Annotated in this window: 63 protein-coding genes (1 of these 63 only partly in view); 44 read left to right on the top strand and 19 right to left on the bottom strand. The window is 37.1% G+C overall.

Translation table 11 applies throughout. The features are described 5' to 3' along the window. On the bottom strand, nt 1–883 hold the 5' portion of the coding sequence (locus tag BN1225_RS08740) for an ArnT family glycosyltransferase (protein WP_041139420.1). 425 nt of this gene lie to the left of the window's left edge; only the first 883 of its 1,308 coding nucleotides appear in the window; the start codon lies at nt 881–883; its stop codon lies off the left edge, out of view. 103 nt (nt 884–986) lie between these two features. Between BN1225_RS08740 and BN1225_RS08735 the strand changes: the two genes are divergently transcribed. Next, entirely contained in the window at nt 987–1,937 is a 951-nt protein-coding gene (locus BN1225_RS08735) for a glycosyltransferase family 2 protein (RefSeq protein ID WP_041139419.1), read from the top strand. A 68-nt stretch (nt 1,938–2,005) separates the two neighbouring features. On the opposite strand, the gene BN1225_RS08730 is transcribed toward BN1225_RS08735, so the two are convergent. Beyond that, nucleotides 2,006–2,242: a hypothetical protein gene (locus BN1225_RS08730; protein WP_041139418.1), complete on the bottom strand. Its 237-nt coding sequence runs from the start codon at nt 2,240–2,242 to the stop codon at nt 2,006–2,008. A 166-nt stretch (nt 2,243–2,408) separates the two neighbouring features. Here BN1225_RS08730 and BN1225_RS14125 point away from each other — a divergent pair, with 166 nt between their 5' ends. Further along, nucleotides 2,409–2,834 carry a helix-turn-helix domain-containing protein gene (locus tag BN1225_RS14125; RefSeq protein WP_052466506.1) on the top strand — a complete coding sequence of 142 codons (426 nt, stop codon included), beginning with the start codon at nt 2,409–2,411 and terminating at the stop codon, nt 2,832–2,834. On the opposite strand, the gene mutY is transcribed toward BN1225_RS14125, so the two are convergent. Then, entirely contained in the window at nt 2,809–3,837 is a 1,029-nt protein-coding gene (mutY, locus tag BN1225_RS08720) for an A/G-specific adenine glycosylase (RefSeq protein WP_147585200.1), read from the bottom strand. The two genes, BN1225_RS14125 and mutY, sit on opposite strands and share 26 nt — an antisense overlap. Nucleotides 3,838–3,985: 148 nt before the next feature. On the opposite strand from mutY, the gene BN1225_RS08715 reads away from it, so the two are divergent. The 6 genes from BN1225_RS08715 to BN1225_RS08690 all read left to right on the top strand — a co-directional run bounded on the left by BN1225_RS08715 (nt 3,986) and on the right by BN1225_RS08690 (nt 9,420). Next, the gene (locus BN1225_RS08715; RefSeq protein WP_041139416.1) at nt 3,986–4,312 is read left to right on the top strand and encodes a cyclic-di-AMP receptor; all 327 of its coding nucleotides are present in this window, start codon (nt 3,986–3,988) and stop codon (nt 4,310–4,312) included. Between the two features lie 83 nt (nt 4,313–4,395). Beyond that, on the top strand, nt 4,396–5,586 hold the full coding sequence (locus BN1225_RS08710) for a CapA family protein (protein ID WP_074434813.1): 1,191 nt from the start codon (nt 4,396–4,398) through the stop codon (nt 5,584–5,586). Nucleotides 5,587–5,596: 10 nt separating this feature from the next. Further along, nucleotides 5,597–6,286, top strand: coding sequence for an HAD family hydrolase (locus BN1225_RS08705; protein WP_052466504.1), 690 nt, complete (start codon nt 5,597–5,599; stop codon nt 6,284–6,286). Then, complete coding sequence (locus BN1225_RS08700; protein ID WP_041139415.1) at nt 6,252–6,668, top strand: 2-thiouracil desulfurase family protein; 417 nt, start codon at nt 6,252–6,254, stop codon at nt 6,666–6,668. Before BN1225_RS08705 ends, BN1225_RS08700 begins: the two co-directional genes overlap by 35 nt. Nucleotides 6,669–6,729: 61 nt before the next feature. Then, a complete protein-coding gene (locus BN1225_RS08695; RefSeq protein ID WP_041139414.1) occupies nt 6,730–7,911 on the top strand; it encodes an NAD(P)-dependent malic enzyme in 1,182 nt (393 codons plus the stop codon). 87 nt (nt 7,912–7,998) lie between these two features. Beyond that, entirely contained in the window at nt 7,999–9,420 is a 1,422-nt protein-coding gene (locus tag BN1225_RS08690) for an NAD(P)/FAD-dependent oxidoreductase (protein WP_041139413.1), read from the top strand. Nucleotides 9,421–9,454: 34 nt separating this feature from the next. On the opposite strand, the gene BN1225_RS08685 is transcribed toward BN1225_RS08690, so the two are convergent. After that, nucleotides 9,455–10,222 (bottom strand): glycoside hydrolase family 25 protein, encoded by a 768-nt coding sequence (locus tag BN1225_RS08685; RefSeq protein ID WP_052466502.1) that lies wholly within the window; start codon nt 10,220–10,222, stop codon nt 9,455–9,457. 103 nt (nt 10,223–10,325) lie between these two features. On the opposite strand from BN1225_RS08685, the gene BN1225_RS14120 reads away from it, so the two are divergent. From BN1225_RS14120 to BN1225_RS08660, 5 genes are all read left to right on the top strand, one after another. Beyond that, the gene (locus BN1225_RS14120) at nt 10,326–10,784 is read left to right on the top strand and encodes a MarR family winged helix-turn-helix transcriptional regulator (RefSeq protein WP_052466500.1); all 459 of its coding nucleotides are present in this window, start codon (nt 10,326–10,328) and stop codon (nt 10,782–10,784) included. Then, nucleotides 10,777–13,092 carry an ABC transporter ATP-binding protein/permease gene (locus BN1225_RS08675; RefSeq protein WP_041139412.1) on the top strand — a complete coding sequence of 772 codons (2,316 nt, stop codon included), beginning with the start codon at nt 10,777–10,779 and terminating at the stop codon, nt 13,090–13,092. Before BN1225_RS14120 ends, BN1225_RS08675 begins: the two co-directional genes overlap by 8 nt. Nucleotides 13,093–13,113: 21 nt before the next feature. Then, a complete protein-coding gene (locus tag BN1225_RS08670) occupies nt 13,114–13,479 on the top strand; it encodes a methylglyoxal synthase (protein WP_041139411.1) in 366 nt (121 codons plus the stop codon). 69 nt (nt 13,480–13,548) lie between these two features. Continuing rightward, nucleotides 13,549–14,682 carry a glycerate kinase gene (locus BN1225_RS08665; protein WP_317621632.1) on the top strand — a complete coding sequence of 378 codons (1,134 nt, stop codon included), beginning with the start codon at nt 13,549–13,551 and terminating at the stop codon, nt 14,680–14,682. Further along, the gene (locus BN1225_RS08660) at nt 14,679–15,617 is read left to right on the top strand and encodes an NAD(P)-dependent oxidoreductase (protein WP_041139409.1); all 939 of its coding nucleotides are present in this window, start codon (nt 14,679–14,681) and stop codon (nt 15,615–15,617) included. The genes BN1225_RS08665 and BN1225_RS08660 overlap by 4 nt, the downstream gene beginning before the upstream one ends. Here BN1225_RS08660 and BN1225_RS08655 read toward each other — a convergent pair. After that, on the bottom strand, nt 15,614–16,000 hold the full coding sequence (locus BN1225_RS08655) for a BRcat domain-containing protein (RefSeq protein WP_041139408.1): 387 nt from the start codon (nt 15,998–16,000) through the stop codon (nt 15,614–15,616). The genes BN1225_RS08660 and BN1225_RS08655 overlap by 4 nt on opposite strands. Before the next feature lie 160 nt (nt 16,001–16,160). Between BN1225_RS08655 and BN1225_RS08650 the strand changes: the two genes are divergently transcribed. Then, nucleotides 16,161–17,240 (top strand): M42 family metallopeptidase, encoded by a 1,080-nt coding sequence (locus BN1225_RS08650; RefSeq protein ID WP_041139407.1) that lies wholly within the window; start codon nt 16,161–16,163, stop codon nt 17,238–17,240. Between the two features lie 31 nt (nt 17,241–17,271). Here BN1225_RS08650 and BN1225_RS08645 read toward each other — a convergent pair whose 3' ends face one another. Continuing rightward, nucleotides 17,272–17,814, bottom strand: a complete 543-nt coding sequence (locus BN1225_RS08645; RefSeq protein WP_041139406.1) for a hypothetical protein — start codon at nt 17,812–17,814, stop codon at nt 17,272–17,274. Nucleotides 17,815–17,862: 48 nt separating this feature from the next. On the opposite strand from BN1225_RS08645, the gene BN1225_RS08640 reads away from it, so the two are divergent. Beyond that, nucleotides 17,863–18,231: a type II toxin-antitoxin system RnlB family antitoxin gene (locus tag BN1225_RS08640; protein ID WP_041139405.1), complete on the top strand. Its 369-nt coding sequence runs from the start codon at nt 17,863–17,865 to the stop codon at nt 18,229–18,231. 38 nt (nt 18,232–18,269) lie between these two features. Here BN1225_RS08640 and BN1225_RS08635 read toward each other — a convergent pair whose 3' ends face one another. Together BN1225_RS08635 and BN1225_RS08630 are read right to left on the bottom strand one after the other, a co-directional pair. Then, nucleotides 18,270–19,109 (bottom strand): Cof-type HAD-IIB family hydrolase, encoded by an 840-nt coding sequence (locus BN1225_RS08635; protein ID WP_041139404.1) that lies wholly within the window; start codon nt 19,107–19,109, stop codon nt 18,270–18,272. A 102-nt stretch (nt 19,110–19,211) separates the two neighbouring features. After that, entirely contained in the window at nt 19,212–19,526 is a 315-nt protein-coding gene (locus BN1225_RS08630) for a PTS sugar transporter subunit IIB (protein ID WP_041139403.1), read from the bottom strand. 247 nt (nt 19,527–19,773) lie between these two features. Here BN1225_RS08630 and BN1225_RS08625 point away from each other — a divergent pair, with 247 nt between their 5' ends. From BN1225_RS08625 to BN1225_RS08605, 5 genes are all read left to right on the top strand, one after another. After that, nucleotides 19,774–20,655 carry a 5-bromo-4-chloroindolyl phosphate hydrolysis family protein gene (locus tag BN1225_RS08625; RefSeq protein WP_041139402.1) on the top strand — a complete coding sequence of 294 codons (882 nt, stop codon included), beginning with the start codon at nt 19,774–19,776 and terminating at the stop codon, nt 20,653–20,655. Continuing rightward, nucleotides 20,642–21,175, top strand: a complete 534-nt coding sequence (locus tag BN1225_RS08620; RefSeq protein ID WP_041139401.1) for a hypothetical protein — start codon at nt 20,642–20,644, stop codon at nt 21,173–21,175. The genes BN1225_RS08625 and BN1225_RS08620 overlap by 14 nt, the downstream gene beginning before the upstream one ends. Nucleotides 21,176–21,283: 108 nt before the next feature. Next, complete coding sequence (locus tag BN1225_RS08615) at nt 21,284–23,380, top strand: penicillin-binding transpeptidase domain-containing protein (protein WP_041139400.1); 2,097 nt, start codon at nt 21,284–21,286, stop codon at nt 23,378–23,380. 108 nt (nt 23,381–23,488) lie between these two features. After that, nucleotides 23,489–23,638 carry a 50S ribosomal protein L33 gene (gene rpmG, locus BN1225_RS08610; RefSeq protein ID WP_041139399.1) on the top strand — a complete coding sequence of 50 codons (150 nt, stop codon included), beginning with the start codon at nt 23,489–23,491 and terminating at the stop codon, nt 23,636–23,638. Between the two features lie 322 nt (nt 23,639–23,960). Then, nucleotides 23,961–24,572: an MBL fold metallo-hydrolase gene (locus BN1225_RS08605; protein ID WP_041139398.1), complete on the top strand. Its 612-nt coding sequence runs from the start codon at nt 23,961–23,963 to the stop codon at nt 24,570–24,572. A 12-nt stretch (nt 24,573–24,584) separates the two neighbouring features. On the opposite strand, the gene BN1225_RS08600 is transcribed toward BN1225_RS08605, so the two are convergent. The 7 genes from BN1225_RS08600 to asnB form a co-directional block, all read right to left on the bottom strand. Next, nucleotides 24,585–25,412 (bottom strand): MerR family transcriptional regulator, encoded by an 828-nt coding sequence (locus BN1225_RS08600; protein WP_041139397.1) that lies wholly within the window; start codon nt 25,410–25,412, stop codon nt 24,585–24,587. A 12-nt stretch (nt 25,413–25,424) separates the two neighbouring features. Then, nucleotides 25,425–26,162 carry an ABC transporter permease gene (locus BN1225_RS08595; protein ID WP_041139396.1) on the bottom strand — a complete coding sequence of 246 codons (738 nt, stop codon included), beginning with the start codon at nt 26,160–26,162 and terminating at the stop codon, nt 25,425–25,427. After that, complete coding sequence (locus BN1225_RS08590; protein ID WP_041139395.1) at nt 26,159–26,878, bottom strand: ABC transporter ATP-binding protein; 720 nt, start codon at nt 26,876–26,878, stop codon at nt 26,159–26,161. The genes BN1225_RS08595 and BN1225_RS08590 overlap by 4 nt, the downstream gene beginning before the upstream one ends. Nucleotides 26,879–27,019: 141 nt before the next feature. Further along, a complete protein-coding gene (locus BN1225_RS08585) occupies nt 27,020–27,664 on the bottom strand; it encodes a hypothetical protein (protein ID WP_041139394.1) in 645 nt (214 codons plus the stop codon). Next, the gene (locus BN1225_RS08580) at nt 27,661–28,170 is read right to left on the bottom strand and encodes a flavodoxin family protein (protein WP_041139393.1); all 510 of its coding nucleotides are present in this window, start codon (nt 28,168–28,170) and stop codon (nt 27,661–27,663) included. Before BN1225_RS08580 ends, BN1225_RS08585 begins: the two co-directional genes overlap by 4 nt. Then, nucleotides 28,167–28,781, bottom strand: coding sequence for a TetR/AcrR family transcriptional regulator (locus tag BN1225_RS08575; RefSeq protein WP_041139392.1), 615 nt, complete (start codon nt 28,779–28,781; stop codon nt 28,167–28,169). Before BN1225_RS08575 ends, BN1225_RS08580 begins: the two co-directional genes overlap by 4 nt. Nucleotides 28,782–28,887: 106 nt before the next feature. Further along, on the bottom strand, nt 28,888–30,705 hold the full coding sequence (gene asnB / locus BN1225_RS08570) for an asparagine synthase (glutamine-hydrolyzing) (protein WP_041139391.1): 1,818 nt from the start codon (nt 30,703–30,705) through the stop codon (nt 28,888–28,890). 148 nt (nt 30,706–30,853) lie between these two features. Here asnB and BN1225_RS08565 point away from each other — a divergent pair, with 148 nt between their 5' ends. The 6 genes from BN1225_RS08565 to BN1225_RS08540 all read left to right on the top strand — a co-directional run bounded on the left by BN1225_RS08565 (nt 30,854) and on the right by BN1225_RS08540 (nt 35,065). Beyond that, nucleotides 30,854–31,498: a hypothetical protein gene (locus tag BN1225_RS08565; protein ID WP_041139390.1), complete on the top strand. Its 645-nt coding sequence runs from the start codon at nt 30,854–30,856 to the stop codon at nt 31,496–31,498. Then, entirely contained in the window at nt 31,499–32,518 is a 1,020-nt protein-coding gene (locus BN1225_RS08560) for a helix-turn-helix transcriptional regulator (protein WP_082029320.1), read from the top strand. Nucleotides 32,519–32,577: 59 nt separating this feature from the next. After that, complete coding sequence (locus tag BN1225_RS08555; protein ID WP_041139388.1) at nt 32,578–33,453, top strand: AraC family transcriptional regulator; 876 nt, start codon at nt 32,578–32,580, stop codon at nt 33,451–33,453. Between the two features lie 61 nt (nt 33,454–33,514). Further along, nucleotides 33,515–34,399, top strand: a complete 885-nt coding sequence (locus BN1225_RS08550; RefSeq protein WP_041139387.1) for an AraC family transcriptional regulator — start codon at nt 33,515–33,517, stop codon at nt 34,397–34,399. Then, on the top strand, nt 34,383–34,802 hold the full coding sequence (locus tag BN1225_RS08545; protein WP_041139386.1) for a DUF3788 domain-containing protein: 420 nt from the start codon (nt 34,383–34,385) through the stop codon (nt 34,800–34,802). The genes BN1225_RS08550 and BN1225_RS08545 overlap by 17 nt, the downstream gene beginning before the upstream one ends. Nucleotides 34,803–34,873: 71 nt before the next feature. Further along, nucleotides 34,874–35,065 (top strand): hypothetical protein, encoded by a 192-nt coding sequence (locus BN1225_RS08540; RefSeq protein ID WP_041139385.1) that lies wholly within the window; start codon nt 34,874–34,876, stop codon nt 35,063–35,065. Nucleotides 35,066–35,185: 120 nt separating this feature from the next. Here BN1225_RS08540 and BN1225_RS08535 read toward each other — a convergent pair whose 3' ends face one another. The 3 genes from BN1225_RS08535 to BN1225_RS08525 are packed head-to-tail and all read right to left on the bottom strand — an operon-like array spanning nt 35,186 to nt 38,631. Beyond that, entirely contained in the window at nt 35,186–36,220 is a 1,035-nt protein-coding gene (locus BN1225_RS08535) for an aspartate-semialdehyde dehydrogenase (RefSeq protein ID WP_041139384.1), read from the bottom strand. Nucleotides 36,221–36,234: 14 nt separating this feature from the next. Beyond that, nucleotides 36,235–37,473, bottom strand: a complete 1,239-nt coding sequence (locus BN1225_RS08530) for an aspartate kinase (RefSeq protein ID WP_041139383.1) — start codon at nt 37,471–37,473, stop codon at nt 36,235–36,237. A gap of 3 nt (nt 37,474–37,476) precedes the next feature. After that, complete coding sequence (locus tag BN1225_RS08525; protein WP_041139382.1) at nt 37,477–38,631, bottom strand: homoserine dehydrogenase; 1,155 nt, start codon at nt 38,629–38,631, stop codon at nt 37,477–37,479. Nucleotides 38,632–39,101: 470 nt separating this feature from the next. Here BN1225_RS08525 and thrC point away from each other — a divergent pair, with 470 nt between their 5' ends. The 18 genes from thrC to BN1225_RS08435 all read left to right on the top strand — a co-directional run bounded on the left by thrC (nt 39,102) and on the right by BN1225_RS08435 (nt 55,971). Next, entirely contained in the window at nt 39,102–40,592 is a 1,491-nt protein-coding gene (gene thrC / locus BN1225_RS08520; RefSeq protein ID WP_041139381.1) for a threonine synthase, read from the top strand. Nucleotides 40,593–40,601: 9 nt separating this feature from the next. After that, complete coding sequence (thrB, locus tag BN1225_RS08515; RefSeq protein ID WP_041139380.1) at nt 40,602–41,495, top strand: homoserine kinase; 894 nt, start codon at nt 40,602–40,604, stop codon at nt 41,493–41,495. Nucleotides 41,496–41,567: 72 nt separating this feature from the next. After that, nucleotides 41,568–41,984, top strand: a complete 417-nt coding sequence (locus tag BN1225_RS08510; RefSeq protein ID WP_041139379.1) for a hypothetical protein — start codon at nt 41,568–41,570, stop codon at nt 41,982–41,984. A 46-nt stretch (nt 41,985–42,030) separates the two neighbouring features. Beyond that, entirely contained in the window at nt 42,031–42,741 is a 711-nt protein-coding gene (locus tag BN1225_RS08505; protein WP_041139378.1) for a tRNA threonylcarbamoyladenosine dehydratase, read from the top strand. Nucleotides 42,742–42,787: 46 nt separating this feature from the next. Next, nucleotides 42,788–43,048: a hypothetical protein gene (locus tag BN1225_RS08500; protein WP_041139377.1), complete on the top strand. Its 261-nt coding sequence runs from the start codon at nt 42,788–42,790 to the stop codon at nt 43,046–43,048. A 2-nt stretch (nt 43,049–43,050) separates the two neighbouring features. After that, nucleotides 43,051–43,800, top strand: coding sequence for an alpha/beta hydrolase family protein (locus BN1225_RS08495; RefSeq protein WP_041139376.1), 750 nt, complete (start codon nt 43,051–43,053; stop codon nt 43,798–43,800). A gap of 33 nt (nt 43,801–43,833) precedes the next feature. After that, complete coding sequence (locus BN1225_RS08490) at nt 43,834–45,039, top strand: hypothetical protein (protein WP_041139375.1); 1,206 nt, start codon at nt 43,834–43,836, stop codon at nt 45,037–45,039. Further along, nucleotides 45,029–45,922 (top strand): alpha/beta hydrolase, encoded by an 894-nt coding sequence (locus tag BN1225_RS08485; protein ID WP_041139374.1) that lies wholly within the window; start codon nt 45,029–45,031, stop codon nt 45,920–45,922. Before BN1225_RS08490 ends, BN1225_RS08485 begins: the two co-directional genes overlap by 11 nt. Nucleotides 45,923–45,954: 32 nt before the next feature. Beyond that, nucleotides 45,955–47,400 carry a glycoside hydrolase family 1 protein gene (locus tag BN1225_RS08480; RefSeq protein WP_041139373.1) on the top strand — a complete coding sequence of 482 codons (1,446 nt, stop codon included), beginning with the start codon at nt 45,955–45,957 and terminating at the stop codon, nt 47,398–47,400. Between the two features lie 162 nt (nt 47,401–47,562). Continuing rightward, nucleotides 47,563–47,958, top strand: a complete 396-nt coding sequence (locus tag BN1225_RS08475) for a YbaN family protein (RefSeq protein ID WP_041139372.1) — start codon at nt 47,563–47,565, stop codon at nt 47,956–47,958. Then, nucleotides 47,955–48,257 carry a nitrous oxide-stimulated promoter family protein gene (locus BN1225_RS08470; protein ID WP_041139371.1) on the top strand — a complete coding sequence of 101 codons (303 nt, stop codon included), beginning with the start codon at nt 47,955–47,957 and terminating at the stop codon, nt 48,255–48,257. The genes BN1225_RS08475 and BN1225_RS08470 overlap by 4 nt, the downstream gene beginning before the upstream one ends. A gap of 1 nt (nt 48,258) precedes the next feature. Further along, entirely contained in the window at nt 48,259–50,004 is a 1,746-nt protein-coding gene (locus BN1225_RS08465; protein WP_041139370.1) for an ABC transporter ATP-binding protein/permease, read from the top strand. Then, complete coding sequence (locus BN1225_RS08460) at nt 49,997–51,658, top strand: amino acid ABC transporter ATP-binding/permease protein (RefSeq protein WP_041139369.1); 1,662 nt, start codon at nt 49,997–49,999, stop codon at nt 51,656–51,658. Before BN1225_RS08465 ends, BN1225_RS08460 begins: the two co-directional genes overlap by 8 nt. A gap of 78 nt (nt 51,659–51,736) precedes the next feature. Next, nucleotides 51,737–52,138: a hypothetical protein gene (locus BN1225_RS08455; protein WP_041139368.1), complete on the top strand. Its 402-nt coding sequence runs from the start codon at nt 51,737–51,739 to the stop codon at nt 52,136–52,138. 86 nt (nt 52,139–52,224) lie between these two features. Further along, nucleotides 52,225–53,040, top strand: a complete 816-nt coding sequence (locus BN1225_RS08450; protein WP_041139367.1) for a MurR/RpiR family transcriptional regulator — start codon at nt 52,225–52,227, stop codon at nt 53,038–53,040. A 214-nt stretch (nt 53,041–53,254) separates the two neighbouring features. Then, nucleotides 53,255–54,649, top strand: a complete 1,395-nt coding sequence (locus BN1225_RS08445) for a 6-phospho-beta-glucosidase (protein WP_041139366.1) — start codon at nt 53,255–53,257, stop codon at nt 54,647–54,649. A gap of 111 nt (nt 54,650–54,760) precedes the next feature. Continuing rightward, the gene (locus BN1225_RS08440) at nt 54,761–55,144 is read left to right on the top strand and encodes a MerR family transcriptional regulator (protein ID WP_041139365.1); all 384 of its coding nucleotides are present in this window, start codon (nt 54,761–54,763) and stop codon (nt 55,142–55,144) included. A gap of 68 nt (nt 55,145–55,212) precedes the next feature. After that, a complete protein-coding gene (locus BN1225_RS08435; RefSeq protein WP_041139364.1) occupies nt 55,213–55,971 on the top strand; it encodes an alpha/beta hydrolase in 759 nt (252 codons plus the stop codon). A 34-nt stretch (nt 55,972–56,005) separates the two neighbouring features. Here BN1225_RS08435 and BN1225_RS08430 read toward each other — a convergent pair whose 3' ends face one another. Beyond that, on the bottom strand, nt 56,006–56,575 hold the full coding sequence (locus tag BN1225_RS08430) for a phosphate propanoyltransferase (protein ID WP_041139363.1): 570 nt from the start codon (nt 56,573–56,575) through the stop codon (nt 56,006–56,008). Nucleotides 56,576–56,600: the final 25 nt, after the last annotated feature.

The raw sequence follows: 56,600 nt of genomic DNA, 5'->3' as shown, positions 1-56,600 counted from the left end.
ATTGTTCACCGATCAGCATCTGCCATAATGACATATTCAGATTGCTGGGTGAAGCAATAAGCGAGGGTTTAAATTGATCTGTCGCATAAAGTTCTGCATAGTAGTTGCTGGTTCTCATACCGATAAAATCTCCGTCATATAAAAGATAGTTGCGAATAAACCACCAGCCTGCTAAAAGTAAAGCAATGGCAGAAATATAGAGGCCTTTTATCATTAATGGCTTAAACCATTGGTTAGGGTGAAAATGAATCATAGAACCGATAAAAATAATGATGCTGACTAAAATAAAACCATAGGCATTATAGTAAGAGAGGGCACAGACAGCAAGACCAACGGCTAATAAGGTACACGTACGATAGGACCATTGATCCTTAAATCCGCTTAACCATGCATAGACGATGAGAGAACAGCTGAACAATGCCAACCCATCATTATTAACATAAGTAAAGATAAAGACAAATTGCGGCAGACAACCGACAAAAATGATGAAGAGCCATTGCCAGCGTTCCTCTTTAAAAAGAATGCGTGCGATTTTTATAGTGAAATAAATAGTTCCCACCGCCAATATCACATTCATTACTCTCGCCCCCAGCCAAAGATAATGCACATTTGAGGTAAACAAAGAAACGATCTTCATTGGGATGGCACACAGCATATACGCTAAAATGGGGGTGAATGCATAGGATTGTCCCCACGTCCAATTCATGATTTCCGGATCGGCTCCATGGGGCAGAGATCCGTGATTTAATATATACTGACAGATTGAATAACGCATACTTTCGTCCGGTCCGGCATTTACAGGCTGGATCATTGCCCATAAACCGTAAAACAAAAATACACAGATTAAAAAATAGTAGTGTTTTTTCTCTAAACGATTTTCCATAGCTTCCTCCAATGGTTAAATAATAGCATTTATGAGGGATTTCTACAAGTTTACCCTTTAAATAATTCGGATTAAATGATATCATTGATAACTGGTGATAAATATGAAAAAAATATCAATAATTGTACCGGTTTATTATAATGAGGATAATCTTTTGCCGCTTTATGCGGATTTAAAGGAAAAAGTGCTGGACCCGATTCAGCATCGTTATCGCTATGAAATCGTCATGGTGGACGATGGCTCTAAAGACCGTTCATTTGAAGTCATGAATAATCTTGCCAGCATCGATGAACATATTAAGATTTATAAATTGTCTCGTAATTTTGGTGAACATTCTGCCCTGTTAGCGGGATTAAATGTATGTACGGGGGATCTGGCAGTCAGAAAAGCAGCCGATCTGCAGGAACCCAGTGAGATGATTTTGGATATGTTGGAAGAATACGAAAAAGGAAATTCCGTCATATTGGCGGTAAGGGAAGGAAGAGAAGAATCTGAGGGACAAAAATTCTTTTCCAATCTTTATGCCTATCTAATGCGTAAGTTTGCTTTATCCAATATGCCAAAAGGCGGATTTGATTCTTTCATGATCGATCGTCAGGTCATTGATACCTTGATTCAAATGAATGAAAAAAACACTTCACTGATGGCGCAGGTTTTATGGTGCGGATTTCCTACCAGTCGAATCGGTTATGTACGTAAAAAGCGGGAAATCGGAACTTCAAAATGGACACTGTCAAAGAAAATCAAGCTCGTTTTAGATTCTTTGCTAGGGTTCTCGTATTTTCCTATTCGCTGTATTTTAATGATCGGAGCCGCCAGCTTTGTGATATCGTTTATATGGTCAATTGTTTTAATTGTGCAAAGGTTAATGAATATTATTACGGTCGAAGGCTATACGACCATCATTATTTTAATCTTATTTGCTTTTAGTATCATTATGGGTTCTTTAGGCATTCTAGGAGAATATATTTGGCGTATGTTCGATGCAACGCGCAATCGTCCGCCGTTTATCTTTGATCTTCGCAGTAAAGAAGAAATGACAAAATCTAAATAATACATAAAAATCATGGATTATTTGCAGTGACCTCCTATTTTAAGGGGAGCTGTCTTTCCATGATTTTTTTAAGTGCGTTTTCTTATGATAAGGATGGCAATCCAGTAAATAGCAATGATACAAAGCATGACTGCGAATTGATCCAGCGGTCCGGTTGCCATTTTGGCAGCAATGAGACAAAAGGTGATCCCAATCACGTAGTCATACAACGTAAGATATTTTATTTCTTTGTTTCCCCATAATTTAACAGTGATGCATAATACGATAATGGAACTGACAGCCATCACAATCGTTTCTAAAATCATCCTCTTCACCTCAAAATAAGTATGACCATTTCTATTATTAGTAAACGAATGTTTAGTATATTTTTAGATTATGACAATATATTCATCATATAAACAGTATGTTGTACAGCCTAACTATCCACTTTATCAGTAAATTTCTATACAATAATAAAAGAGGAGTGGAACTATGGATGAATTATCTCGTAAGATATCTGATTATGTAAGAGAAACGCGATTGGATAAAAGTCTTACTGTAACCAATGTCGTCAATAACTGTTCGTTAAGTCGTTCTTATATTAATATGATTGAATCAGGCAGAAATCCTAAAACGAATAAGCCGATTATTCCAACTTTGGAAACGGTCGAACAATTATGTAAAGGTTTGGGTGTGTCGAAGATTGAATTTCTAACTAAAGTTGGGTTTATTGATACCCGCGATGATGACCCTTTGTTGAATTATAATATGACTTTAGAAGAACTCATTACATATAAAACCGCTGTATCCAATATTGCTTTCGATCAATTATCATTTGATGAAAGAGAACATATTCTTACAGCGGTCGATGAATTTATTAATTTTCAAATCTTTAAAATTCTAAACAGGAATAAATAGCTTTTAACACTTTAACATGTGCAGTTGAAATCGGCAGTTTGTCGATTTCTTTTTTTGTATATAAGTGTTTACTGGCTGAGTTTAATTTGAATAAATAGACATGCATATACCATGTGCGATGAGAAAAGACATGTTTGATATCTTTCACATGATCGATCACATCAAGTTCTAAGCCGGTATCTTCTTTAAACGCTTCAACAAAACTATAAGGACTTTCAACGATATATTGCGGACAGCCATATAGGTTAGCAAGCAAGCCGTCAGGACCGTTCTTAATCAGATAAAGCTGATCTTGGTAGTAAATACCACCTGTTATATAATGGATATCTTGATTGTTTTTCTTTTTTATATTAATGGGTAAAACATCTTGACGATGCTGTTGATGGGCAAGACAATGTTGAACGATCGGACATTTTTCACAGGCCGGGTTTTTAGGACGACAGATGGTTGCACCTAAATCCATGATTGCCTGATTGAAATCTCCGGCATTGATGCCTTTTACTAATTCGTCCCCGATGGCTTGAATCTGTTTCATGGTTTTAGGTAAGGCGATATTATCTTCCATATTATATAAACGGCTGATAATACGCAAACCATTGCCGTCTAAAGCAAAGACATTTAGATCAAAAGCAATCGATCCTATGGCATTGGCAGTATAAGGACCAATCCCTTTTAAAGCAAGCAGTTTTTCGATATCACCGATCATTTTCCCATGGTATTCTTCCACGATCATTTTGGCAGAAGCCTGCAAATTGCGGGCACGGGAATAATAGCCTAAGCCTTCCCAATATTTATAGACTTCTTCTTGGGAAGCCGATGATAACTCTTGAGGGGTTTTAAATCGTTGGGTAAAACGTAAATAATAAGGAATAACCGTTTCTACTTGGGTTTGCTGAAGCATGATCTCACTGATCCAAATAAAATAGGGGTCTTTGGTATGACGCCAAGGCAGATCACGTTTGTTTTGATCATACCAAGCTAATAAGTCTAAAGCTATGCTCATAAATCTCTCCATTTTCTGTAATCTTTATCATATTCGTGACTCTTGGTGAATATCATATATCACAATCGTTAAAAATGCAAAAATAATGATGATATGAATGGAAAAAAACACTGAAAAATGGTATAAATAAAGTAAGGGGAGTGATAACATGAAATTAATTATTGGTATCATTAATAAAGAAGATGCAGCTTCTACAACTAAAGCGCTAAATGCTGCCGGATATTATGTGACAAAATTAGCGGCAACTGGGGGATTTCTAAAAAGGGGAAATATTACGATTCTAATTGGTACAGATGAAGAAAAAGTACCTGCCGCTTTGGAAATCATTGACCAGAATGCGAAAAAACGCACGGAAAAAGAAAATGCCGCATCCGCTAAGGCATTGGAAGAACCTCGTGATAAAACAACGATGGAAGGGGTTATCGGCGGCGCTACTGTGTTTGTCGTAGAAGTCGATCGATTCGAGAAAATTTAGATGCTTCGGCATCTATTTTTATTTTGTTTGACAATGTCGAAATTTGAAATTATAGTTAAATAGGAATAGAAAAGAGGTGCCTCATGAATAAAAAAATAATCTTTGCATGGATTCCTGTTATCTGTTTGTTTGCTTTGATCTTATATTTTAAAAATGATCCGGTTGTCCATCCTTTAAAAGAGACGGCAACGAAAGCGGAAACAACAGAAAAGGAAGTGACAACGTCCATTACCGGGGACTTGCTGTTTGAGGGCCCTTTATATGAATGGATGGATAACTATCAGTTTGGGAATTATTTTGATCAGGTTAAACCGTATTTAAAAGGAGATTTGATCATTGGCAATCAAGAAGTGTTAGTCGGCGGTGATGAATTAGGGATCAGCGGCTGGGGATATTCCTTTAATGCGCCTTATAGTATCGGTGAACAATTGCCGAGCCTTGGTTTTAATGTCCTGACATTAGCTAATAATCACGAAAATGACCGTGGATTAGAAGGAATCACGAATACACGTCAGTTATTTGATAAAATGAATATGTTTACGAGCGGGATGTATCTTTCTCAAGAAGAAAGAAATCAGACTCCGGTCATTGAAAAAAATGGGGTTCGCTTTGGTGTGCTGGCATATACTTATTCTACCAATACTTATGTCGGGTCGGACTATGACTATGCTGTTCCCTATTTCTTAGATGAAAATTTACAGTTTACACAGGAGTATAAAGACATTTTAAAGCGTGATGTTGAAGCGGCGAAACAGGTCAGTGATGTTGTGATTGTGGCAATGCATTGGGGAACAGAGTTTACTTATGAGCTCACTTACACTCAGCAGGCGGCTACGGAATATTTGAATGAATTAGGAGTGGATCTGATCATCGGCAATCATTCCCATTGTTTACAGCCAATGGAATATTTAACTAGCTCGACGGGACATCAGACGTTTGTCATCTACTCATTGGGAAATTTTGTTTCTGCCGATGTTGTGGTGGATCGTTCCAATGAACTCTTTAAAAATATGTATCAAGTGGGTGGAATCGTTAATTTAACGATTTGTCATGATACAGCTACCAAAGAAACGACAATAAAAAATGTAGCGTTAACTCCGTTTGTCAATCAATATGAAAATGAATATCAAAATTTCCGATTGATCCCTTTTAACCAATATAATGAAACTTTAGCAAGTCAGCATTATCGCCGTCAATACAGTGACTTATTTACTTATGAAGTAATTAAAGAGCAAATCGAGCAGCTTTATGATGAAAGTATCATGATAAATTAAGGAGAATCCCATGAATAAAGTGTGTATATTTGATTTAGATGGAACATTGATTGATTCCCTTGAAGATTTAGCGACAGCCGGAAATTATTTAATGGAACAGCTTGGCTGTCCAACGCATCCGATTGACGCTTATAAATTATTTGTTGGCAGTGGGATTAAAAATCTGATCCTTCGAGCTGTACCGGATAATAGGTTAAATGAAGAACAGTTAAGTCAAGCGATGCAGCTTTATATGACCTATTATGCGGAACATTGCAGTGTGTTTACAACGGTTTATCCCCATATTATCGATGTTTTAGACGAGTTAAAAGGCATGGGGTATCAATTAGCGGTAGTGACAAACAAACCGGATGCCATCGCTAAAAAGATTGTATCCGATTTATTTGGAAAACGTTTTTCCTATGTTTACGGACAAGTTGATGCGATTCCTGTAAAACCGGATCCGACTTTAGTTTTGCGAGTTTTAAAAGAAACACATACACTAAAAGCGAATGCTTTTTATATTGGGGACAGTGATGTGGATATCTTTACAGCAAAAAATGCAGAGGTGACTTCTATCGGCTGTCTTTGGGGCAACCGTACAGAAACAGAATTGAAACAGGCAGGCGCTATGTATTTAGTAAAAGAAGCAAGAGACATCTTACATATAATCAGAGGTGAAGAAAATGATCATCGTCAGTCAATGTCTGCTGGGAGATAATTGTAAATATAACGGCGGCAATAATTACAGTCAAAAAGTAGTGGAGTATTTAAAAAATAAAGCCTATATAGCGTTATGCCCTGAACAATTAGGTGGTTTGGAGACCCCGAGGATACCTTGCGAACGCTGCGGTAAACGCATTATAAATAAAGTCGGGGAGGATAAGACTCGAGAATTTATAAATGGGGCAAAGCAGTGTTTAAAAATGATAGAAGATAAAGACATTGAATGCGCCATCTTGCAGCCAAGAAGCCCTAGCTGTGGTAAAGGAAAAATCTATGATGGTACGTTTACCGGAACTTTGACAGCAGGAAATGGGGTCTTTGCCCAAATGCTGCTAGAGAGGGGAATTGTTGTCAAACATGAGGATGAACTGGACTAATTTTGGGTTGAATAAAGTTAAAAATATGGGATAATGGAAGAGATGAATGGAGAGTGACAGAATGAGTGACGTATATCAAGAAGCGTTAAAATTACACGAAACAGCAAAAGGAAAATTAGAGGTAGGATTAAAAGTCTCTTTAGATAAGAAAGAAGATTTATCTTTAGCGTATACTCCGGGAGTAGCACAGCCTTGCCGTGAGATCGCTAAAAATCCGGATGAAGCTTACAAATATACATGGAAATCCAACAGTGTGGCTGTTGTTACTGATGGAACCGCAGTCTTAGGATTAGGTGATATCGGACCTGCTGCGGCATTGCCGGTTATGGAAGGGAAATCTATATTATTTAAAAAGTTTGGTAATGTAGATGCTGTTCCTATTTGTTTGGATACAAAAGATCCTAAAGAGATCATCCAGATCGTTAAAAGTATTGCCCCTGGCTTTGGCGGAATCAATTTAGAAGATATCAGCGCCCCAAGATGCGTCGAGATCGAAAGAACGTTGATTGAGGAATTGGATATCCCCGTATTCCATGATGATCAGCATGGGACGGCCATTGTGGTAACTGCCGGGCTGATTAATGCTTTGAAAGTCGTCAACAAAAAAGCAGAAGATATTACTGTTGTGGTAAGTGGTACCGGTGCTGCCGGAAGTTCTATTATTAAAATGATTAAGCAGTTAGGGGTTAAAGAAATCTATGGTTTTAATATTAATGGGATTGTATTAAAAGAAGATCAGGAGCACTATGATTTTTTAACCAAAGAATTAGCAGAAATCACAAACTCTCAAAATAAACGCATGACAATGGCAGAAGCTTTAAAAGAGGCGGATGTTTTCATTGGGGTTTCCGCACCTAAACTCTTAACTAAAGAAATGGCAGCAGGCATGAAAAAAGATGCGATTGTCTTTGCAATGGCAAATCCGGAACCGGAAATCATGTATGATGACGCGATTGCTGCCGGTGTTCGTGTGATGGGAACAGGGCGTTCTGATTTCCCTAATCAGATCAATAATGTATTAGCTTTCCCGGGATTATTTAGAGGAGCTTTGGATGTACGCGCTAAAAAAATCAATGAAGAGATGAAATTAGCGGCTGCAATGGGACTGGCTTCCTTAGTCAGCGAAGATGAATTATCAGAGACGTATATCATTCCCGGAGCAATGGACCCACGTGTTGCAAAAGTGGTGGCAAAAGCAGTATCAGAAGCGGCTGTTCGTACACAGGTCGCAAGAACGGAATAATGTTCTGTTCTTTTTTAATGTGTATATGATTTGCATTTAACGTATGCATTCGATATAATACCAAAGGCTTTAATGAAAGGTGATTGGATGGAAAAAAATTATGATGTTATTATAGTGGGTGCCGGTCCGGCTGGGATTATGGCAAGCTATGAATTATATTTAAAACAACCGGAATTAAAAGTGTTATTAGTGGATAAAGGACAGGATGTAATGTATCGTCGCTGCCCGATTAAGGAAAAGAAACTTAAATCTTGTCCGGTCATTAAAGATAATGAACCGGGATGTCTGCCTGCATGTTCAATTACTGCCGGATTTGGCGGAGCAGGGGCATATAGCGATGGAAAATTTAATATAACCAGTGAATTTGGCGGATGGCTGACCGATTATATGAATGATGAAGAGGTCATCAAAGCGATTGAATATGTCGACCAATTATATTTAAAACACGGAGCTACAAAAGAAATAACCGATCCGACAACACAAAAAGTAAAAGAGATCGAACATCGTGGCTATGCAGTGGGGTTAAAACTGCTTCGTGCTCAAGTACGCCATTTAGGAACAGAAGAAAATTTAAAAATTATGACAGCGATGTCTAACGAGTTAAAAGAACATATTGATATTTTGTTTAAAACAACCGTAAAAGATATTTTGGTGGAAGAAGGTCAGGCAAAAGGAATTGAACTGGCAAATGGAGATAAGATTTATTCTAAGAAAGTAGTGGTTGCTCCGGGACGTGACGGTTCTGCTTGGCTGACAAAATGTTTGAAACAACATGGTGTTGAACTTTACAACAATCAAGTCGATATCGGAGTCCGTGTTGAAACAAGTAATATAGTAATGGAAGAAATCAATAAGAATTTATATGAAGGAAAATTCGTCTATAATACATCGGTCGGAACGAGAGTGAGAACATTCTGCTCAAATCCTTCCGGACATGTCGTGATCGAAAATCATTCAGGCACAATGCTGGCAAACGGACATGCTTATCATGATCCGGCTTTAGGCAGCAGTAATACTAATTTTGCGTTGCTGGTGTCCCATACGTTCTCTGAACCGTTTAATCAGCCAAATGAATTTGCCAATGCCATCGGTCAACTGGCAAATAAGTTGTCAAACGGAAGTATCATCGTTCAAAAATACGGCGATATTAAAAAAGGACGTCGTACAACTCCAAAACGTTTAAAAGAAGGGTATACAATCCCGACTTTAAAAGAAGCAGTACCGGGAGACCTTGGGTTGGTGCTGCCTTATAATACAATGAAATCAATCATTGAGATGATTGAAGTGTTGGATCATGTAACTCCGGGAATTGCGAACGAACATACTTTATTATATGGGGTAGAAGCAAAATTTTATTCTGCCCGTCCAAAAGTAAGAGATGGGTTTGAAAGTGAAATCGATAACTTATATGTTGCCGGGGATGGTGCTGGGTTAACCAGAGGATTAGCTCAGGCAGGAGCAAATGGTGTGATCGTTTCACGTCATATTATCCAACAATTGAAGAAATAAAAATGACCCCTAGCCAAAACTAGGGGTTTATGTATTAGTAATTGTTTTTTTGTAATTTTTTGATAAAAGCAGGATAATCATAGAAGCAGTAATTGAGATCCACATTTCCGGCAATGCCATGTACTTTTCCATAACAGGTATACTGCCACATGCCATAATCGCCGTCATATACATTTTGTAAATTATAGTTAGCGATCCAAAGGTCATAGTTTTTAAGACGTTCCATATCTAATTGGCTGATATGGTCGGGATTTGTGTAAATACCGACATAATACCCGGCTTTTTCAAGCGTCTGCAAAAAGGTGAGGACAATTTCCGTAAGCTGATCTTTTGTCAGATCATCTTGACATTCATCTTCAATATCGTAATAAACGGGATATTGGAATTGAATGCCTTTGATTTGTGACAGAAAAAATTCAGCTTCTTTTTTTGCTTCTTCGGGGGTAGTGGCATAGCTGTAGTGATAAGCCCCTATGGCGATGCCATGTTTTTGTGCCTGATCAATATTTTCTTTAAATGTTTTATCGGTATGATCACCAGTATCGTTCCATGCATAGCTGGCACGAATGATTGCGAAATCAACACTGCTGTCAGCCACTGCTTTCCAATCGATTGTTCCTTGATGTTCGCTGACATCAATACCTAATCGAAAAGTTTCTAATCCTGTATTTTTAGGATTATAGATCGGGGTCATTATTTCTTTATTGGTAAAATTGAGTTTTGGTATGAAGAAGATAGCAAGAAGGATAATAATGACTAAAACTCCCATCGCGATTTTCTCGTTGTATTTCACTTTCCGCATAGTTTCCTCCTGCTACGATTATAACACGTTTATCATATGAGTTGAACAATAAAACCAGATTTGATAAAATTACTTAAGTAACTTAAGTATCGGAGGCGATGGTTTGCTTAAAAGAGAAAGTGCACGTTTTTTAGAATCATTAAGACGTTTTAAAAATTTGGATCCGTTAAAGGAGCTGCTGCCGATTTCTCAGCGTGATTTCATGGTTTTGATGATCGTTCAGGAATACTGTGATAAAAATGAAGCGGTACGACCGGGACAGTTGGCACAGTGTTTGGATTTAAGTCTGCCCGCTACTTCAGATATGCTGAAAAAGCAATGTGATAGAGGGCTGATTGTCAAGAAAACAGATCCTTTGGACCGACGTTCTTACATTGTAGAACTCAGCGAAGAGGGAAAGCAAATCTATTTAGAGGGACAGGCAATCCTGACGCGATTTTTAGAAACAATCATTGAACGTTACGGAAAAGAAAATATGGATCGTTTATTGACGGTAATGGATGATATTTACTATTTAATGGCAGTAGCGAAAAAGGAAATGTTGGAGGAAAAAAATGCTTGAATTAAAAAATATAACCAAAAAGTATAAGATCGGCGACGTTGAAACAGTTGCTTTAGATGATATCAGCGTCTCTTTTAGAAAAGAAGAATTTGTAGCGATTTTAGGAACCAGCGGTTCAGGTAAAACGACTTGTTTGAACATTATCGGCGGCTTGGATCGTTATGATTCCGGAGACTTGATTATTAAAGGAAAACATACCACAGACTTTAAAGAAAGAGACTGGGATGCCTATCGTAATAATTCGATTGGTTTTGTGTTTCAAAGTTATAATTTGATCTCTCATTTATCTATTGTTGCCAATGTCGAAATGGGAATGACATTAAGCGGAGTATCTGCTGCGAAAAAACATGAAAAAGCATTGGAATGTCTGGAAAAAGTAGGACTGAAAGAACATCTTCACAAAAAACCGAATCAGCTATCTGGCGGACAGATGCAGCGTGTGGCGATTGCCAGAGCGTTGGCAAATGATCCGGAAATTTTGTTATGTGACGAGCCGACGGGAGCATTGGACTCTAAGACCAGTGTGCAGATCATGGATCTAATCAAGGAGATTGCCAAAGATAAGCTCGTTATCATGGTCACTCATAATCCCGATTTGGCACATGATTATGCGAACCGCATCGTTGAGTTTAAAGACGGACGTATCATCAGTGACAGCAATCCTTATCAAAATGATGAAACAGAAGAACCTTTTGTATTAAATAAAACCAGTATGTCTTTTATTACGGCACTGCGTTTATCTTTCAATAATATTAAAACAAAGCTGGGAAGAACGTTTTTAACCTCTTTTGCTTCAAGTATTGGAATTATCGGTATCGCTGTAATATTAAGTTTATCCGTTGGGTTTCAAATACAAATCGATAATTATCAAGAGGATGCTTTGGCAGAGTTCCCTATCATGATTTCCAAACAGACGGTCAGTATGGACCCGGAAACGATTCAAAAACATATGAATGAGATGAATTCGAGCGAATACAGTGATACGCAGCAGGTATTTGCTTATGATTCCTCAGCGAATTCAATTCTGCATGAAAATCGTTTTAGTCAAGATTATTTAGACTATATAAAAAATATTGATTCAGAAATTTGCAACAGTGTAGGGTATACACGCATTGTCGGCATGAATTTAGTACGGGATATTGATGGAACTAAGAAAATGGTAAGTATCTCTGGAAATAGTTCTAATCAGGGAAGTTCGGGATTATCTACTTTTCCGGTTGCCTCAGATGGAAATATTAATACTTTCTTAGAAAAAAACTATGATGTATTAGCCGGAAATTTACCTGCAGATAAATTTGATATGGTCTTAGTTGTCAATGAAAAGAATCAAGTGGAATTATCGACTTTAACTTCTTTAGGATTTGAAGCAGTGGATAAAGAAGGAATTGATTTTGATAAGATTGTGGGAACAGAAATGAAATTGGTTCATAATGATGATTTCTATACCACAACGCCGTTTCAGTCTTATATGCCTTCAAATGATTATCAGATGATGTATGCGTCTGATCAATCTCAAACAGTAAAAATCAGTGCGGTTATTCGTGCTAAAGAAGACGCGAATGTGGCTATTTTAAATCCGGGTATTGCATACAGTGATTCTTTGTCTCAGTATGTCATCGATCAGGCAGAAGGATCAAAAATCGTTGAAGCTCAAAAAGAAGCGGATTATAATGTGTTGACTTTAGAAGCGATGGACGCGGCAACGAAAGAACAAATGGTGGCTTATTTAGGTGGAGATGCTACTCCTTATTTAATCACACTATATCCAACTGATTTTGAAAACAAAGATAAAATCGTTGAGTATTTGGATGCATATAATGACGGTTTAGAAAATCGTGATGATATTGTGGTGTATACGGATCTTGCGGCAACGATCTCTTCTTTAACGGGAGGAATCATGGGAGGAATCACAATGGTATTGGTTGCTTTTGCCGGAACTTCTTTAATTGTCAGTTTGATCATGATTTGTATTATCACGTATACATCTGTTTTAGAGAGAACTAAAGAAATCGGAATCTTGAAAGCTTTAGGGGCACGTAAAAAAGACATTACCCGTGTATTCGATGCGGAAACATGTATTTTAGGGGTGTTTTCTGGAACATTGGGAATTATCATTGCCTATCTGCTTACATTCCCGATCAACGCTGTTATTTACAGTGTGACCGAATTGAGCAATGTCGCTTCTTTAAAATGGGAACATGCTGTTATTTTAATACTGATCAGTACGATCTTAACGATGGCAGGCGGACATATTCCGGCCCGTATGGCTTCTAAAAAAGATGCAGTCGAAGCATTAAGAACAGAATAGAAAAAGTGGGGAGGAAAAGAGATGAATATTGCGTTAATAGCACATGATCAAAAGAAACCGGAAATGATTGAATTTGCTAAAAAGTATGAAAAGAAATTAATGAAACATGAGTTGTTTGGAACAGGAACAACGGGTAAAAAAATTATGGAAAGCACATCTTTATCTGTTCATCGATTTTTATCCGGGCCCTATGGCGGCGATCAGCAGATCGGTGCAAAAATAGCGACCGGAGAAATGGATCTGGTTATCTTTTTTAGAGATCCTTTAACGGCTCAGCCGCATGAACCAGACGTATCTGCTTTGATGCGACTGTGTGATGTTCATAATATCCCATTAGCTTCTAATGAAGCTGCGGCAACAATGATGATGGAGGCGCTCGATGAATAATCGGGCGTTTTCTTTTAAAACATCTCGACAAATGTGAAAGATACTTCTAAAATAAAGAGATGAGGTGATATGATGAAAGTAGCTGTAGCCATTGATTCATTTAAGGGAAGTTTAAGTTCCTATCAGGCAGCAAAAGCAATTAAAGAAGGTGTTCTGGCAGTGAACCCCGATACTGAAGTGGTGATTCAGGCAGTTGCAGATGGCGGAGAAGGGACGGTCGATGCTTTGATTGAGGGAATGAACGGAAAGAAAATAAAGGTATGTGTTCATGATCCCTTGTTTAGAGAACATGAGACTTATTATGGAGTGGTTGATCAAACCGCTGTAATGGAAATGGCAAGTGCATCTGGGTTACCGTTGCTTGCCTTAGAGGAACGTGATCCTTTGCTGACAACGACATTCGGGGTTGGTGAAATGATCATGGATGCCGTTGAGCGTGGGTATCGTCATTTTATTGTCGGAATTGGCGGCAGCAGTACAAACGATGGGGGAATCGGAATGCTGATGGCGATGGGATATCGTTTTTTAGATCAAGAGGATCAGCCGATTCGTTTAGGGGCACAAGATCTTGATAAGATCGTTAAGATCGATGACCATCTTGTTGATGCACGAATCAAGGAATGCCGTTTTGAAATTGCCTGTGATGTGTCGAATCCTTTATGTGAGGAAAATGGTGCGAGTGCTGTTTATGGACCGCAAAAAGGAGCGGATGCTGCTATGATTCAAAAAATGGATGCCGGACTCGCTCATTTTGCTTTCGCGACAACACACTATAATAACACTGACTATCAGGAAGTTCCGGGAACCGGAGCGGCCGGCGGATTAGGTTTTGCTTTCCTGAGTTATCTATCGGCAAAACTGGTAAGCGGCATTGATTTGGTTTTGACATTTGTAGAACTTGAAGATAAACTTAAAGATGCAGATTACGTTTTTACCGGAGAAGGACGCATGGATGGGCAAACGTTGATGAATAAGACCCCCATTGGAGTAGCCAGACTGGCGAAGAAACATGGCTGTAAGGTGATTGCTTTAGCGGGAGGCATCAACGAAGAGGCGTATGTGTTAAATGATCACGGTATTGATGCGATGTTTTCGATTGTTCCCGGTATTGTCGATTTGGAATATGCGATGAAACCGGAAAATGCTTATCGTCATTTGAAAAATACCGCAATGCAAATAATGAGATTGGAGAATTTGAAATGAAAATTGTTATTATTGAACCATTAGGAATTGAAAAAGAAATGGTTGAAAAAATCAGTCAGGAAAATTTACCGGGACATGAAATTGTTTATTACGAAACAAGAGTTACAGATGATACTACCTTGATTGAAAGAGCGAAAGATGCCGATGTTTTAGTGGCAGCAAACTTGCCGCTGAATCGCAATGTTTTATCAGCCTGCCCTCGCTTAAAATTGATTTCTGTAGCATTTACCGGAATCGATCATCTTGACGTAGATTACTGTAAAGAAAAGCAGATTATGATCTGCAACAGTGTAGGCTATTCCACAATAGCCGTTGCAGAAGAAGTGTTTGGCATGATCATCGGACTGTATCGTCATTTGCTTGAAAGCGATGAAAGAACACGCTGCCAACAAACGAAAGACGGATTAAACCTATTGGAAATGGCAGGTAAAACTATCGGTGTTGTGGGTGCCGGAGAAATCGGACAACGTGTAATAAAAATTGCTCAGGCATTTAGCTTGAAGGTATTGTGTTATAGTCGTACAAAACGAATGATTGAAGGCGTGGAGTTTGTCGATTTGGATACATTGATGAAAGAAAGTGATATCATTACTCTGCATATTCCCGCAACGTCTGCTACGCATCATTTAATTAATGCAGAAAAGATTGCCTTGATGAAAAAAGACGCTGTGTTGATTAACACAGCTCGTGGGGCAATCGTAGACAGCCAAGCTCTCGCAGAGGCATTGAATCAAGACAGAATCGCCGGAGCCGGTATTGATGTCTTCGAAATGGAACCGCCGATTCCTGCCGAACATCCTTTATTGAATGCGAAAAATACGTTGTTAGCTCCGCATATTGGGTTTGCTACTAAAGAAGCGTTGGTGAAACGTGCGCATGTAGTGTTTGAGAATATAAAAAAATATCTTGCAGGAGATCCGCAAAATATTTGTTAAGATTTTTTATCGAAACGCGTTTGACATTTAGGACATGTGATGGTTATTAATCCATGTCCTTTTGGCACTCTTACGGTTTGAGAACAGTTGGGACATTTAAAATAACGATGTGTTTTCTTATCTGCTTGACGATTTGCCCATTTCAACAGCTTCATCTGATAAGGATACAGCATTTGAGCAAATTTGATATTCTCTTGTCGGCGTTTATAGACCTGTTTGGAAAACGTTCGATATAAAATGTACATTAACAAAATCCAAACCAAAATAGATAAAATGACGGTCTTAAAAAAGAGGAGGTTGGATAAAGAGATAAGCAGCACAATAAAAAGTAAAAATTGACTTAATTGATCAGGACCGTTTCGTCCTTTCAAAAGATTTTTCATACATAACCTTCTTTCTTATCATGATATTCTACAGGGGATAAATGAATTGAAAGTGAACTTTCTTTATTATTGACAATAAAATAAAATTTATATATTGATATGTTCTGAAAATAAAGATATGATTAAAAAAGATAGGAAAAATAAAAAAGGGGGAGTGTAAATGAGAACAAAAGAACAAAATATTGAGTTAATTAAGCGATTATCAAATGCGAATGGGGTATCCGGATTTGAAGATGAAGTGGCTCAGATTGGACGTAAAGAAAGCGAAAGTTTTTGTGAAGTAAAGGAAGATTCTTTACGTAACTTATATATGACATTAAAAGACAATACAGGGAAAAAGCCGAAAATTTGGTTAGATGCTCACAGCGATGAATTAGGATTTATCGTACAGGCAATCAAACCCAACGGTACGATGACGTTTTTGCCGTTAGGCGGTTGGTCACCTAACAATGTCCCTTCCAGCAAAGTGCGTGTGCAAAACGCAAAAGGGGAGTATTTAAGCGGGGTAGTTGCCGCTAAGCCGGTGCATTTTATGAGTCAGGCAGAAAAAAATGCATCATTAAATATTGAAAACATGGTGATTGATTTAGGGGCGGTTTCTGCCGAAGACTTAAAAGAAAATTTCCAAATCAGAATGGCGGCACCGATTGTACCGGATGTTGAATGTACATACGATGAACAACGAGATTTATTTATAGGAAAAGCGTTTGACTGTCGTATTGGCTGTGCTGCGGTTTTGGAATCGTTGAATCAATTAAAAGATGAAGCATTAGATGTGGATGTTGTTGCAACGTTATCCGTACAAGAAGAAGTAGGGGAAAGAGGCGTACATGCGGCTGTACAAAACATTGATGCAGATATTGCTATCATATTTGAAGGGTGTCCGGCTGATGATACTTTTTATGAACCTTATATGATTCAAACGGCAATGAAAAAAGGACCGATGCTAAGACATTTTGATCGTTCAATGATTACAAATCCAAGATTTATGCGCTATACCTTAGATATGTGTGAAGAAAAACAGATTCCTGTTCAGGAATCTGTGAGAAGCGGTGGCGGAACGAATGCGAAATATATTCATACATCACGTTATGGAGTACCGACAATCGTAGTTGGTGTTCCGGTACGCTATATTCATTCGCATCATGGGATTTGTGCTTATGAAGATTATTTGAATTCTGTCAAACTCGCAGTTGAATTAGTAAAACAACTCAATGCCGATGTGATTAAGCAATTTTAAAAGATAAAGATATCCTGCTTTGGATATCTTTTTAAAAACTTATTTTAAATAGTTGCCCCTCTCTGATAAATAAACCATTATCGCTTTTAGTTTTGTAAGTACCGATTTTTTGTCCCATTCGCAAATAAAATGGAAAGGCTTTAGCGTGTGAGGATTTCAAATACATTGCATGTTTACCGAAGCTTTTATAATAAGGAAAGATGATCTCTTTTAACCATCTCGTTCCTAAGCCATGTCCTTTTTCATAAATATGATAATAGTTGAGAATGATACTTTCTTGAGGACTTTCGATAAGATTTTTTTGATCTAACAGTTTTTCTGAATTGACCTGTCCGTGAGTGATCAAAGCAATGCCGATACATTGATTGTTTTTATAGAGAACATGGAAATCTAAAGTGACGTTTGGCAAAGCCATTATTTGATGTATTTTTTGATTGCAATGATAAACCTCATCATAATCATCATAGTGGTTAACAAATTTGTCGTTTAGATTCATGATAATCGGGCTTAAAAATTCACCTTTAAAGGTATGGTGAAGTTCAAAACGATATTCTTCTTCTTTTCTAAGTAGCATAATAGCCTCCTAAATGATATAATATAACAATGATATGGGGGTAGCGATATGGAAAAATACATGGAAAACTTTAAATTGATCGAATGTCCGGATCAGCCTTATAAGCTGTTTTTGATCTTGTTGTTTTGTCATTCGAAAGTGAATCAGCGGCAGATGATCGTTGAACGTCTCAATGATATGCATTATGAAGGTGAAATCCTTGTTGATAATTTGATGCAGGTAGGGGTAGAAGGATTGAGATTTTATAAAACCAGTTTTAAAGAAGATTTTCTTGATGCCGGGTTTCCGGTGAAAATTCCGCTTGATTCTCCTTATCGAAAACTAACATGCGATTTTTTAAGAGAAAACAATTTGGTGGTAGGTTCAAATCTGTCGCAACGAAAGATCGATGCCATAAACAATGGCGAAAACATTTAGTTTATTCTATTCAAAAAACCTGAATTTATTTCAGGTTTTTATATTAATCCATGTTTTTTAAAGCTGTTGTAAATTCCGCCTTCATCATGCGTATTTGTGACTTCATCGGCAATTTCTTTCAACCCGGGTTTTGCATTTCCCATAGCGATTCCGATTTGGCAGTATTCGAGCATTTCCGCATCGTTCATACCATCACCTAATGCAATCGTATCTTTTTGATCGATTCCTAAATGTTCAAGCAATGCTTCGATTGCGGTTGCTTTATGCACACCGGGAACTGCCAATTCTCCGCTGTCGGGACCGAACATTGGAACCGTACAAGGGATCACGTTGAATTCTCCGGCAAATTCTTCCTTAATTCTGTCAAAAGGAACATCAGACTGTAAGAAACAAGCCTTATTGACATCACTGCGATACAAGGATTCGCCTTCGATCATCGCTTCAATAAAATGATTTGGGTTTTCATCGCGTTTGCGTCTTGCTTCTTCATCATGATCCACATCTCCATACATCATTGTTTCAAGATGGTGAACTAGATTCTCACTGGCATAAAGCCCGCCGTTTGATTCTAAATAGAAATCAACATGATGTTCGTTGAAGAAATCGACCAAATGACGAACATCATCATCACTCACACGTTTATGATACAGCATTTCGTCACCCACGCAAACAAATCCTCCGCCAGCACCGATCACACCGTCAAAACCAACTTCCATAATGAAATCATAAAGTTCTGCTTGTGAACGTCCTGTGCATAAATAAACCAGATGACCGTTTTTTCTGGCTGCTCTAACGGCATCTCGGGCAGAAGAAGGAACAAATCCTTCATCGTTGCACAATGTTCCGTCTACATCTAAAAAAACTATTTTCTTTTCCATACTTACCTTCCTTATAATTATTGGTTAAATTATAGCATAGAAACTAGGGAGATTGTATTTTTTTCAAAAAACAAAAAACCGTCAAAAGACGGTTTTAGTGATTTATTTTTTGAATGCGTTATATGCTTCAACAGCTTTATCTAGGATTTTATCAGCTTCGATTGAAGAATATTCATATTCTTTCAAAGTAACGACAGCACATTTACCATCTGCTAATGCTTGCACTTCGCTTAATTTATATCCATATTGAGGTCCAAGTACTAAAACGTCAGAAGAATTAACGGCGTCAGTAATGTTCATAGATGAACTAGATGTGATTTCGCAATCCACTTTCTTTTCAGCAGCTTTTCTTTTAAGAACATCTACCAATAAATTTGAAGATACACCTGTTGCACAAACTAATTTAATTTTAATCATATAAAATTCCTCCTCTTTCGTACAAACACATATTAAGCCTATTTCTAAATTTTGTCAATTAAATTTGCGTTAATTTTTCATAAATATTTTCTGAAAGCGGTTAAATTAATACTTTTATTTATTTTTTTAAAATGATAGCATTTACATTTATCCTAAAAATAGGTTTATAAAATTAATTGTAAAAAGTTCACTATATTTAATGATATTTTTTCTTATTTATGAGATAATAATCTTCGGGGGTGAAAGTGTGAAAAAATGGACTTCAAATTTTTTGGCGTTGATATGTTTTGGCTCATTGATAGCTTTTGCACTTCCGTTGGGATTTTCTAATCTCTTTTTAGGGACTGCTGCTGTCAGTTTCCTTTTACTAGGAGCAGTCCAATATTTCAGCAAGAAAAAAGCATTAAATGATAAAAAGAAAATGCAGCGTCAATTAGACGAAAAGGCGCTTGCTTATTTTAGTGAACATGATGAATTGGTATTGAACGAAAATGTGACGATCCGCAGTGATCAGGCTAATGGGTTCAATACATTAGATGTATATTATCAAAATGAAAAATTATGTAAGGTAAGTGAATTTAAAAGTTCTTTCCCAGACACTTATGATTATTTTAAGTATGTCATCTACACGAACGAAGTCGTAGAACCTGAAGAGATACATGAAGAGGAAGAAGAATCAACGGTGAACTTAAAGAAATTTATGCGTCAGATCGATGATTTGAATACTTCGATTACAAATAAAAAAATTACAGAAGATTTATATCATACTTCAGCGATGATTAAATTTATAGATCAGATTTTGGATCAGTATCCGCAAAAAGAGTCTAAAGTATCTAAACTGGATTATTATTATTTGCCAACACTGGTTTCAATCTTGAAAAACTATGTTCGTTTGTCCGATACGAATAAAATGGACCCTGATTTTAATGAAGTGGAATCGCAGTTGATGAAAACGATTTATTTAGTTAATCAGGCTCTGGAAACCATGTCTACAACGCTTTGTGATGATGAAATCTTAGATTTATCGAGTGATATGTCTGTATTGGAAACAATGCTTAAAAAAGATGGTTTAGTTAGAGAAGGAACGATCGATGAACTTAAAGTAGGTGAAAACAATGCCGAGAGATAGAGATAAAAATAATAATCATGATCTTATCAATGATTTAGTAGAATTGGCAGATCAAACCATTTCGACCGTCAAAGACAATGTCGATGAGTCTTTAAAAAAGAGCGGATATGACAATATGGGTGAACTGCTTTCCGATGGAATTGATCGTGCCTTTGGGAAACGTAAGCCGGAAAAGCCTTATTCCACACATTCGCATAACGTCATCACGACACGTTTTGACTATATGAAACAGGTGATGAGTAATATTCAGTATGGACGTCGTTATCGTGGGTATTATCGTGACGGTTATGAAAATGTTATTACCACATATTTACAGGAACTCGAAACGTATAAAGATGATTTGGAATTCTTTGAATCGAGCATCCGTCATGAATTGAGTAAAGTCGCAAAAAATGTACGTAACTCACGCAATAAGTATCGTGAAGGACAAAAAGATGCGTTGGAATATATTTTAAGCGAACTGCATTATTCGAAATCGCAGATCATGCGTAAGATTCAAAGAGAATTAGTAAAAAAATAACGGAAATGTGGGGAGCAAAATGCGCTCACATTTTTAATTAATCATAGAATCACATAAAATAGCCGGAGTTATTTTATATAATGAAAAAGCGGTAAGGTAGGTGAAGTCATGTTTAAATTTAAAAAGAAACAGCAGTTCAGCGGAACTTATTACTTTCAAGGAAGAAATGACGAGAAAGTGAGAGAACGTAAAAAAAGAGAGCAGAGTACATTTGCAAGAATGGTAGGATTGATGGGGTTAATTGTTGTCGCTATTATCGTGATTGCCGTTAGACTGATTTTTATTCAAGTGCATCAAAGGGACTACTATGCGGCAAAATTAGTCACCTATCAGGTACAATCAAAGACTCAGGATGTGCCAAGAGGGCAGATTTATGATCGAAATGGTACTCTTTTGGTTGGAAGTGAAGCGACAAATGTGATTATGTATTATGCTCCAAAAGGAATCGAAGAGGAAGAAGAAAGAGCGATGGCAAAGATTATTGCGGATCGTTTTGAAATTGATTTGTCTAAATTAACACTGAGAGATAAACAGGACATGCTGATTCGTGATTTTGATAAAGAAACTAAAACGGTAGTTACGCAAGAGGAATGGGCAGCCTATAAAGATGGAACTTTGAGCGATAGTGATATTTACAATATGAAAATTGACCGTATTACGGAAGAAATGATTAATCAGTATTATAGCTCAGGAGAACTGACGCTGGAGGAGGCGTATGTTTATACCTTAATGAATAAGGATATCAATGGCGGCAATGTTGTTGTAGAGAATGTATCGGCGGAAGATATTGCGTTTATCGGTGAACGTCAGAACATTTTGAGAGGATTTACATATAGCCATGATTATACCCGCGTCTATCCTTACGGGAGTACCATGAAAAGTCTGTTCGGAAACGTTTCAAGCAAGACACAAGGAATTCCTAAAGATGAATCCGATACGCTGCTAGCTTTAGGGTATCAGATGAATTCCCGTGTTGGTACTTCCGGATTAGAAAAACAATATGAAAGTTTGCTTGGCGGAAACGGGGCAACCTATAACTTAACGTATGATGAAGAAACGGGGAATCCGATTTTAAGTCAGCTAAGTCAAGGAGAAAAAGGGTATAACTTAAAATTAGCGATTGATTGGGAGCTGCAGGAATATGTCAATAATATTTTGGAAACGCAGCTGCGCTCGATTGCTTATGCGAGTGGAAATCAATATATGGATCGCCTGTATGTGGTGTTGATGGATCCGAATAACGGAGATGTTGTGGCGATGTGCGGAAAAGCGCTGGATCGTGAAACCGGAGAAATCTATGATTTTGCCGATGGGGCTTATTTAGAAGCGTTTGCGATCGGATCTTCATCAAAAGGGGCAACAGTCTATACCGGCTTTAAATATGGACTTTATACCGCTGGGGAACAGCTGTATGATGAACCGATTTATATCCAGGGAACAGCACCGAAATCATCATGGACGAAATCAGCAATGGGGAATTTGACCGAAGTACAGGCATTGGCGAAGTCTTCCAATGTATTTATGTTTAAAATTGCAATGCGTTTGGCAGAAGCCAATTATGTGCCTTATCAGCCATTATATATCAATTATGAAGCATTTGATAAGATAAAACGTTCATTTGGCGAGTTAGGGTTGGGTGTAAAAACCGGAATTGATGTACCGAATGAAGAAAGAGGGTACCAAGGCGGAGATCGTGAACCGGAAGCCGGAAATATTCTTGATGCTTCGATCGGTCAGTATTATACGTATACCCCAATTCAAATGGCACAGTATGTTTCAACGATTGCGAATGGCGGACGACGCATGAAACCAAGACTGGTGACTGAAGCCTATACGAATGTAAATGGTGAAAATGTCACGATGTACACGAATAATGTTGAGGTGCTCGATGATGTTTCAGATCAGACAACCGCTTTTGAACGAATTCAAGCTGGATTCTATGCCGGTGTAAACGGTGATGGGATCTTGACCGGACTTGCCAAGAGTAACTATGTATTGGCGGCAAAATCGGGGACTGCCGAAGTTTTCGATGAGACCGGAACGGATTATCCTAACCAAGCGTTGATCGCTTATGCACCATATGATAACCCGCGTTTAACTTATGCTTGTATTGCACCTAGAGAAGGCGGCAATTCAAAAACGTGTCAAAGTATCGTCGGACAAATTTTTGATAAATATTTTGAAAAATACGGATTACCGGAATAAGGTTTTAATTCCTGATTAAAATGATGGTTTGTTAAAAAAAGTATGGTAATTCACAAATAATTGTGTTATTATGTAATACGAAATTAGTTTGGGTATGGAGGTGTGAGAATGAGAGATAACATTATTTATAAATGTACAGAATGTGGAGAAGAAAACTATATCGGTACAAAAAACAAAAGAAATCACCCGGATCGTATGGAAGTTAAAAAATACTGTTCAAGATGTAATAAAAAAACGACTCATAAAGAGAAAAAATAGTTTAAAGAATATAGAGAGTGTCATTGGCACTCTTTTTCTTTTATAGATCCTATGGTTTAAGGAGACAATCAATGTTAGGAAGGATTCAAAAAGTAGGGGATAGGCAAAAAAATTAAGGCACTTTTTTATAGCTTACATTCTTTTTAATATTGTAATTGGAATTGTTTTATCGTTGGTCCATGTTGATAAAAGCGGAGGTACATGATTGGTTTAATGTATGTGATCCATATCAGCAATGCCCTCGCTTTTCTTTATATCATTTATAAATGATATAAAGAATGAAGATATGCTATAATAAGCTAAGAAAGAAAAGAGGGATGAGATGAAAATAAAAAGACTAGTGGTCAGTCCGTTTCAAACGAATTGTTATGTAGTGTATGAAAATAATCAATCGATCATTATTGATCCGGGAGATCAAGCAAAAAAAATCAAAAATTTTATTAATGAAAATGAGTTGGAGGTTCTGGCAATTTTATTGACGCATGGACATTGCGATCATATCGGGGCTGCAGATGCCTTATATCAGGCGTATTCTTGTCCGATTTATCTGCATCATGAAGATCATGTGTATTTAAAAGAGCCTAAATATAATCTGTCAACAATGATGGGAAATCCTTTGATAATTCGGTCTCCGGTTTGGGAAAGTGAGGAAACGATGCAAATCGGGTCATTTAAAGTGAAATGGCATCACTTGCCGGGACATACTCCGGGATCAAGTATGATTGAGTTTATCGATCAGAAGATTATTTTTAGTGGAGATGTTTTATTTAACGGCTCTATTGGGCGGTTTGATTTTCCGTTATCCAGTCATCATGACACTGTTTTATCAATGAAGAAGCTAAAAGCGTTTCAGGAAGATGCCAGAGTCTTTCCGGGACATGGTGAAGAAACAAGTATTAAAAATGAACAGCAGCAGAATCCTTATTTAAAATAAAACAGTAAGATGCTATTCGCTCTTACTGTTTTTTTCTTTTATAACAGGGATTTGTACTTCTGTCAGCCAATCGTCTTCATGTTCCTTATTCCAAATGCCATCAATCACATTCTCACGGGGATTTCCGGCTAAAAGATAACCGTTCTTATCGATCCACTGTGCACCATAGGCATAAGCAAGGCCAATATCTTTGTAACTGCCTCGATGTAAAACAGAAACGACACTCATTGGCGGCAGCTTTTTAAAGACAACTCCTTTTGGAGCAATGCCAAAACGATCTACGGCTTCACAAAATTCTACGTAACGATCATACTCTTTGTATTCACCATCTAAATAGCTAATGAAACAATATGGCGGGAATGTACATTGGATATCCGGATTTAAACGGGTCACTTCGGCACCTAATGGCGGAATCACTTGAAAGTAATCCTGATAACTGTTTAAATGCATCTTTTTAGAATAGACGATTAATTCTGGAATTTCTTTAATGATTGCTTTGTATTGCAGAAGATGTTCATCAAGCTGCTGTGAACACAGAAAATCGATACGAGCAATCTTTTCTGACAGCCGTTCTTTTTCTTTTTGCATCTCCAACTTATGCTTTTCTAAAATATTTTCTTCATTTTGCCCTAATAAAATTAGTTTTATTTCATTGATGGACAGTCCGATCTGACGATAGGCTTGAAGGCTGTGAATCTCAATAAGCTGCTGAGTCGTATAAAAGCGGTAGCTGCTTTCAGGATCAATATATTCCGGTTTTAATAAATCCATTTCATCATAATAGCGTAAGGTTTTAATCGAGACCTTACTCATCTTAGAGAATTCTCCAATACGATACATCACTTTGTCCTCCTATTCCCATTTGAATGTTTTGATCGATAAAATAATGCTGATGAGCGCGATAGAAAGTAAAATAATAAATGGCATCACTATATTTTTAGGGTTTGGTGATAAGGAATAACCTTTGATCAGTTTAATACCTTGGGTCAACGGTAAAACGTTAGCAATCGATTGCAGCCACTTTGGAAACATTTCAAAAGGAACCGTAGCACCAGACAAAAATAACATTGGAAAATAAAAGAGCGTACATGCTAAGTTAACGGATTTAGTTGTACGGCATACACTGGCAATCAGCATCCCCAAACCATAAAGTGCGAACATTGTCACCATAAAAGACAAAATCAACATGCCGACACTTCCGCTAATGTCATAGCCCCAACCTAGTTTAAGAATGATATAGATGGCACTTGCAGAGAAAATGGAAATCAAGGCGTTAATCACAGCTTGTACTAATAATATCATACTCGGACGTACAGGCGTTACAAAAAAGTGCTTTAGAATTTTCTTATCACGATAGTCGGATAGACACAGTGGGATTCCCATTAGAGCAGTGGCACAGATTCCGACTGTAATCAAGGATCCGAATGTTCCCTGAAGATAAGTATAGCCCTCAGCAGTCATCTTATTCCCACCAATAGCGGCAATTAAAACGGCAATTCCGATTGGCATGATGACCCCGAAAAAAACCAAATCAATACTGCGAAGAGCTAAAATTGCCTCTATTTTTAAATAAGTTAAATATTTTTTCATAGTAAAACCTCCTCACCCATATACCATAAAAATGCTTTTTCCAAATTATCATAAGGACTGTTTTCAATGACTTCTTGAACAGTCCCACTAATCAGTTCTTTTCCATCTTTCAATAAAAGAATACGGTCACACAATGTTTCCACTTCATCCATATAGTGAGATGTAAGAATCAAACTCTTGTTATTCTTTTTTAACTGTAATAAGTATTTCCAAATTTCTCTTCTTGCTACTACATCCAATCCGGTTGTTAATTCATCTAAGAAAATAAGTTCCGGTTCATGCATGATGGCAAGCAAAATCGAAAGCTTCTGTTTTTCTCCGCCGGATAGGCTTTCAACCATTTGATTTTTCTTATCCAAAAGACCAAAGTCAGTTAATAACCGATCTTCGTCGATGTCGGTTTGGTAAAGGACGGCCCGTTCCTGGCAAAGCTCATGCACTTTGATTTTCGCCTGATAGGCAGAATGCTGCAGCTGTACGCCGACTTTTTCAAATAATTGTTGTTTTCTTTTCGCCATGTTGTGATCAAAAATAATCACTTGACCCTCATCTGCTTTCTTAAGTCCCAGCATCGTTTCAATCAGTGTTGTTTTACCGGCACCATTATGTCCTAAAATACCAAGACATTCCCCTTTTTTGACACTGAAAGATACGTGGTCCAATACGGTTTTATTCCCATATTTCTTGGTGATTTCATTTACTTTTGTCATGATCATGATGATTCTCCTTTCGTTTGTGATATCATCATAAAGTCTCCTTTTAGGGGAGAGTCAAGTGTTTATTTTGAAAAGAAGCATGGATTAAACATAATGAAAAAAGATAGCTCAGATGATCTATCTTTTTAAGTATCTTTTGTATTATAAAGTCGTATAATCTGCTTGCTGATACAGTGCTTTTCTTTTTAAACCATTTGCTTTGGCACGAGGATACCAGAAAAACATAGAGGCATTCATCTTCCAAAGCCATTTAGGATAATGAGGAGAAATGAAAAGATCTTCTCCGCCTTTTCCAGCTTTAATATTTTGTGTCAGGAGGGTGAGGGCATGTCCGAGATTTTTATTAGGTCCATGTCCTAAAGGAACAGAAGCTATATAAGGAAGCATTTCACCGGCTCCTATCCCTATTGCCTGTCCCCAAGTTAAATGCGTTCGATGACACCAGATTTTTATTTGTTCGATGGCTAAGTCATTCTGTTTTCCCTCATAAAAACCGTTATTAACAATACAATAAACGATGGGTTTCTTCTTTTGAAAATTTTGTTTTTCTAATGCCATCAGCAGTCTTAACAAATGGGAAGGAAGTGCATCCACATATAAAGGAAAAACGAATAGAAGAACATCACTGTCTGTCATTGCAGAAAGCTGACAATGATCCCCTGTTTCCATATTTAGATGATGGATATGGATTTCATTTCCCAAAAGCATAGGGATCAGATAATCGATCAAGAGTGCAGAAGTGCTTTTGCCTGATTTGGGACTGCCGTTGATGATACTGATTTTCATGATAGCGTCACCTCTTTCGACAAATCATTTATTGAATTATAAAATGATACGGTGTATTGAGAAACATTGAAATTATTGCTGTTGGCTTCAACCAGTTTTTGAGCTGTTAACTTTTCCTGAGAGAGGATGTTGTCCCCGTAAAAATAGACAAATAATCGATATTGATTGGGGTAACGTGGCTGATGATGGGTTTCACCTTTCACCGTTTTAAAAAAGGGGAGTACGTAAGAAATACTGCGGTCAAAGATATTTTTGATGAAAGGGCTATAGCCGCCATAAAGACACTGACTGATAATAGTGACATCATTCGCTTTGGCTAAAATAGCTCCGATATGCTCGTAACCATCTTTTATTACACACGTCCCCGGAGTTTTGATCCAACAGCCAAAACAACCGATGCAATGTTTGATTTTACCATTATCATAGATGATCTGGGTATCTTGATTTAGATGGGGGAACAGCATTTGAAACTGTTCAGTTTCAAGATCGTGTATGATGACATTCATGATGGATCCTTCTTTAATACCGCGGATGAGAGAGCAATGGCTTTCATAATCGCTTCAATCTTCGATTCTAAATCATAGTCAAATTCGACGTTTGGCATGGTCATCATTGCCGATAGTCCGTGAACTAATGCCCACATGGCAATCAATGTATCTTGAATGCTTTCATCTGACATACCGGTTTTTTTGAATGTTTGGACCGCTGCTTTCTTTAATATCTCGAGGGGCGGATTCTCGTTTTTATTCATCGTTTCTAAAGATAAAGATATTTTGATGTTCTTTCTGGAAAATAAGAAATCATAATAGAAAGGATGTTGGTAAAAAAATAGAACATAAGCATATCCCAGTTTCAGCAATAATTCCGGTGAATTTTGATACTGCCGAGCTGTTTCTTCTAACGTCTGTTTAAATCTTTCCATAACATGCTGTTGAATGGCACCGATAAATTCGTCTTTATTACCAAAATGAGCATAAGGAGCGGCATTACTGACATGACATTGTGCAGCTGCTTTTCGTAAAGATAGCTTTTCTTCACCTTCCTTGCTGATGATTTCCAGTCCTGTTTCAATCAACAGGCGACGTAAATCACCATGGTGATAGGGTTTGTTTTCCATAGGTTTCCTCCAATCTTATCGCTGATAAGATTATAACACGTAATCTTTACAGCGTAAAGATAGCGATAAAATAAGATGACTTAGTGTATAAGCCATCTGCTTTTGTTTATAATTCTAATTCAATATGATAGATTTTTCCCCATAAATGAATCTGATAAAGATAGGCGATGAGCTGTGGTCCCATCATTAATTGACCAAACCATGGGTAAGAAAAAGAAGCCCCTTTTGTTTCAATTAAATCATTTAATTTGTCTTTGTCAAACAGTTTATAGAGAATACTGTCTTGGTCTTCCAAACTTTCTTTTAAAAGCTGACAGACAAGTTCGGTATATACCGGAGAGTGGGTTTTAGGATAGGGGTTTTTCTTACGCTCTAAGATTTCTTTAGGCAGCTCGTTTTTAAAGGCATCCCGCAGTAAGGCTTTTTCTTTGCCCTCAACGTATAGATAGCGCCAAGGTACGTTGTAGACATATTCAATCAGTTTCGCATTGGCAAAAGGAACACGACATTCGATAGAGGCCTGCATTGTCTGTGAATCACTTCGGGTCAATAGAGTTTGCATAAACCATTCCACACATAAATAAATCATGCGTCGCTTACGTTTATCTTCTTCATCTTCGTTAATCTCATCAATCTCACCGACCGTGTTGTCATAAGCTTGCTGGATATATTCTTTAAATGGCAGTTTTTTGATGTCTTCATGGAACAGTTCGATGCGTTTGTCCTGATCTAAGAGCCATGGGAAATTTTCTTTGTTATATAATTCTTCTTTATAGAACCAAGGATATCCGCCGAATATTTCGTCTGCACATTCCCCTGATAAAACCACTTTGTGGTTGGAACCGATATGACGTGAGAAACAAAAGAAACTGCTGTCAATATCGGCCATCCCCGGCATATCGCGGGCAATCAATGAGGTTTTTAAATGTTTAACTAATTCCTTCTGAGTCAATATCACATTAAAATGAACGGTATGATAGCGGTCACTGACTAATTTAATAAAATCATCGTCTTGACTGGTTTGATAATCATAAGCTTTAAAATACTTGCTTTGATCTTCATACGTTATCGAATACGTGGCAAGGCTGGGAAGATAGCTTGCGGCGATAGCACTGATAATACTTGAATCGACCCCTCCGGAAAGCATTGAAGAAATCTCGACATCACTCAATAGCTGCTGAGTAATGGAATGAATCAATAATTTTCTTACTTTTTGTTTTGTTGTATCATAATCATCTGTGTGTTTCGTTGATTTCAGCTTGAAATAGCGTTTGATCATTAAATGATTATTTTTAAAAATAAAATAATGTCCGGGACGCAAAGATTCTATCCCTTTATAAACAGTTTTACCGGGACTTAACGATGGTCCTAAACCGAGTAATTCTAAGACACCATTGCGATCTACAACAGCTTTGTTTTTATAAATCAATATCGCTTTTATTTCCGAAGCAAAAACCAGTTCGTCTTCATCATAGCTAAAATAAAGCGGTTTAACGCCTAATTGATCGCGACAACCAAATAATTGATCATCACTATAAATAACAAAACTAAAGATTCCTTCAAAACGTTTGACACATTCAGGACCATATTCAATATAAGAGACTAGCGCGACCTCTGTATCACTGGAAGTAGCAAATTGATACCCTTTATCAATCAGATCTTCCTTTAACTCTTTCATATTATAAAGTTCACCGTTATAGACAATACAATACTCTTGATCATGATACGTATATTTTAGTGGCTGATGCCCACTGTGTAAATCAATAATAGAAAGACGACGGTGACCGAGCAATGCATTTTCATAGATTTCGATCCCTGCATCATCCGGTCCGCGATGGCTTAATACTTGACACATTTTTTTAATTGTCTCTGTATTCACCTGCAAATCTTTTGTAAAACTAGATATTCCAACAATTCCACACATTTTTTTCACCTCTATAAACTATATTGTACAAATCAATAAATATGACAATTATTTCAAATCCGTTTATTTGGAGTTTAATAGGATGAAGAGCCGCTTTTATTTCTTTACTTCTTATACAATAGAGGTGTAAAGAAAAGGAGCGATACTTATGAAACGATTAGATTATAAAACAAGCAGAATGGTTGATTTCCAGCAGTTATATGCATTTTTAAATACCTTTATTATGACGTGTCAAAATGAAAGGGTAAAGACATTGTTTTATGTGTCGGAGTCTATGGAGCAGCTGCAGATGAATATTCAAGATGATGTTCAAGCTTGTGAATTTTTCTTTAGAAAGTTAAAGCGCTGTGCAGATCAAGCAGATCATTATATTGAATTAGAAAAGTTTGTAGTTTATATGGATCTTTTGTTAGGAACACGTTATCCTCCTTTTAATCAATATAAAAAGAATCTGCTGAAAGTGATTTTATCCCATATTGATCATTATTTTACATCGGATGAATATTGTGTGATTCGTCACCTGATTCCTTTCCAACAGTATTCGTTAGATACCATTATAAAACAAGGTCAACGTTATATTGAGCAAAATAATGAAGCAAATCGATATTTTGCTTGCGAAATTTATTTAATTGAAGGACAATATAAACAAGCTTTAAGTCTGGTTAATGAAAATGAATTTACGGGAATTTTGCTGGATTATCAGGAAGATCTTCTTCGTTATAAACGTAAAAAGACTTGGCAGCAGTTATGGAAGCCAAGTGACTTTGTTCATTACCAGCAGCGTTATGCTTAAATGGAGGTAAAGAGAATGGATCGCCGTGTTTGGTATGTACTCAAAATACTTTTAAAATCAAACGAACCATATACGATGGCAAGTCAGATTCAAGAGGAATTAGCTGCCAAGTATGATAGTCATTGTGATATTAAAACGATTTATGCAGATATCAACAAAATTAATGGATTTATGGAAGAAGTGTTCAACATTTCTTCCTATATTCAGGTAAAAAGAAAACGAGGTTATTTTATTGAAAAAGGAATTCTGGCAGATGCTCAGCTGCGTTTCATTTATGATACGCTCTATTCAAGCGGAGCGTTGTCGAAACAGGAAGGGGAAGCCTTGTTTGAAAAGATAACGGCCCTTTCACCTAAATCACAGATCGATCGCTTACATATTGAAGAAATGCGTTCTCAAAGTAAGCCCTTGTTTATCAAAATGAATGTGATCTTACAGGCCATCCATGAACAAAAGACGATTATTTTTGAATATGTTCGCTATACAATTAATCAAGATGGAAAGGTGCTCGCTGTTAAAAGTGAAAATGGCAACTATGAAAAAGACAGCAGTGGGCATACGTATTTTGTTTCTCCTTATGAAGTGATGATGCATTCCGGGCATTACTATTTATTAGCTTATAACGATGTTCGCAAAGAACAATTGTCAATTTATCGTATCGATCGAATGGATTTGGTAAGAACGACAAAATTGAAATTCACAGATATTCGCGAGATGTGGGATATGAAACAATTAGAACGTCAGGCAATCAACATGTTTTTCTCAAACGAAGTCATCGATCTGAAATTTCTGTTTGACAAAGAAATTTTCCGCAGCATCGTCGATCAGTTTGGCGATCAGCTGATTGTGAAGCCGGACGTATCGGGAAATTATGTAGGGGAAGTAAAAGAAGTAACATTGAGTGATGGTTTGATTGGCTGGATCATGATGCTAGGCAGCCGTATTACTATTTTAGAACCTTCCAGTCTTAAAACAAAAGTGATTCAGCGATTAAGGGAATCTTTAGATCATTATCATTAAAGCAAGAAATGTGAAGAGGACAGTTCTCAATTTCATTATAATGAAGCTGAGGTGAGAGAATGAAGACAAATAAAGAAAAAATCGCAATCATTCTTCAATATATTGAAGATCATTTAGATGAAAATTTAAGTCTGGATAGTTTAGCTCAGTACGTCGGTTATTCAAAATATCATTTGCATCGCATGCTGTCAGAACTGCTGGGGATGCCCATTCATCTCTACATACAAAAAAGAAGATTGAGCAAAGCCGCTTATGAATTGGTTCATGGGGAAAAAGAAATCGTTGAAATTGCTTTAGCGGCGGGGTATTCGTCTCAGCAGGCTTTTCATTTAGCGTTTAAGAAAGGATATAAGAAAACACCGGATATTTATCGGCGAGAGCAAAAGTACTATCCGCTGCTGCTTTCTTATGATATTGAAAAGATCGATCAAAAGTCAAAATTCCAACGATTCAGTCATATTCAGATAATTGAAAACAGAGAAAGGATATGTATCGGGTATTCATGCAGTACTTTACTGTGCTTTTTTATGATAGGAAAAACTTGGCGAAAGATGCATCGTCATAAACAGTGGATTGCGAATCGTACGAATCATGAGTTTTTAATCGGCATCAATGATTACAGCCGTTGTAAAATGGGTAAAGATCATTTAACTTTTGACTATTATGCGATGGCGGAAGTGGACGGTTTTGAGACGATTCCTAAAGGCATGGTCAGTAAGGTTTTACCTGCAAGCGATTATGCTGTCTTTTATTTAAGAGGAAAAAAGGAGGAAAGTGTTCAGCCATGGATTGAATCCATTTACAAAGAATGGTTTTTAAAGACGGATTATGAATTAAATGATGCACTGCGATTTGATTTTATTCGTTATGGAGAAATAGAAGATGAAAACAAAGAAAGTCAAATTGAAATCTGGATTCCAATCAAAAGGCACTAAGATGCAAGGATGAAGAAATGCAATATGCTAGAATACGAATAGAAAGGCAGGAGGTAAAAATATGTATGCATGGGAAGCCATTCAAAAGAGTATTGAGTATATTGAAGATCATGATGATCAAGTTTTAAGTGTGGAGGATTTGGCAAAGATTGCCCATTTGTCTCCCTATTATTATCAGCGATTATTTTATCGTTTGGTGCATAAGCGCGTTGGCGAATATTTGAAACTAAGACGCTTAGCAAAAGCGGCGGATCAATTAAAAAAAAGTCAGGATACTATTTTAAAAGTCGCATTGGATCATGGCTTTTTAGATCATGGTCATTTTACAAAAGCATTTAAAGCAGTTTACAAAGTAACGCCTAATGAATATCGTAAAAGCAATCTGCATTTAGATCATTTCTTAAAACCCGATCTATTCTTGAATTATACAATGATTGAAGAAAATGTTCCTTTGATTGTAGAGGATATGGTACTCACAATTCGTAAAGACCGAGTTGAACAAGAAATCAAGCTTATTGGAAAAAGAAAGAAAGCCTCAATTCAAGAGTTGGGAGAACCGAAGATTAATACGCTTTTTGAGTTATGGGAGACGGATCAGCAAAATAATCCGCAGTCAGTGGGAATTGATGTCTTAACTTTGACTTCCGATCCGGCGTATTTTGATTATTTTGTTGGCTTTGAGGCGGATGGTCAGCTTACCGGTGAGGAGCAACGTATTCCCAAAGGAGAATATATCGTATGCAGTTATGAAGCAGAAGATTTTGAGCAGTTAGTAAATGTTTATTTATATAAAGCCAGTCAGTATCTTTATGATACGTGGTTAAAAGAAAAGGGGATTGAAACGGATCCGATTTTGATTCAAAAATATTTTAACCCTTATACAACGAATTGTTTCATTGAACTGTGGGCAAAAATAAAGGAGGATGCAAATGGATCATTGGGATAAATTGGATGCGGCTTCAACACCGAATTTAGAAGAGACAGCGACTTATATTAACAATCCGTTGTTTCAAGAACTTTGTGACTATTTTGATAAAACGTTTCATTGTTTGCCGCAGTTCCATTATAGTCGTTGTTCAATGGCAAAAGGGTGGAATCTCAAATTCAAGAAGTCATCTAAAAATATTTGTACCGTTTATCCGTGTGTTGGATACTTCAAGGTATTAATCGTAATCGGAAGAAAAGAAAAGGAGGCTTTTGAAAAAATGCTTCCTAGCTTATCTGCTTCTTTTCAGATGATTTATGCTGAAACAAAAGAAATGATGCATCAAAGATGGCTGATGCTGAGTATTGAAGATTCAAATCAACTTGAAGATTTAAAAAAGTGTATTTTGGTGAGAGCAAAATAAATCCATTATAACTTTAGCAACTTTCCTTTTTCGACTTTTAATCTATGATATGCTATAGATAGGTGATAAGGATGAAGTTAAAGTGTCAATGTGGCTATGAAATAAAATCAGAACATGGTCATCAGGAAGATATCAAATCAGGAATGAAAACGTTCTTTTTTAAATGTCATCAGTGTGGCGGCAGCTACACACATGTACGTCATTTGAACGGGAATGAGGAAACCTTGCAAGGATATTATGTGATTAAAGAATTATTGAAATAGAAGTATCTTGCAGAGGTATTTCTGTTTTGGTGATGAACATAGCTTATGAAAAATGTATAAATAAAAACGAACCATCATGATTTGGTTATCCAAACCTTGAAGTTCGTTTTTTTGTTTAAATTACAGAAGTCCCATTTCGATCATTTTCAGACCGATGTCGACAGAGTTGTAAGCCGCCCCTTTCATCAGCTGATCGGCAACGACCCACATGCTTAATGCATGGTCATTGTCTAAATCTTTTCTGACACGACCGACATAGACTTTTTCAGAACCGATATGATCGATTGCCATTGGGTAAATTTGGTTGGCAATATCATCTACGAGTTCAACACCGGTAGAGTGGGCAAGCAAATCAAAGGCTTTGTCTATATCGATTGGTTTTTTCGTTTCGATATAAACGCTTTCGCTATGACCACGCAGTACAGGAACACGTACACATGTGGCATTGACCTTGATATCTTTATGATAAATTTTCTTTGTTTCATTGACCATTTTCATCTCTTCTTTAGAAAAAGCATTGGCTAAATCAAATTTGTCAATCTGTGGAATACAGTTATAAGCAATTTGATAATGCTTTTTATCACTGGCACATGGCAATGTGTCCGCTACAACGGGTTCGTTGTTGATGATGGCTCTTGTTTGATCATTTAATTCGCGCATTCCCGCAACCCCGGCACCGGATACTGCCTGATAAGTAGACACGATGATTCTTTCAATATCAAACTCTTCGTCTAAACGTTTTAAGGCACTGACCATTTGAATGGTTGAACAGTTTGGATTGGCAATGATCCCTTTATGCCATTTCAAATCTTCACTGTTGCATTCAGGTACAACTAATGGAACATTTGGGTCCATACGGAAATGGCTGGTATTATCGATATTGACACATCCGGCTTTTATGGCATATGGTACAAATTTTTCAGAAATACTTCCGCCTGCTGACCAGAATGCAACATCGATACCTTCAAAACTGTTTTCTGTTAATTCTTCTACGACAAAGCTTAGTCCGTCTTGTTCGATGGTTTTGCCAGCTGAACGAGCAGAAGCTAAAAGCTTAATACTTTCAAAAGGAAAGTGATATTGGATGACACATCTTAACATTTCACGACCAACAGCTCCTGTTGCTCCGACAATCGCCACTTTATATTTCTTCATTTTATATTTCCCCCTTAGTTTTCATTTCCTAAAAATGCTTCATGCAGTACCACTTGTGCGCGGTTGACATCATCACGATCAATAAAGCATGAAATATTGATCTCTGAACATGAAGTCATCTCTACCGGTATCTCGTTTTTAATCAAAGTATCATAGACTTTATGGAACATTCCCTGGTTGTTTTTAATCCCGATTCCAATGACTGATACTTTTCCGATATTTCCGCGAACGATGGTACGCTGTGCTTTTAACGGTTGTTTTAGTTCGTTGCAGATATCGATGACTTTTGGTAAATCCTCATCTCTGATAATAAGCGAGATATCCATTTTTCCGCCGCCGACTAATGCTTGGTTAAATACATTAACGTTAACGCCTTCTTCCGCCACCCTTTGAAAGAACTTAGCAGATGAATTGTTTGTTCCGTCAACGCCGACTAAAGTGACACGCGCTTCGTTTTGAGAACCGGTAATTCCGGAAATAGTAAGTTTATTAAGGCTTTTCTTCATGATTTCTTCATCTCCTATCACATAAGTTCCTTTATATTGTTCAAATGATGAACGAGCATGGATGCGAATGTTGTGGCTGGCAGCTAGTTGAACACAGCGATGATTCAGCACCTTTGCACCGTTGCAGGCTAATTCTAACATTTCGGCATAACTGATATAATTTAGTTTCAAGGCATCCGGTACGATACGTGGATCTGCCGTATAGATTCCGTTGACATCTGAATAGATTTCAACTTCACTGGCTTCAACGGCGATTCCGACCGCGACCGCTGATAAATCACTTCCGCCGCGACCGAGCGTGGTAATTTTTCCTTCTTCATTTCTTCCTTGGAAACCAGGACAAATCACGACATCAACCTCTTTTAACTTTTCTAAGATTATTTCCCCATCTACTTCGATAATACTGGCATTTTGATAATCACGATCTGTCAGGATACCGAGTTCCTGATTGCTGATGGTGGCAGTGGCGATACCGTTTTTCTCCAATTCAGCTTTTATAACTAAAGTCGCGATAGTTTCTCCCAAGCTAGTTAAACGATCGAGTTCTTCGCAGTCTAAATGTTCCTTGTTTACGATGGAAAGCAAGGTATCGGTTGCGTAGGGATCGTCAAATCGTCCCATCGCCGATACGACCGCTACGACTTTATGACCGGCTTTTACATCACGGATGATATTCTTGTACATACGCTCACGTGATTCAGATGAACGTGTTGATGTACCTCCATACTTTTGGACAATGATATTCATTTTTTAACCCCTCACTTTGAATGATGAATATGTTTCGTTTTTAAGCAGTGAAAGCAATTGTTCGATTTCGATTTCTTTAGTGATGTAAATATGTACATTTTTTTCACTGTAATAATATTCATAGTCGATATCGACGGCATGGTCTAAACGAAGATAATATTTGCTTTTTGTGATAGGGTAAATGTTTTCAATAGTTTTATTACTATATTGCCAATTATAAGATTGACTGACTTTAATGATATCGCCAACGACAGCAGATGCAGTCACATAACGTCCGGCACCTTTTCCATAAAATAATACATTCTCTACATAGTCACAATTGAATTCTACTACATTGTATGCTCCCATGACATTGGCGACCATATCATTTTTACTAACTAAAGTAGGGGAAACATCAACAAAATATTTATCGTCTTCTTTTTTTGCACGGGCAATCAGTTTGATGCGGTATCCCATTTTTTTAGCGTAATCCATATCTAACTTAGTTACATTGCGAATTCCTTGTGGTTTTAAACGTTCAAAGTCGACAAAGCCATCAAACGCATTGTTTGCCAATATAGCGATCTTGTGTGCGGCATCAATCCCATCAATGTCTAAACTAGGGTCGGCTTCTAAATACCCCAGACCGTCAGCAATCGTTAAGGCCTCTTCAAAATCCAAGTTATCCGTTTCCATTAAAGATAAGATAAAGTTGGTCGTTCCATTTAAGATACCGGTAATCTCTCGAATGTTGTTGGCAACAAGGGATTCGTATTGCGGTGTTACAACCGGAATTCCTCCGCCAACCGCAGCTTCGTAGAAGACATGGACATTGTGTTTATTGGCAGCCAATAAGATTTCTTTGCCATCATGGGCAATCAATGCTTTATTTGCCGTTACGACATGTTTTCCTTTTTCGATGGCTTCCATAATAATTGCTTTGGCAATCGTTGTGCCGCCAATCAATTCGACGACAACATCCACTTCCGGGTCATTTAAGACATCTTTATAATCACGAGTAAATAAAACTCCGTCCGGTAAATCTCTTTCTTCCATTGCACATCCGTACTTTACGACTACCTCTTGGTTGAGATAGTTGGAAAGTCGCTTTTTTTCATTACATAGAATGTCTACGACACCGTAACCTACAGTCCCCAGACCAATCACGCCTATGATCATCTATTTCCCTCCTTAGATAATAAAAAAATGCTTCAGCAAATGAAGCATCTCCTTTTAGAAGTAAGTGTCAAAAATGTACATCATTTTGCCATGGTGATTAACAAATTTTTAGTTTGAAATGCACATGGTCATCATTTTATACATATGATTGACTCCTTTCCTTCTATAATTGTTCAAATAATACCACTAAACCAAATAACTGTCAACTTTATTTTATCCTAATTTTAGACAAAAAATCTTTTTGTTTTCATAAATATATGGGTTGTACGAAAAAACGGACAATGAGAGTGTTTTCATGTATCTTTTATTCTAATATTATTAATAAGCAACTCCGCTTTTTTTATAAATCATAAATTTTATTTTAATAGTTTCTAATATATGAAAAATATTCTTTTCTTTTTTTAAGTTCTATTTGACTTTGTCAGGGGATTAAATTAGAATGATTTATAAATATGAGAGTGGGGGATACAATGAGCAAGGCATTAACTTATGTAAGTACAAGAAATAAACAGGAACCGATTGATTTTTATACCGCTATATTACAAGGAATAGCAAGTGACGGAGGGTTGTTAGTACCTGATTTTGATTTGCCGCAGCTTTCTTTAAAAGAACTGATGGATTTAGAGTATCATCAGCTTGCTTCAACTATTTTGAAGGGGTTTGTACCTAAAGACGGACATTTATTAATCGAAGAGGCTTGTAAATCAGCCTATGGGGGAAGTTTGTTTCCTAAAGAAGTAGTACCGGTTAAAAAAGCTGGGGATATTTTTGTGGCAGAACTATTTCAAGGACCAACCGCGGCGTTTAAAGATATGGCGTTGACACTGCTGCCGCATTTAATGACGCTTTCTTTGAAAGTAAAAAAAGAGGCACGTGATGTTATGATTTTAGCGGCAACTTCCGGAGATACCGGGAAAGCAGCTTTAGAAGGATTCAAAGATGTTGAAGGGACAAGCATCAAAGTTTTTTATCCAAGTGACGGTGTATCGGCGATTCAAAAACAGCAGATGATCACTCAAGAGGGGAAGAATGTGGAGGTCATTGGTATTGATGGAAACTTTGATGATGCTCAGACAGCAGTAAAACAAGCGTTTAATGATGCTTCCATAAAAGCAGTAAGCAAAGCACATCAGATTTTCTTATCATCAGCCAATTCGATTAATATCGGCAGATTGCTTCCGCAGATTGTTTATTATTTCTATACGTATTTAAGTTTAGTGAAAAGAAAAGAGATCCAATTGTATGACGAAGTTGATTTTTGCATTCCAAGCGGAAATTTCGGGAATGCTTTAGCCGGTTTTATCGCAAAGAAAATGGGACTTCCGGTTCATAAATTCATTTGTTCTTCCAATAAAAATAATATTTTAACGGACTTTTTCACCACCGGGCGCTACGATGCCAACCGTGAATTTTATAAAACGAATGCTCCGGCAATGGATATCTTGATTTCCAGCAATCTTGAACGTTTAGTGTGGTTTTTAAGTGATCATAATGGGGATCAAGTCAATCAGTATATGACCAGGCTAAAAGAAGATGGAATTTATGAAGTAGACCCTGCTGTTTTTGATCAGATCAAACAATATTTTGCTGCGGGATATGCCAGTGAAACAGAAGTGCTTTTGGCGATCAAAGACATGTATGAACAGACCGGATATTTATTAGATACCCATACAGCGACCGGTTATCATGTGATTAAAAAATATCGTGAGGAATCACAAGATTCCCTTCCTGTTATCTTACTTGCTACCGCATCTCCATATAAATTCCCGGAAGCGGTGTATGAAGCTTTAAGTCAAAACAAAGCAGATGAATATGAAGCTATTAAAAAGCTGCATGATCTTACGCATATTGAGATTCCGGCTCCGTTAATTGATTTAGATCAGCGAGAGATTCGTTTTAAAGAAGTGATTAAGAAAGAAACTATCATCGATTTTGTTAAAGAGAAGATGACGCAAAAATAGGAGGCTATTATGAAAGTAAGAGTGAGAGTGCCGGCAACCAGTGCCAATTTAGGACCGGGGTTTGATGTTTCCGGATTAGCGTTAACCATTTATAATGAGTTTATTTTTGAACTGATTGAAGAAGGGATTGATATAACTGGCTGTCCTGAACAATTCTGCAATGAAGATAATATGACCTATCAGGCATTTAGAATGGCGGCAAAACGCTGTGGCTTAGAATATACTGGGGTTCGTATCGATTGTCAGGGGGATGTTCCTTATACAAGAGGGTTGGGGAGCAGTTCAACCTGTATCGTCGCCGGCATCGTCGGTGCCTATGCTTTCATGGATCGCTGTGAAGAAAGAAAAGAAATCCTTAATTTAGCAACAATGATTGAAGGACATCCCGATAATGTTGCCCCGGCAATTTACGGTGGAATGACGGTTTCGGTGATGGAGGAAGAAGAGGTCGTAACCTTAAGTATTCCGATTAAGCATGATTACCGTTTTGTGGCTTTGATACCGCCCTTTACTTTATCTACGGAAAAATCAAGAAGTATTCTGCCAACAGAAATTTCACGTAAAGATGCCATAAAAAATGTTTCTCATTTGGCATTATTGGTAGCGTCATTAATCAATGGCTTTGATGAGGGGCTAAAAACCGGTTTTAAAGATCATTTGCATCAGCCATATCGAGGGCATTTGATTGAAAATTATTTTGATATCATGGCGGAATTAAAAAATGATAATGATGTTTTAGGTGCTTATCTAAGTGGTGCAGGACCAACCATCATGGCGGTGATTCGTGCTGAAGATAAGATGGGAGTAGTACGCATCAAAGAGCGTTTAGGCACCTTGATAGAAGGTTGGGAAGTTAGAAAACTAGAATTAGATATGAGAGGGTATACCGCTGATTACGAATAAGCATGAAAGTGCTTATTTTTGTTTTTTATAAAGGATAATTTTGGTATAATAGAAAAGAAAAGAGGGATGACAATGAGGCAATCCGAAATGAAAGCGACACTTCCATATAACGTTGAAAAGATATGGGCAATCATTACAAATAATCTCGACAGTGCATGGCGCAGTGATCTTTCGCATATTGAGATCATTGATGAGACTCATTTTATTGAACATACTAAAGATGGGTTTTCAACAGAGTTTGAGATTACCGATAAAGTTGATTGTCAGTTTTACGCTTTTAAAATGTCGAATAAAAACTTTCAGGGAAAATGGAGCGGAAAGCTAATCAAGATTAGTGAAAATGAAACAAAAGTCATATTTTTAGAACAGATTACCTTTAAAAATAAGATAATGGAACTTATTTCCCATTTGGGGATGAACTTAAAAAAGATTCAGGAACAGTATTTCAAAGATTTACAAAAGGCATTGGCATCACAAGAGGAGAGTTAAAAACGAAGGGATGTTCGATGAAATTAAATTAAAACGGAGTTAAGAAATGAATAGTCAAAATATAAGAAGTGCCATGCTTTATGGTGAAGATTACGATCAGCATTTACAAAATAAAACCGTCTGCATTTTTGGAATCGGCGGAGTAGGCGGATTTGTCTGTGAAGGACTGGCAAGAATAGGGGTCGGACATTTGATTTTAGTCGATCATGATGAGGTCTCTTTGTCTAATCTGAATCGTCAGATTATTGCGACACATGAAACGATTGGAAAAGCGAAAGTGGATGTGATGAAAGAACGTATTCTATCCATTAATCCCAACATTAAAGTAGATATTTATAAAGAATTTTATTTGAAAGATAAAGCACTTGAAGCCATTTATGAAGGGGCAGATTATGTGGTAGATGCAATCGATACAGTATCCGCTAAAATTGCTTTGATCATGACCTGTCAGGAAAAGGGAATCCCTATTATTTCATCAATGGGGACAGGCAATAAAACCGATCCGCAGCATTTAACCGTCTGTGATATTTACGACACCGATATTGATCCTTTGGCAAGGGTAATGCGGCGTGAATTGAAAAAAAGAGGGGTCACTCACTGTCAGGTTGTCTATTCAAAAGAACCACCATTAACCCCGGTGATCAAAGAAGTCGGTGAAAATGGCAAGGTGACACCGGGAAGTTCACCATTTGTTCCCAGCAGTGCCGGGCTGTTGATTGCCAGCGTGGTGACAAAAGAATTATTAAATTCATTTTAATTAAAGTAGGGATTGTTTATAATAGTAGCGAAGAAGGGGGAAAAAAATGGAACATGTAACAGCTATACCAAGTGAAGAAGATTTCGATCGCTGTCTCAAGATCGTGAGTGATACGATGCGTGTGGACGGTAAATCATTATCTTTGTTAGAACTTAAATTACTTACAAAAGATATCATGGATACTTCGGTCATGATCGGCGGCGATTATTCGACAGAATGCATACGTGACCTTTTGCTTAACTATATTAAAGAAGATTTTTATCCGCGTTTTTTAACCATTCATGAGTCAGAATTAAGGGGGGAATAGTCATGGAAGTTTATTGCGAAGTACAAACAGAAGAGGGCGTTCTCCGTGGAATGCTGAATCGTCCCAATCAGAAAAAATATCCTTTGGTCGTAATGCTGCATGGTTTTACGGCTAACCGCAACGGACCGCGTTTTGCTTTTGTCCGTTTAGCACGTTTATTAGAAAAACAAGGGATCGGCAGCATTCGTTTTGATTTCTTAGGAAGCGGGGAAAGTGACCTTGATTTTGAAGAAATGACGTATATGGCAGAGTGCAAACAAGTGATTCATATTTTAGAAGAAGTAAAAAAATTGGAAGATGTCAGTGAGATTTATTTATTAGGACACAGTATGGGCGGAGCCATTGCCGGAAATATTGCGGCTTTGTTTCCTGACCTGATTAAAAAATGCTGTTTATGGGCACCTGCGTTTTGTATGCCGGCTTTAATCGGTTATATGAAACAATCCGGTGAAGTCAATGAGATTGAAGAAGGGGTCTATGACTGTAAGGGATTACGTTTGTCTCATCGATTTGTGGAGGAGATTTTGAATCTTGATTTGCTTTTGCATTTGGAAGATTATGAAAATCCATTGATGATCATTCATGGAACGAAAGATGAAACTGTGCCGTTTGAAAGCTCAAAAGCATATTTGAATCAGTATCAGCGTGCTGACGTAGAATTTGTGGAGATCCCAGACGGTTCACATAATTATGAAGTTTATCAGGAGATTTCGGCAGTATTGGAAAATACCGTGAGATTTTTCACAGAGTAAGATGGAATATCATATAAAAAGAGGGGATAGCCAATGAATAGAAAACTGATCCGTGACTATATTGAGACACATAAATCCACCTATCAATCGAAATATAAATATCACAGCAGTTATCAAAAGACAAAAAATATTTATAAATTTCACTATTATATGCGAGATGCTCAGCTTCAGCAGATCAATATTTTCTTTGAAATTAAACTAGGTGAACAGATTTCTGTCAATTTTGCGGAAAATCTGCATGAGTATGAACAGATTGCTTTAACGATTGAAGCGCTGGAAGTCTTGGAACGCTATATCGGACAGGAGACGAAATTAGATTGTGATAAGCTTAAAGGGTATATTGCGCAAAGTGATCGTTCATTAGATATTACCAATCAAGATATTGTTAATATTTTGAACTATTTGGAGTATCATCAGGGAACATCGCAAAAAACGATGGATCTGTTTTATGAAATCTATCTGCCATATTTAGAAAATCTGATTGAGAACTATGAATACAAACGCTTTATTCAATCCGTAAATATGATTTGTGATGAAATATTATATGAACATTTCTGGTCCGGTATTAATGTGAATTATATGGATCAGGAATACTATCTCCATCTCTATTATTTCAGAAAAATATTTGAATTGTGTCTGCCTCATATTGAGATGATTTTTTTAAAGGCACGTGATGAAATTGAAGAATTGACGGTACGTCTGTTTGAATATGATCGTTTTACGTTCTGCATGATCAGTGTGCTTGATGATATTGAGTGCAATAAATATATTGTAGATGCCTTGTTTAGCACGTTGAGTGTTCGCTTTAAACTGATTAAAGAAGATGCCAAGGACGGCAATTTAGCGTATTCTTATTTATATAGTTTTTATAAAGAGGATAAGAAGTTGCAGGAAGAAACAAGAGAGATTATTTTTGAACATATCGTGAATGATATTTTAACCATCGATAATCATGATATGCAGATTGCATTAGGAAACTATATGCTGAAAACGGGAGGCTATGAGATTTTAATCCGTTTGTTTAAAAAAGATCATAACTCTTTCATTTTCCGTTGTTTCCCCTTGGAAGAAGTGCCGGAATGTCTGTATGTTGATGTTCGGAAGGAACTGATCAGTGCATTAAAGTATTATGCTGATCTGATGAATAAACCGGAATATCGTCTGGGTTCACTTGAACAAATCATGAACATCAATCGATTGCTGATGGAAAACTTTAAGGAGGATATTTATGGCGGTTAATAAAAAAGTAGCCATTGCGACATCATTAGGAGCATTAGCTTTAGCTTCCGGCTATGCGATTTACCATGCTTCTAAAGCGATGAGTGATGTACTGATGAAACGACAAGATCGTCCCAATAAACGTTTTACCGATCTGGATGAAGCGAACCTGATTCAGATCAAGAATCGTGACGGTGAAACCTTGAATGGGTACTATTTTAATCTGCAAGCTCCAAATACCATGCTGATATTGCATCCTTATGGATTAGATGCCATGGATATGATCAGTTATGTTGATTTCTTTAAGACCAAATTAAATTGTAATTTTTTATTGGTCGATGTATACGGTCATGGCGGCAGTGACGGAGAGATTTATCGCTTGGGCGGAAAGGATCAAGATGATCTGATTGATTGGCTTCGTTATTTAGACCAGCATTTTGATGGAAATATACTCCTGTTCGGCAAGGAAATGGGGGCGAATATCATCCTCAATGCTTCCGGCAAACTACAGGAGTTTGATCAGATTAAAGCGATTATTTCCGATGGGGCTTATGCTAATGTAAGAGATATTGTGAGCTATCGAATGCAGCGAGATTATTATATATTTCATTTCCCGTTTGTTATTTTGATGCGCTATATCATTAAAAGAAAGTACGGTATCGATATCAATCAGTTAGACACTGTGGAATTAGTGAAACAAAATCAGATTCCGACAATGTTTATACATACCAAAAAAGATTGTTTCGTTCCGTTAAAACAAGTCTTTCCGCTTTATAATGCAGCTCGCTGCAAGAAGGAACTGTTTGTATTAAAGGATGAAGAAAGTTTGTTTTTGTTGGATAATACCGATGGAAACGATTATTTAGATGTTTTAGATGCGTTTATTAAAGAGTATCTTGATTAATATTCTTTGATGATAAAAAAAGGAGGTAAACTATGTATTTTAGTAAAAGTAAAGGATTCCCCAAAAATTTCTTATGGGGAAGTGCATCGGCTGCTTATCAGGTAGAAGGAGCATGGAATGAAGATGGTAAAGGGGTGACTAACTGGGATAAATTTGTTCGTATTCCCGGAAAAACATTTAAAGCGACAACCGGAGATGTTGCTGTAGATCATTACCATCGTTATAAAGAAGATGTCAAATTAATGGCGGAAATGGGGCTGAAAGCCTATCGTTTCTCGATTGCATGGGCACGTATCTATCCTAATGGAAAAGGAGCAGTAAATGAAGCGGGGATTCAATTCTACAATGATTTGATTGATGAATGTATCAAATATGAAATTGAACCCATGGTGACCATTTATCATTGGGATTTACCGCAGGCGTTAGTTGATGAATATGATGGTTGGGAAAACCGTCAGGTTGTAGATGATTATGTCAACTATGCGACTACTTTATTTGAAAGATTTGGAGATCGTGTTAAATATTGGATTACGATGAATGAACAAAATGTGTTTACCAGTTTAGGATGGTTAACTGCCATGCATCCACCGGGGAAAACTCAGGATATGAAAATGTTCTTCCAAGTGAATCATCATGCCAATATGGCACACGCAAAAACGGTTTTAAAGTTCCATGAGATGGGACATCATGGCATGATCGGTGCAAGCTATGCTTTTGGACCTAGCTACGCATTAGACTGCCGTCCGGAAAATGCAATGGCAAAAGCAGATTATGATGATTTGCAAGTTTATTGGTGGATGGATGTTTATGCCTATGGTCGCTATCCAAAAGCAGCCATGGCTTTCCTAAAAAGCATCGACTGTGCACCTGTGATGGAGGAGGGCGATGAAGCCATCTTAAAAGAAGCGGCGGCTCATTTCGATTTCATGGGAGTTAACTATTATCAAACTGCGGTTATAGAATATAATCCAATTGACGGCGTAGGTCTTTCAACACAAATGAACAACACCGGAAAAAAAGGAACCGCAAAAGAGAGCGGTATACCGGGCTTATTTAAAAACGTTAAAAATCCATATTTGCCAACAACAGATTGGGATTGGACTATCGATCCAATGGGATTAAGAATGTGCTGTCGTACCATTACAAGTCGATATGATTTGCCAATCGTTATTTCTGAAAATGGACTAGGGGCTTTTGATAAATTAGAAGACGGTAAGATTCATGATGATTATCGTATTGCTTATTTAAAAGCACATATCGAAGAATTAAAGAAAGCCTGTGATGATGGCTGTGAAGTTCTGGCATATTGCACTTGGTCGTTTACGGACCTGTTAAGCTGGCTGAACGGTTATCAAAAACGTTATGGCTTCATCTATGTTGACCGTGAAGAAGAAGAGGGTGCAAGCATGGATCGTTATAAAAAAGATTCTTACTATTGGTATAAGAACGTTATTGAAACAAACGGAGAAGAATTATAATACACAAAAGAGAAATCTGAAAAGGTTTCTCTTTTTTTCTTGCTTTATAAAGAAAAGGTATGCTATAATCATTAAAGAGTTAGATCGAACTAACAAGAAAGGACAGCTGTCCTTTAAAAAAATGTTGAAAATGTTAGATGATTATAACAAATAGGAGGAACAATGAATCAGAGATTATTACGTATCGTATGTTTGGGATTAGGTATTTTATTTTTAGTGATTGGAAGCATCGGGGTTATTTTACCTATTTTGCCTACTACTCCGTTTTTATTACTTGCTTCTTTTTTCTTTGCAAAGGGATCTGAAAAGTTTCATCGGTGGCTGATTCATACGAAACTTTATCAAAATCATATTCATGAGTTTGTTACAACAAAAGCGATGACTTTAAAAACGAAATTGACGATCCTCTTGCCAGCTTCGGCAATGATGATCCTTGCGATCTTTATCTGTCCGGTTATTTATGGACAAATCGTTATTGTTTTTTTAATCATTTTCAAGTATTATTATTTCTTTTTTAGAATCAGAACAATATCACCGCAGATGGAGGGAGACTCATGAACCTGGAAGTGAAAAGAAAAAAAGAAAAAGAATTAGTTAAAACAATGATCGATCTTTATTATGCGAAGCATGTTAATTCGCTTGAACATCAGGATTTGTTGGAATATGCTATGCGAAAAATCGATCGTTGTCCCAAAATGGCAACGAAAAGTTTTTGCAGTCAGTGTGAGATTCATTGCTATGATGAAAAAAGAAGGGGGTTGATTCGTCAAGTTATGCGCTACAGCGGACCACGAATGTTATTTAAGCGCCCGATGCTTGTCTTAAAACATTTTTATTATCAGAAATTAGGAGGTTAATATGATTAATAAACGATTATTGACATTGTTAGAGGGGAACTTATCACCGGTAAAAAAGACAGTCTTATTTCAATGGTGGGGACTGCTTGCAAATATCATCTTTAATGCGACGATTGCTTATACTTTAGCGACAGCCTACAAACAAGAATTAACGATGATCAAATTGATTGCTGCGATTTTGATTATTTTATTCATGATGGGGCTGCGATTTTACTGTAGCCAAAAAGCAACGATGGCAGGGCATGAAGCCGCCTTGGGGATTAAAAAAACTTTACGTGGAAAAATTTATAATAAAATTTTAGCGTTAGGCATGCATTATACAGACTTTTTTTCAACCAGTAAAGTCGTTCAGATGAGTATGGAAGGGGTAGAACAGTTGGAAATCTACTTCAGTAAATATTTACCTCAGCTCATTTACAGTCTGCTTGCTCCCCTTACTTTGTTTATTCTTTTTTGTTTTATCAGCTTTAAAACAGCCCTTTTACTTTTGCTATGTGTTCCCTTAATCCCATTATCCATCGTAGCTGTGCAGAAGTTTGCGAAAAGACTGCTATCTCGTTATTGGGGGGCTTATATGCAGTTAGGTGACAGCTTCTTAGAGAATTTGAGAGGATTGACAACATTAAAGGCTTATCAGGCAGATGAAAGAAAAACAAAACAGATGGATGAAGAAGCGGAAACGTTTCGTAAAGTAACTATGAAAGTTTTAACGATGCAGCTAAATTCTATTTCCGTAATGGATTTAATTGCTTTTGGTGGCGCTGCCTTAGGCATTATTCTGGCTATCTTTGAATTTCGCAGTGGACGTATTTCTTTAATAGGGATGCTGCTGATTATTCTGTTGTCTTCTGAGTTTTTTATTCCTCTGCGTTTGTTAGGATCATTTTTCCATATCGCAATGAATGGAATGAGTGCCAGTGAGAATATTTTTAAAATTTTAGACCATCCCTTAGATAAAAAAGGAGAATTAACACTAGATTCCAGTGAGAATATTGACATAAAAGCCGAACATGTTTCATTTGGCTACCTTGAAGAAAAGCAAGTGCTAAAAGATATAAACTTTACTATACCCGCTCGTTCATTTGCCAGCTTTGCAGGCGTTTCTGGAAGCGGGAAAAGCACGATTGCCAATATTTTAGCGGGACATCATCGCCACTATCAAGGGAGCATTCAGCTAAATAAAAAAGAATTATCCGATATTAATCAAAGAGATCTTATGGCATGCATCACCGTTGTGAATGGTGATGGTTATCTTTTTGCCGGGGATATTGCTTATAATCTGCAAATGGGGAATACGGCCATTACCCAAGAGAAAATGTGGGAGGCCTTACGTGAAGTGAAATTGGACAGCTTTATTAAAGCGCAGGGAGGATTAAGCATGCCGGTACTTGAAAAAGGGAGCAATCTTTCCGGCGGACAGCGCCAAAGGTTGGTTTTAGCAAGAGCTTTGCTTAAAGATTCCCCTATCTATATCTTTGATGAAGCCACTTCTAATATTGATGTTGAAAGTGAAAATGCGATTATTAAAGTCATCGAAAAGTTAAGAAAGCGTAAAACGGTCATCATGATTTCCCATCGTTTAGATAATGCGATCCATGCGGATCAAATCTACATGCTAAAAGAGGGGGGAATCGTTGAACAAGATACACATGCCCATTTATATCAGTTAGATGGAGAATATGCACGGGTTTATAAACAACAAGAAGCCTTGCTGAATGGTTTAAGAAAGGAGACAGCCTATGAATAGAAGTGCTTTTACTATTATGAGAAAGTTAATTGGTTTAGTCTTTCCTTTATTGCATATCATGCTGGCAGCCATCTTGTTTGGGGTCATCGGTTATCTTTGTGCAATCTTTATCACGATTCTTTCTGCTATGGCTGTTTTAAAGGGAATGGGAATGGCTGTTCTTATGTCTTTTGAACATCTTTTAATTCTGATTGGTCTATGTGCATTATCCAGAGGAATTCTGCGTTACATCGAACAAGCTTCCAATCATTATATTGCCTTTAAATTGCTGGCTTTGATCAGACATCAGGTATTTATGAAATTGAGAACATTAGCCCCGGCGAAACTAGAAGGCAGAAACAGTGGCGATTTGGTCTCATTAATTACCAGCGATATCGAACTGTTAGAAGTATTTTATGCACATACCATCTCACCGATAATGATTGCCATCTTGGTTTCACTGATAATGATTGGATTTATCGGACAATATCATGTTTTTTTAGGTGTTATTGCTGTGTTAGCCTATCTTACTGTCGGAGTATTCTTACCTTTGCATTTTGGCAAAAAAGGAAGAAATGCCGGACAACGTTATCGTGATCGCTACGGTAAAATGAATGGTTTTATCTTGGATAGTTTACAGGGAGTTAAAGAAAGCATCCAGTATAATCATGAGCAGTGTCGTTTAGCGGAAATGAATCAAGGCATGGAAAATATTGAACAGGATCAGACCCAATTAAAAAAATTAGAAGCGAAGAGTTATGCAACCAGTGATGTGTGTGTCTTGCTTTTTTCTTTGCTGATGATGGTTAGTGGGATCTTGCTTTATCAAGTTGAAGCTGTTTCTTTTATCGGACTTGTGGTTTGCACTATTGCGATGATGTCCTCATTTGGACCGGTAGTGGCATTAAGTAATTTATCCAATAATCTGCATCATACTCTAGCGAGTGGAAATCGTTTGTTAGAACTGCTTGAAGAAGAACCGAAAGTAAAAGAAATTACAGGAGAGAATCCAATTCAATATGGTGAAATGAAAATCGAAGATGTTTCTTTTAGCTATGATTTAGAAAAGATTGTTGAGGATGTAAACTTCGTCCTGCCAAAAAATAAAATCATCGGTATTCACGGTAAAAGCGGCAGCGGCAAGTCGACCTTGCTTAAATTGATGATGCGTTTCTTTGAAGTGGACAGTGGGCAGATTGTTTTAAATAATCGCTCTTTAAATCAAATCAATACCCATGATTTACGAAATATGGAAGCTTATGTTATACAGGAAACATACCTGTTTAATGATACATTGGCAAATAATATTGCTTTGGCTAAACCAGATGCAACACTTGAGGAAATCAAGCTGGCAGCAAAAAAAGCGTCGATTGATGCATTTATTGAGTCTTTGCCGGAAGGCTATATGAGTAAGGCAGGAGAACTGGGAAGTCAATTATCACAAGGACAAAAACAGCGTATCGGCATTGCCAGAGCTTTTCTTCATCAAGCGGACATTATTTTATTAGATGAACCAACAAGTAACCTCGACAGCTTAAATGAAGCCGTTATCTTGAAAGCTTTAAAGGAGGAAAGTGAAGGGAAAACCATTGTTTTAGTTTCGCATCGTGATTCGACAATGAACATTGCAGACGAGGTGTTTGAAATGAATGCCGGACAGCCATTACCTCGATAAGACAATCTCTGTTTTCTATCACACAATCATACCATATTTATCGGATATACTTGAGCAGTATCTGAAAGGAATGAAAATATGGAAAAACAAAACAAACACTTTTCAAAATTAACCATTTTATTTTATGTATTCGCTATCCTGACATTTATTTATTGTATTTTTAGTATTTATAAATCTTATGAATATGTGAACGCTCTTGTTAAGGCAGGGCAATTAACTATCAGCGGTAATATCGGGGATGTCATACAATATTTTGTCGATAATAGTTCTGCTTATCTTTTCTATGGATTGGGATTTGGAGCTTTTGGTTATCTGATCCAATTATTAAAAAATAAAGAAGAAACAGATTTGTTAACATCATCAGTTGATTTTACTTCGATTGAAGCGGAGGAAAATGACGCTCTTGAAGATGATGATTTTGAAGAAGAGGAAGAAGCGGATTTAACCGTTGAAGTAACAGCAAAAGAAACTGACGAGTAGTCAGTTTTTTCATTCCAACAAACAATAGTTATTCTTTAAAATAAAATTAAAATAGGGTATAATGGTCTAAAAGCGGGGTGTCTGTGATGCAGGAAGTCGATATTATCTATAATCTATTATCTTTTATAAATACATCTAATCGGGAAGATATGAACTACACTATTGCCCTGACTGTTTTACAAAATCTAAATAAAGTACCAAGCTGCAGTGTGAACGAGCTGGCAGATATGTGTTATACCTCGATTGCTACAATCAGCCGTTTCTGCAAATATTTTGGCTGTGAATCGTTTATTCAGTTTAAGCAGGAAATTCGTGACGGGTTAGTGAAAGCAAAAGCGGAGCTGTGTTTTGATCCGGCGGAAAAAGAGGTGCTGCTTAAAGAACCGCAGCAGTTAGTAAAAAAAGTTTACGATCTTACGATTCAGTCTCTAATGATGAACGTTAATATGAATATTCATGAAGTAGATCGAATTTGTTCTAAAATTTATGAAGCAAAAAAAGTACACTTTTTTGGGTATCAGTTTTCAAAAGTGGTAGCCAGTGATATTCAAATGAAATTCATGAAGCTGGGAAAATTTATTTATTCCTTCAACAGCCGCGGTGAAGAAGATTTAAAATATCGTGTTGTGGATCAAGACAGTTTAACGATTATTCTTTCTGTATCGGCAAACAGTGATCAAATTAAGGAGATGATCCAATGCTTAAGAGAGAAGGGCGCTGCTTTGCTTTTGATTACCTGCAATCGTGAATCACCGGTGTTAGACAGCGTTGATGAATATTATTTTATTGATGGATTGGAAAGTGATTTTACAGATTCTTCATTATCGGGGAGCATTAATTTTTTAACGGCTTTAAATGTGGTCTATATACGTTATGGGATGCTTTATCAAAAAAACGGGTAGCCGTTTTTTTGTTTTCCTAATCTATTTGATTTCTTTTAGTAAAATAAGATGAAGTCTAAGAGGACAGCAGTAAAACCGAATTAAGAAACACACTATAAAAAGTTTCATGTTCTGGTAAACGTTTTCAAATTTTGCAAAAAGATATCAATTTTCCTGTAATAAGGTATACTCCTATTGTGGACGGGGATCCAGATAATATTGAGGAGGAAGATAAATGGAAAAGAAACCTGTAAAAATCGTTACAATTGGTGGAGGAAGTAGTTATACTCCAGAACTAATGGAAGGATTTATCAAACGTTACGAAGAATTACCAATCAAAGAAATTTGGTTAGTAGACTGTGAAGCTGGTAAAGAAAAATTAGAAATCGTTGGTGCAATGGCGCAACGTATGTGGGATGCAACTCCATATGGTGTTAAAGTTCATTTAACTTTAGATAGAAGAGAAGCTTTAAAAGATGCGGATTTCGTAACTACACAATTCCGTGTTGGTTTATTAGATGCACGTATCAAAGATGAAAGAATCCCATTCTCTCATGGTATGTTAGGTCAAGAAACTAATGGTGCCGGAGGTATGTTCAAAGCATTCAGAACAATCCCTGTCATCTTAGGAATCGTTGAAGATATGAAAGAATTATGCCCTAATGCATGGTTAATCAACTTCACTAATCCATCTGGAATGATCACTGAAGCAGTTATCAAACACGGTGGATGGAAAAAATGTATCGGATTATGTAACGTACCAGTAGGTGCTTTATTAAGCGAACCACCAATGTTCGGATTAACTGAAAGAGAATGTATCCATCAATTCGCTGGTTTAAACCATTTCCATTGGCATAAAGTAACTGATGCTCAAGGTAATGATTTAACTGACAAAATCATCGACAATATGTACAAAGATGTTGAAGATGGAACACCTGCAAACATCCATGATGTTAAATTCTTAAAAGATCATTTGAAACAAGTTCAAGTTATTCCTTGTGGATACCATAGATATTACTATATGCATGATGAAATGTTAAAACATGGTATTGAAGAATTCAATACAATCGGTACTCGTGCTCAACAAGTAAAAGTAACTGAAGCTGAATTATTCGAATTATACAAAGATCCTAACTTAAACTACAAACCAGAACAATTAACTAAACGTGGTGGAACTCACTACTCAGATGCAGCTTGTGAATGTATCAACTCTATCTACAATGATAAGAGAACTCACATGGTTGTAAGTACACAAAACAATGGTGCAATCACTGATTTACCATATGACTGTATCGTAGAAGTTTCAGCAATCATCTCTGGTAAAGGGGCTATGCCTTTAACTTGGGGTAAATTTAATCCATCTGAAAGAGGTTGGGTACAAATCATGAAAGCTATGGAAGAATGTGTTATCGAAGCTGCCATCACTGGTAACTACGGTTTAGCTTTAGCTGCATTCGAAATGAATCCACAAGTTGAACATGGTGCAATCGCTAAAACTGTATTAGATGAATTATTAGTAGCTCATGAAAAATACTTACCACAATTCGCAGATAAAATTGCTGAATTAAAAGCAGCTGGTGTTGCTTCAAAAGATCCAGTAGTTATGGATTTAATGGTTAACGGACACTAATATAATGAACAAACCTTGCCTAGGCAAGGTTTTCTTTTATCATGAGCGCTAAAATCGAAGTTGTCTTTTTTTAGATATTTATGGTATCATTAGATTAAGGTGGTGGTAGCAGTGACAATTAAAGAAGTAAGTGAGAAGTTCGGTCTTTCCAGTGATACGCTGCGTTATTATGAAAAAATAGGATTAATTGAGCCGGTGGAAAGAAACAGCGGGGGAATCAGAAATTATCAAGATAAAGATTTAGCGCGTATTCAATTTTTAAAATGCATGCGTATTTCCGGATTGAGCATTGAAATGCTTAAAAAATACATTCATTTATTTCATGAAGGGGATCAAACAATCGCACAACGTAAAATGATTTTAGAACAACAGCGCCATGAACTGTTAAGCAAGATGCAGGAATTACAAGATTCACTGGATCATTTAGATCATAAGATAGAAACTTATGAAACAAATTTAGTACGATTGGAAAAAGAAATGGCACTGAAAAATTAAATGGAGATAGGTTTTATGCCTATCTTTTTATTTGCGTGCTATAATGGAATGAGAGGAGGGAAATCAGGATGGTTATAAAAAAAGAAGTCATGATTACACCGTTTCAACTGCCGCGTATGCTGCATATTTATTTACCGAAACATTATGAAGAAAGCGGCGAGCGCTATCCTGTCATGTATATGTATGACGGACATAATCTTTTTCATGATGAGGATGCTACTTACGGAAAATCATGGAAAATGGAAGAATATTTGGACTATATGGAAACAAAGTTGATTGTTGTAGGAATAGAGTGTAATCATGAAGGGAATGAGCGGTTGAACGAGTTTTGCCCGTTTGATGTTGATCATCATCATTTCGGAAAGATCATCGGCAAAGGAGAAGGGTTTATGGATTGGGTCGTAGAAGAACTGAAGCCTATGATCGATACATTGTATCGTACACAGCCCGATCGTGAGCATACGGCAATCGGCGGCAGTTCGATGGGAGGATTAATGGCATTGTATTCCGCCGCAAAATATAATCACTATTTTTCTAAAGCCGCAAGCTTATCTCCGGCAGTGAGTTTTTGCTATAAACAGACAAAAGAAATGATCAGTCAGTATCAGATCGACCCTAAAACCTATGTGTATATTGATTGGGGAAGCGATGAATCAAGAAATAAGCAGCAGCTGACATATGCTACCAGCCGTAATCTTGAAATTGCCCATCTTTTTGATAAACAGGGGGCTTCTGTTTATCCGCGAATTATTATTAATGGCAAACATAATGAAGAAACTTGGGAACAACAGGTGCCGATCTTTATTGATTATTTATTTGGCAAATAAAAAAACATCCGCAGATGTTTTTTTGTTTTTATAGTTATTTAATGATAATTCCTTCCGTTGGACCACCGGCAGCATTTGATTCATCTGTATCAATATGCATCGCGGTTGCATAACTAGGGCTTACGCGGCAAACAACATCACCAAAAGTAAGGGATCTTCCGTTTGTTTCCACTTGTACGCTAACGATTTGCTTATCGGCAACACCGAATTTTTCTGCATCTTCCACAGTTAAATGGATATGTCTTTTTGCGGCGATAACTCCAAAAGGAATTTCGATTTCCCCTTTAGGTCCGACTAATTTGCATCCTTGAGTACCTTCTAAGTCACCTGATTCACGAACTTCTGCTTTTAATCCGATTGAACGTGCATCGGTCAATGAAATTTCAACTTGAGTATGATCTCTGACAGGTCCTAAAATACTTACTCTTTGCATTTCTCCTTTAGGTCCGACAATCGTTAATCTTTCTTCACAAGCAAATTGTCCCGGCTGAGAAAGTTCTTTCTTTTTAGTTAATTCATAACCTTCTCCAAATAGAGCGGCTAATGCCTTTTTGCATACATGAATATGACGTGCTGAAGTTTCTACAATAATTTTTTCTGCCATAAAATATCTCTCCTTTATACAATCT

The organism is Beduini massiliensis, assembly GCF_000829905.1.
Taxonomy (GTDB): Bacteria; Bacillota_I; Bacilli_A; order Erysipelotrichales; family Coprobacillaceae; genus Beduini; species Beduini massiliensis.
The sequence above is the reverse complement of the archived record's forward strand: the minus strand, read 5'-3'. Positions and strand labels throughout refer to the sequence as shown.

What these genes read in the sequence shown, in the direction of transcription:
- BN1225_RS08735 (WP_041139419.1), top strand. Translation starts at nt 987, where the DNA reads ATGAAAAAAATATCAATAATTGTACCGGTTTATTATAATGAGGATAAT.
- BN1225_RS08730 (WP_041139418.1), bottom strand. Translation starts at nt 2,242, where the DNA reads ATGATTTTAGAAACGATTGTGATGGCTGTCAGTTCCATTATCGTATTA.
- BN1225_RS14125 (WP_052466506.1), top strand. Translation starts at nt 2,409, where the DNA reads ATGGATGAATTATCTCGTAAGATATCTGATTATGTAAGAGAAACGCGA.
- mutY (WP_147585200.1), bottom strand. Translation starts at nt 3,837, where the DNA reads ATGAGCATAGCTTTAGACTTATTAGCTTGGTATGATCAAAACAAACGT.
- BN1225_RS08715 (WP_041139416.1), top strand. Translation starts at nt 3,986, where the DNA reads ATGAAATTAATTATTGGTATCATTAATAAAGAAGATGCAGCTTCTACA.
- BN1225_RS08710 (WP_074434813.1), top strand. Translation starts at nt 4,396, where the DNA reads ATGAATAAAAAAATAATCTTTGCATGGATTCCTGTTATCTGTTTGTTT.
- BN1225_RS08705 (WP_052466504.1), top strand. Translation starts at nt 5,597, where the DNA reads ATGAATAAAGTGTGTATATTTGATTTAGATGGAACATTGATTGATTCC.
- BN1225_RS08700 (WP_041139415.1), top strand. Translation starts at nt 6,252, where the DNA reads ATGATCATCGTCAGTCAATGTCTGCTGGGAGATAATTGTAAATATAAC.
- BN1225_RS08695 (WP_041139414.1), top strand. Translation starts at nt 6,730, where the DNA reads ATGAGTGACGTATATCAAGAAGCGTTAAAATTACACGAAACAGCAAAA.
- BN1225_RS08690 (WP_041139413.1), top strand. Translation starts at nt 7,999, where the DNA reads ATGGAAAAAAATTATGATGTTATTATAGTGGGTGCCGGTCCGGCTGGG.
- BN1225_RS08685 (WP_052466502.1), bottom strand. Translation starts at nt 10,222, where the DNA reads ATGCGGAAAGTGAAATACAACGAGAAAATCGCGATGGGAGTTTTAGTC.
- BN1225_RS08675 (WP_041139412.1), top strand. Translation starts at nt 10,777, where the DNA reads ATGCTTGAATTAAAAAATATAACCAAAAAGTATAAGATCGGCGACGTT.
- BN1225_RS08670 (WP_041139411.1), top strand. Translation starts at nt 13,114, where the DNA reads ATGAATATTGCGTTAATAGCACATGATCAAAAGAAACCGGAAATGATT.
- BN1225_RS08665 (WP_317621632.1), top strand. Translation starts at nt 13,549, where the DNA reads ATGATGAAAGTAGCTGTAGCCATTGATTCATTTAAGGGAAGTTTAAGT.
- BN1225_RS08660 (WP_041139409.1), top strand. Translation starts at nt 14,679, where the DNA reads ATGAAAATTGTTATTATTGAACCATTAGGAATTGAAAAAGAAATGGTT.
- BN1225_RS08655 (WP_041139408.1), bottom strand. Translation starts at nt 16,000, where the DNA reads ATGAAAAATCTTTTGAAAGGACGAAACGGTCCTGATCAATTAAGTCAA.
- BN1225_RS08650 (WP_041139407.1), top strand. Translation starts at nt 16,161, where the DNA reads ATGAGAACAAAAGAACAAAATATTGAGTTAATTAAGCGATTATCAAAT.
- BN1225_RS08645 (WP_041139406.1), bottom strand. Translation starts at nt 17,814, where the DNA reads ATGCTACTTAGAAAAGAAGAAGAATATCGTTTTGAACTTCACCATACC.
- BN1225_RS08640 (WP_041139405.1), top strand. Translation starts at nt 17,863, where the DNA reads ATGGAAAAATACATGGAAAACTTTAAATTGATCGAATGTCCGGATCAG.
- BN1225_RS08635 (WP_041139404.1), bottom strand. Translation starts at nt 19,109, where the DNA reads ATGGAAAAGAAAATAGTTTTTTTAGATGTAGACGGAACATTGTGCAAC.
- BN1225_RS08630 (WP_041139403.1), bottom strand. Translation starts at nt 19,526, where the DNA reads ATGATTAAAATTAAATTAGTTTGTGCAACAGGTGTATCTTCAAATTTA.
- BN1225_RS08620 (WP_041139401.1), top strand. Translation starts at nt 20,642, where the DNA reads ATGCCGAGAGATAGAGATAAAAATAATAATCATGATCTTATCAATGAT.
- BN1225_RS08615 (WP_041139400.1), top strand. Translation starts at nt 21,284, where the DNA reads ATGTTTAAATTTAAAAAGAAACAGCAGTTCAGCGGAACTTATTACTTT.
- rpmG (WP_041139399.1), top strand. Translation starts at nt 23,489, where the DNA reads ATGAGAGATAACATTATTTATAAATGTACAGAATGTGGAGAAGAAAAC.
- BN1225_RS08605 (WP_041139398.1), top strand. Translation starts at nt 23,961, where the DNA reads ATGAAAATAAAAAGACTAGTGGTCAGTCCGTTTCAAACGAATTGTTAT.
- BN1225_RS08600 (WP_041139397.1), bottom strand. Translation starts at nt 25,412, where the DNA reads ATGTATCGTATTGGAGAATTCTCTAAGATGAGTAAGGTCTCGATTAAA.
- BN1225_RS08595 (WP_041139396.1), bottom strand. Translation starts at nt 26,162, where the DNA reads ATGAAAAAATATTTAACTTATTTAAAAATAGAGGCAATTTTAGCTCTT.
- BN1225_RS08590 (WP_041139395.1), bottom strand. Translation starts at nt 26,878, where the DNA reads ATGATCATGACAAAAGTAAATGAAATCACCAAGAAATATGGGAATAAA.
- BN1225_RS08585 (WP_041139394.1), bottom strand. Translation starts at nt 27,664, where the DNA reads ATGAAAATCAGTATCATCAACGGCAGTCCCAAATCAGGCAAAAGCACT.
- BN1225_RS08580 (WP_041139393.1), bottom strand. Translation starts at nt 28,170, where the DNA reads ATGAATGTCATCATACACGATCTTGAAACTGAACAGTTTCAAATGCTG.
- BN1225_RS08575 (WP_041139392.1), bottom strand. Translation starts at nt 28,781, where the DNA reads ATGGAAAACAAACCCTATCACCATGGTGATTTACGTCGCCTGTTGATT.
- asnB (WP_041139391.1), bottom strand. Translation starts at nt 30,705, where the DNA reads ATGTGTGGAATTGTTGGAATATCTAGTTTTACAAAAGATTTGCAGGTG.
- BN1225_RS08565 (WP_041139390.1), top strand. Translation starts at nt 30,854, where the DNA reads ATGAAACGATTAGATTATAAAACAAGCAGAATGGTTGATTTCCAGCAG.
- BN1225_RS08560 (WP_082029320.1), top strand. Translation starts at nt 31,499, where the DNA reads ATGGAGGTAAAGAGAATGGATCGCCGTGTTTGGTATGTACTCAAAATA.
- BN1225_RS08555 (WP_041139388.1), top strand. Translation starts at nt 32,578, where the DNA reads ATGAAGACAAATAAAGAAAAAATCGCAATCATTCTTCAATATATTGAA.
- BN1225_RS08550 (WP_041139387.1), top strand. Translation starts at nt 33,515, where the DNA reads ATGTATGCATGGGAAGCCATTCAAAAGAGTATTGAGTATATTGAAGAT.
- BN1225_RS08545 (WP_041139386.1), top strand. Translation starts at nt 34,383, where the DNA reads ATGGATCATTGGGATAAATTGGATGCGGCTTCAACACCGAATTTAGAA.
- BN1225_RS08540 (WP_041139385.1), top strand. Translation starts at nt 34,874, where the DNA reads ATGAAGTTAAAGTGTCAATGTGGCTATGAAATAAAATCAGAACATGGT.
- BN1225_RS08535 (WP_041139384.1), bottom strand. Translation starts at nt 36,220, where the DNA reads ATGAAGAAATATAAAGTGGCGATTGTCGGAGCAACAGGAGCTGTTGGT.
- BN1225_RS08530 (WP_041139383.1), bottom strand. Translation starts at nt 37,473, where the DNA reads ATGAATATCATTGTCCAAAAGTATGGAGGTACATCAACACGTTCATCT.
- BN1225_RS08525 (WP_041139382.1), bottom strand. Translation starts at nt 38,631, where the DNA reads ATGATCATAGGCGTGATTGGTCTGGGGACTGTAGGTTACGGTGTCGTA.
- thrC (WP_041139381.1), top strand. Translation starts at nt 39,102, where the DNA reads ATGAGCAAGGCATTAACTTATGTAAGTACAAGAAATAAACAGGAACCG.
- thrB (WP_041139380.1), top strand. Translation starts at nt 40,602, where the DNA reads ATGAAAGTAAGAGTGAGAGTGCCGGCAACCAGTGCCAATTTAGGACCG.
- BN1225_RS08510 (WP_041139379.1), top strand. Translation starts at nt 41,568, where the DNA reads ATGAGGCAATCCGAAATGAAAGCGACACTTCCATATAACGTTGAAAAG.
- BN1225_RS08505 (WP_041139378.1), top strand. Translation starts at nt 42,031, where the DNA reads ATGAATAGTCAAAATATAAGAAGTGCCATGCTTTATGGTGAAGATTAC.
- BN1225_RS08500 (WP_041139377.1), top strand. Translation starts at nt 42,788, where the DNA reads ATGGAACATGTAACAGCTATACCAAGTGAAGAAGATTTCGATCGCTGT.
- BN1225_RS08495 (WP_041139376.1), top strand. Translation starts at nt 43,051, where the DNA reads ATGGAAGTTTATTGCGAAGTACAAACAGAAGAGGGCGTTCTCCGTGGA.
- BN1225_RS08490 (WP_041139375.1), top strand. Translation starts at nt 43,834, where the DNA reads ATGAATAGAAAACTGATCCGTGACTATATTGAGACACATAAATCCACC.
- BN1225_RS08485 (WP_041139374.1), top strand. Translation starts at nt 45,029, where the DNA reads ATGGCGGTTAATAAAAAAGTAGCCATTGCGACATCATTAGGAGCATTA.
- BN1225_RS08480 (WP_041139373.1), top strand. Translation starts at nt 45,955, where the DNA reads ATGTATTTTAGTAAAAGTAAAGGATTCCCCAAAAATTTCTTATGGGGA.
- BN1225_RS08475 (WP_041139372.1), top strand. Translation starts at nt 47,563, where the DNA reads ATGAATCAGAGATTATTACGTATCGTATGTTTGGGATTAGGTATTTTA.
- BN1225_RS08470 (WP_041139371.1), top strand. Translation starts at nt 47,955, where the DNA reads ATGAACCTGGAAGTGAAAAGAAAAAAAGAAAAAGAATTAGTTAAAACA.
- BN1225_RS08465 (WP_041139370.1), top strand. Translation starts at nt 48,259, where the DNA reads ATGATTAATAAACGATTATTGACATTGTTAGAGGGGAACTTATCACCG.
- BN1225_RS08460 (WP_041139369.1), top strand. Translation starts at nt 49,997, where the DNA reads ATGAATAGAAGTGCTTTTACTATTATGAGAAAGTTAATTGGTTTAGTC.
- BN1225_RS08455 (WP_041139368.1), top strand. Translation starts at nt 51,737, where the DNA reads ATGGAAAAACAAAACAAACACTTTTCAAAATTAACCATTTTATTTTAT.
- BN1225_RS08450 (WP_041139367.1), top strand. Translation starts at nt 52,225, where the DNA reads ATGCAGGAAGTCGATATTATCTATAATCTATTATCTTTTATAAATACA.
- BN1225_RS08445 (WP_041139366.1), top strand. Translation starts at nt 53,255, where the DNA reads ATGGAAAAGAAACCTGTAAAAATCGTTACAATTGGTGGAGGAAGTAGT.
- BN1225_RS08435 (WP_041139364.1), top strand. Translation starts at nt 55,213, where the DNA reads ATGGTTATAAAAAAAGAAGTCATGATTACACCGTTTCAACTGCCGCGT.
- BN1225_RS08430 (WP_041139363.1), bottom strand. Translation starts at nt 56,575, where the DNA reads ATGGCAGAAAAAATTATTGTAGAAACTTCAGCACGTCATATTCATGTA.